We start from the raw sequence: 56,351 nt of genomic DNA, 5'->3' as shown, positions 1-56,351 counted from the left end.
GGGCGACGAGCTGGCGCTGGCGCTGCACCTGTCGCTGCCCTACTCCTCCACCTGCCCCTGCTCCGCGGCGCTCGCCCGCCAGTTGATCCAGCAGCGCTTCGACGCCGACTTCGCCGGCAGGGCCCTGCAGGCCGAGGAAGTCCGCGCCTGGCTCGGCAGTCCGCAGGGCATCGTCGCCACCCCACACAGCCAACGCAGCGAAGCGCAATTGCGACTGCGGCTCGCCCCGGAGGCGACGGCCTTTCCGTTCAATGAACTGATCGACCACGCCGAAACGGCCCTCGGCACCGCCGTGCAGACCGCGGTGAAGCGCGCCGACGAGCAGGCCTTCGCCCTGGCCAACGGGCAGAACCTGATGTTCTGCGAGGACGCCGCCCGCCGGCTGCACGAGGCTCTGGTGCAACGGGAAGAGGTATCGGGCTTCGAGGTGCGCGTGGTGCATGCGGAAAGCCTGCATGCCCACGACGCGGTGGCGGTGAGCCGCTGGGCGCGCCCTTAGAGCACCATATCCAGGCGCACTCGGTCCCGGCAGCGGATGCCGTTTTCGATAATGGGTTCCGGGTAGTTCAGCGAGAAGTAATCGTGCTCCACGCTGGCGATGCGAAAGCCCATGCGCTGGTACAGGCCGAGTTGCGTCAGGCTGGAATTGCCGGTGGCGATGTCCAGGCGCAGGGCACCGATGGCGCGCGCTGCGTCGATCGCGGCAGTCAGCAGGCGACGAGCCAGGCCGCGACCCTGCCACTCCTCCTCCACCGCGAGGTTGGTGATTTCGACGACGCCCCAACTGCGTGCCGTCAACGTCAGTACGCCGCGCACCGACTCGCCGTCGCGGAGCGCCAGCACCCGGGATTGCGGCAGGTAGCGCTCGATCTGCGCTCGGCAGGGGTCGGCCAGCAGCAGGAGAGGCCACGGCGCCTGGCCCGGAGTGAGTTCGACGAGGGACAATTCAGGAAAGAAAGACACCATGGTTCCGAAGAGGCGAGCCAAAGGGAGGCGACGGTTTACCCTCTGCCAGCCCCCGATGCAAGCATTACGACATCATCTTTGGTCGTGGTTCGGACGAACCAGGCCCGCAAGCCGGGCCCGGTATCGTCCGTGGAACACCTCAGGCGTAGATGTCGCCGCGACTCCACGGCACCTCGTGGCTGCCATCAGCGTGCGGCCTGCTGGCGAGGATCTGGTGCAGGTTGATCCAACCCTTCTTGAAGCCGTAGGCACAGCCGGCCAGGTACAGGCGCCAGATGCGCAGGGCCTGCTCGGGCACCATCTTCGCCGCTTCAGCCAGCTTCGCTTCGAGGCTCGCGCTCCAGAAGTCCAGGGTGCGCGCGTAATGCAGGCGCAGGCCTTCGACGTCGACCACCTCCAGTCCGGCCTCGCTCATGCGGGCAACGGCCAGCGACAGGTGCGGCAGCTCACCGTGGGGGAAGACGTAGCGGTCGATGAAATCGCCGGCGCCACGGCCCACCGGACGCCCATCGGTGTTGCTGGAAGTGATGCCATGGTTCATCACCAGCCCGCCCGGGCGCACCGCATCGAACAGGTGCTGGAAGTAGATACCCAGGTTGGCGTGGCCGACGTGCTCGAACATGCCGACGCTGACCACCTTGTCGAAACGGCCGTCGCGCGGCAGGTCGCGGTAGTCCCGTAGCTCCAGGGTCACCTTGCCTTCCAGGCCCTCGGCCTTGACCCGCTCACGGCCAAGCTTGAGCTGCTCCTCGCTCAGGGTGATGCCGTGCACCAGGACGCCGAATTCCTTCGCCGCCAGGCGCGCCAGCCCACCCCAGCCGCAGCCGACATCCAGCAGCGTCTCGCCAGGCTTCAGGCGCAGCTTGCGGCACAGGTGCCGCAGCTTGGCCAATTGCGCGGTGGCCAGGTTTTCGCGGCCGGTCTCGAAGTAGGCGCAGGAATACACCATCTCCGGGTCCAGCCAGAGCTGGTAGAACGCGTTGGAGAGGTCGTAGTGGTAGTGGATCGCCTCGGCGTCGGTGGCCTTGTCGTGGCTTTCGCGCACGTAGTCACCCGCGTCGTCATCACCGCCCAGGGCTGCGCTCAGGGCATCCCCCATGGCGATCACCTCGCCGATCGGGCCTTCGATGTCCATGCGCTTTTCGACGTAGGCGCGGCCCAGCACATCGAGGCTGGGCTGGGTGATCTCGGTCAGCAGCGTCGGGTCACGCACGACGAGAGTTACCTGCGGGTCCGGCCCCAGGTCGAAGGCCTGGGCCTCGCCGATGCGTATGCGCAGCGGCAACTGCAGGGACAGCAACTCAGAGGGCAGATTGGCTTTCATGCATACCTCCTGGTCACAGGGCTGAAGAACTATAGACCAGTTACTCCATAGTCTGTCCCTATGGCCTGGCCCGCAAAAGACTATCGGGCACCCATGCAGCGGTGCGTCTACCGGGTTCTTTGCAGTGGATTGCGCCCCCGGCGGGGGCGTTCCAAAAAGAACGTATGCAACGATAGTTCGCTACGCAAGCGTAGCAGCGCCGCCGCGATACTTCGTTTCCAGTCCTCAGATAGAGCCTTTCCCAGCCGGTAACGATGATGCCGGCATGACCGGCCATTCCTTCATTGGACTACACTGTCGCCCCCTCCGTGCGCATTCCGACCGGAGGACCTCTGTAGTGAAGGGGGCCACCTTGAATACCTTCTCCGCACCGCGTCCGGCGGTCCGCACCGTTCTGGTGGGGCTGATGCTGGCGATCTTCCTCGGTGCGCTGGACCAGACCATCGTCGCCGTGTCGCTGCCGGCGATCTCCGCCGGCTTCGGCGACTTCGACCTGCTCGCCTGGGTCATCTCCGGCTACATGGTGGCGATGACCATCTCCATGCCGATCTACGGCAAGCTCGGTGACCTCTACGGGCGGCGCGTGCTGATGCTGTTCGCCATCGCCCTGTTCACCGCCGCCTCGGCGCTCTGCGGCGCGGCGCAGAGCATGGAACAGTTGGTGCTCGCCCGCGTGCTGCAGGGCATTGGCGCCGGCGGCATGATGTCGGTGAGCCAGGCGATCATCGGTGACATCGTCCCGCCCCGTGAACGCGGCCGCTACCAGGGCTATTTCAGCAGCATGTACGCCATCGCCAGCATCGCGGGTCCCGTGCTCGGCGGCCTGCTGACGGAGTACCTGTCCTGGCGCTGGGTGTTCCTGATCAACCTGCCGGTGGGCCTGGTCGCCCTCGCCGTCTCGCGGCGCACCCTGCGCGGTCTGCCGGTACCGGGGCGGCAGCCGGTGATCGATTACCTGGGCACCGCGCTGATGATCGCCGGCCTGGGCAGCCTGCTGCTGGCGATCACCGAGGTCGGCCAGGGCGCGCGCTGGAACGATCCGCAGATGCTCGGGCTGTTCGCCGCCGCGCTGGTACTGATCGCGCTGTTCGTGCTGCAGGAGCGCCGGGCGCCGGAACCGCTGGTTCCGATGCACCTGTTCCGCATCCGCGCGGCGACGCTGAGCTGGCTGATCAGTTTCTTCGCCAGCTTCCAGGTCATCTCGCTATCGGTACTGGTGCCCTTGCGCTTCCAGTCGGTCACCGGCGCCGGCGCGGACAGCGCGGCGCTGCACCTGCTGCCCCTGGCCATGGGTGTGCCGCTGGGCGCTTACTGCTGCGGGCGGCTGACGGCGATCCTCGGCCGCTACAAGCCGCAGATCGTCGCCGGCGCGCTGTTGACGCCCTGCGCCATCGCCGGCCTGGCGCTGGCGCCGCCGGACGCCTACCTGCTCTCGGGCCTGTGCATGCTGCTGACCGGCACCGCCGCCGGCACCCAGTTCCCCACCAGCCTGGTGGCGGCGCAGAGCGCCGTGGACGGCCGCTACCTGGGCGTGGCCACCAGCAACATCACGCTGTTCCGTTCCCTGGGCGGCGCGGTGGGCATCGCGCTGATGTCGGCCCTGCTGCTGGCGATGCTGCAACCGCTTGCGGGCGACGCCGGCCACGGCCTGTCGGCCAGCGCCCTGCTCGACAGCCTGAGTGGCGCCGGCCATGAGCCCCAGCGGCAGACACTGGACCGGGTGTTCAGCCACCTGTTCCTGATCAATGCCGGCTTCGGCGCCCTGACGCTGCTGATCGCCCTGGCGCTGCCCGATCATGCATTGCGTGGCCGGGGCAGCGACTGAAGCGCCGGGCGCAGGGCAAGGTCAGTCCTCGTCGTTGAGGTAGCTGACCTTGCGCAGGTCCGGCAGCAGCAGGCAGACCACCAGCGCCACGCCGCACATGATCGAGACGTAGATATAGAAGTACTCCTCGACGCCAAGGTTCTTCAGGCCCAGGGCGACGTATTCCGCCGAGCCACCGAAGATGGCGTTGCCCACCGCATAGGACAGGCCCACGCCCAGGGCACGGATCTGCGGCGGGAACATCTCCGCCTTGATCAGGCCGCTGATGGAGGTGTACAGGCTGACGATGGCCATGGCCGCGATGATCAGCACGAAGGCCAGGTAGGGGCTGCTCACCGCCTTGAGCGCGGAGAGGATCGGCCAGGTGAAGATCATCCCCAGGAGGCCGAACCAGAGCATCGAGGTCTTGCGCCCGATGCGGTCGGACAACGCGCCGAACAACGGCTGCATGCACATGTAGACGAACAGGGCGAAGGTCATCACGCCGCTGGCCACCTTGGGGTCCATGCCGGCGGTGTTCACCAGGTATTTCTGCATGTAGGTGGTGAAGGTGTAGAAGATCAGCGAACCGCCGGCGGTGAAACCCAGCACGGTGAAGAAGGCGCGCTTGTGGTGGGCGAACAGTTCGGTGAGGGTGCCGGACTCCTTGCGCTGGAGGTTGGATTCCTTGGCCGTCTCGCTCAGCGAACGGCGCAGGTAGAAGGCGATCACCGCGGTGATGGCGCCGACCACGAAGGGAATCCGCCAGCCCCATTCCTTCAGCTCGTCGGTGGTGAGCAACTGCTGCAGGACCACTACCACCAATACCGCCAGCAACTGCCCGCCGATCAGGGTGACGTACTGGAAGGAGGCGAAGAAGCCGCGCTGGCCCTTGAGCGCTACCTCGCTCATGTAGGTGGCGCTGGTGCCGTACTCGCCCCCCACCGAAAGGCCCTGGAACAGTCGCGCGAGCAGCAGCAAGGCGGGCGCGGCGACGCCGATGCTGGCGTAGGTCGGCATCACGGCAATCGCCAGCGAGCCGCCGCACATCATCAGCACCGAGATCATCATTGCGGTCTTGCGGCCCTTCTTGTCGGCGATGCGGCCGAACATCCAGCCGCCGATGGGGCGCATCAGGAAGCCGGCGGCGAACACCCCGGCGGTGTTGAGCAGTTGCACCGTCGGGTCGTCCGATGGGAAGAAGGCGTGGGCGAAGTACAAGGCAGTGAAGGCGTAGACGTAAAAGTCGAACCACTCCACCAGGTTGCCCGAGGAGGCGCCAACGATGGCGAGGATGCGCGTACGGCGCTCATGGGCGGAGTACTGCGGCGCGGAGGCAGGTGCGTTCATGGGGCTTCTCTGATTGGGTTGAACAGCGTCCCGGATCTTTGGGCGGAGGTCCCTGGCCGCCCCGTATCAGCCCTATCGCCGCCTGGTCCGGGCGATCTGACGCTGACACAATCAGAAACAGTATAGACACCTCCGATAGCCGGCTAACGAATTGCGCGGCATTGCCTCGCGCTTTTGGTTCGAATATCGGACAGGCCCAACGGGCGTTTGTCGTTTTCGATTGACCGGCCAGTGGCCAGCTTCTATCGTTGGCCCGCCTTGCGCCCTTCGGGAGACTTGTCAGGTACCCCTCGGAGGGTCGGGGTCCGACCTTGTCCACAAGACAAGGTCGATTTCCATTCCCCTCGTGTTGCGGCTCCTGCCGCCTGGCCTCGGTGCCCCGTCCACACCCCCGGACGTGCAGGCACCGGGGGAATGTTGATCTCCCCCCTTCCCTCGCCACCGCTCAGCCCTATCGCTCGACCATTCGTCGCCGACATTTAAGAGACATCTGCCCCGTGTATACTGCCGGGCAGTGCTACAGGCCGCGAAAGACGCGGCTTTCGTCGATTCGACCGAGGGGCTCTGCTTGAACGCAGCCAATCCATTGTGGTTTGCCATCGGACTGGCCGCGCAGGCGGCTTTTTCTGCCCGTTTCCTGGTCCAGTGGGTGCTGTCCGAACGCGCCCGCAAGAGCCTGATGCCGGTGCACTTCTGGTACTTCAGCTGTGCCGGCGCGGTGCTGCTGCTGGCCTATGCCACCCACCAGCGGGACCTGGTGATCTGCCTGGGGCAACTCGCGGGCCTGGCGATCTACCTGCGCAACCTGGAATTGGATCGTCGCCACGGCGGCGGCCGGGCGCTGTTCTTCGCCTGGCCCTGGCTGACCTGGTCGGCGGTGGCCATCGCGCTGGGCTGGATGTCCAAGCCCGAACCGATCATCCATGCCATCACCGGCGCCGATCCGTTCTGGACCACCCTCGGCATGGTCGGCCAGGTGCTCTTCACCGGGCGTTTCGTGCTGCAGCTATGGTATTCCGAGCGCGCCGGGCGGCCGGTCAACCCCATCTACTTCTGGTACCTGTCGATGGCCGGCAGCGTGCTGCTGTTCAGCTACGCTGTGGCGCAGCGCGACCCGGTCATCATCCTCGGCCAGTCCTTCGGCATCGTGGTCTACCTGCGCAACCTGGCGCTGATCCGGCGCCAGGCCGAGGGCGCCAGCGCGCAGAGTCAGTGAGCCTTCGGGGACCCTGAAGCAGTTTCGCTGAATGAAGGAGTCGCCCCAGGGGCAGCCGAAGCGGCCCCCTCAGCGCTGCTTCTCGAAGCGGTAGAAGAGGTTCGGCTCGCTGCCCACGTAGAGATTGCCGTCAGCGTCCATGGTCATCCCCTCGGCCTGGGGCGCCGCGTGTTTCAGGTCGCCAAAGCCGCCGAGCGAGCGGAAGCTGACCAGCTTGCCCTGCCCGTCCAACTCCATGATCAGCTTCGACTCCTCGCTGAGCACCAGCAGGTGGCCGCTCTTGCGGTCGTAGTGGAGGTCGGAGATATCGGTGCCGAACACACTGCGCTTCACCCAGGCGGTGTGGTCGATCACCTTGAGCTGCAGCTTGCCGGCGAGGCTCGCGCGAACCCCGGTGACTTCGTAGATCTGCCGCGGACCGCGTTCCTTACCGATGAACAGGCGGTCGTGGTCCGGGTCGTAGGTCAGCCCTTCGAAACCCTTGTTGTGCACGCTCGGGTTGATCTCCAGGGCGAACGATTGCGCATCGCGGGCGTCGATGCCCTGGCCGGGCTGCTCCGGCAGCGTGAAGAAGTCGATCTGCTGAAAGTTTTCATCGGACACCGCCACCAGGCCGCCGCCCAGGTAGGCCACCCCTTCGACGTCCTGGAAACCGGTCATGGGATACTGCGCCAGCAGCTCCCCGGTCTTGCTCAGCACCGCCAGCTTCATGGCACCGGCGTTGGTCACGGCGATCAGGCGATCATGGTCGAAGTCGTAGCTCAGGGCGGACAGGTCGGACTCGATGCCCTTCACCGGCTGCGCATCGATCACCACCTTGTAGTCGGGCAGCCAGACGCTGCGCCCGGCCCACTCCGAAGCGTGCAGCTGGCTGCTGAGGTAGAAGTAGGCCTGTTGCGGCCAGTGCTTCATGAGCAGCAGCGTCACGCCCGGCACCAGCAGCACCAGTGTCAGAGCCAGCCACAGCAAGGTGCGCCGGTCGAAACGACGGCGCAGGGGGTGCAGCTGCATGACATCCACGCTGTTGGCGGCTCTGTTCACGTTCAGACTCCCAGGAAAGTGGAAACTCAGAAGTACGGCTGCTTCCAGGCGAAGCGGTAGGCCGGGGCGGAAGCGTCGTCGGCGCACTGGCCGTTGTCGGCATCGGCGCCCACCAGGAACCAGTGCTCCTCGTAGTCCCCCTTCACTTCGCGGGCGCGCTCGCGGCGGAAGCAACGGTCGAGGCCCTCGGCGGAGACCATGGCCAGCGCCTGCGGATGGCCGCGCAACCAGGTCAGCGCCTTGTTCAATGGGTCCGGGGTATCCAGGCCGAAGTGCACCAGCGGCTGACGGGCGTAGAGCCAGTGGCCCTCGCGCCAGTTGGTCAGCACCAGCTCGGCGCCGCCGCTCAGGCGTGCCACCTCCGCCATCAGCGGACGGCGGTCGTCGCCGGGGTCGCGCAGCGGCTCGATGAAGCCACGGGCAAACCAGGCGGCGAACCAGAACAGCGCGATGACCAGGAAGACCTTGCGCGCCCTCGGCCGCTCGGCGAACCAGCGGCGCAGCAGCCAGGGCACCAGCGGCGCCATGGCCAGCACCAGGGCGGGGAGCGCAGGGAAGATGTAGAGCTTGCGTTTGCCGGTGCTCAGGCTGAAGAACAGCAGCACCAGCGCCACCCAGCCGAGCAGCACCAGCAGGCGGCCGTCATGGCGGGCCAGCTGTCGGCGCCAGGCCGGCACCATCCACGGCAGGGCCAGCACAAGCGGCAGCCAGTACTGCGGAATGACCTTGGCAAAGAAGTACCAGAACGGTTCCTGGTGCTGCCAGGCGCTGGCGTAACGCTTGGCGGTCTGGTGCAGGAGGATGTCGTCGAGGTAGGCGCGGCCATCGGCGCTACCGCTCAGCAGAACGTGCAGCACCACCGGCACCAGCCACAGTGCGATGGCCCCCAGCGCCACCAGCAGGCCCAGCCACCAGGCGCGCGCCTGGCTGGGTATGCGCACCACACCGGGCCAGCCCTTGCGCGCCGCATAGGCGTAGGGAATCAGCATCAGCGCCGGGAGGAAGCCCACGCCCTTGCTGATGATGCCCAGGCCCATCGCCGCACACGCCAGGTAGAACCAGCGCCACGCCGGACCGAGCAGCAGGTGGCGGCACAGGCCATAGATGCCGAGGCTGATCCACAGGCAAAGGAAACCGTCGATGCCGCCATCGCGCAGCACCGAATAGGTCTGGTAGGTGGCCAGGAACAGCAGCCCGGCGATGACGCCGATGCGGCGATTCCACAGGCGACGGCCCAGGTCGTAGAGGCAGGCGGTGGCCACCAGACCGGAACCGAAAGCCGGCAGGAACAGCGCCAGGTTCGGCGTCACTCCCAGGCGAACCAGCAGCGCCACCAGCCACATGAACAGCGGCGGCTTGTCCGGATAGATTTCCGCGGCGCGGTGGGGAATCAGCCAGTCACCGTTCTGCAGCATTTCCAGGGCGACGCCGAGGAAGCGCTCCTCATCGACGTTGCCCGGCTGGCGCAGCCCCAGGCCGGCCCCCAGCAACAGGGCCGCCAGCGCCAGCAGCAGCCAGGGCCGCTCGGCGCAACGCCACAACCAGGAATGCTGCGTTCCGGGCCCGACACGCAGGGGGGCCAGGCTGGAAAGGGGGTTGCCCGGCTCGCCCTGGTTCGCCATGGATCAGCGTCCCAGTTCGCGGGGAACGGCATCCAGGCGGGTGCGCCGGATCAGCCACCAGACGCCGAACAGATCCAGGATGCCCACCAGCGCGCGGTCCAGGTTGCCGTACTTGGACACCCCGGCGTTGCGCGGCCGGTGGTTCACCGGGTGCACACGCATGGCGCCCTGGTGGCGCTGGATCAGCGCCGGAATGAAGCGGTGCATGTGATCGAAGTACGGCAAGCGCAGGAAGGCTTCGCGCTCGATCAGCTTGAGCCCGCAGCCGGTGTCGGGCGTGTGGTCGTTGAGCAGGCGGCCGCGCAGGCGGTTGGCGAAGCGCGAGGCCCAGCGCTTGCTGGCACTGTCCTGGCGCTTCACACGGTGTCCGGCGATCAGCTTGAGATCCGCCGGGCAGTCGGCGGCGCGAACCATGGCGAGCATCCCGGGGATATCCGCCGGGTCGTTCTGCCCGTCGCCGTCCAGGGTCGCCAGCCATTGGCCACGGGCAGCTTCGGCGGCGTGGTAGATGGACGTGCTCTGGCCCAGCGAGCGCTCGTGGGTCAGCACCCGCAGCTCGGCGTAACCACTCCGCTGCAGGCTCTGCAGCACGGCACGGGTCGCGTCGGTACTGCCGTCGTCAACCACTATGACTTCAAAGGTCTCGCCGGCCAGCGCCTGGCGGACCTCCTCAAGGAGCCCGGGAAGGTTCTCGGCTTCATTCTTCGCCGGAATCAGCACCGACACGTAAGGGCTGTTGGACATGCTTGGACTCTTACTCCGTGGCCTTCACGCCGCACCGGCGCAGGACTCTTCAACCGCGTAGAACTCGCGGTACCAATGAACGAATCGCTCGACCCCGCTCTGCAGCGAAGTCGCCGGGCGGAAGCCGGTGCGCTGTGCGAGCGCCTCGACGTCGGCCCAGGTCTGCAGCACATCACCGGGCTGCAGCGGCAGATAGTTGCGAACGGCCCGGCGGCCCAGCGCGTGCTCCACGCACTCCACCATGTCGAGCAGGCGCACCGGCTCGCCACGGCCGATGTTGTAGAGCGCCACCGGCGCCTCGCCGCGCTCGCCCGGCTGGGGCGGGCAATCCTGGATGCGCACCACGCCCTCCACCACATCGTCGATGTAGGTGAAGTCGCGGGACATCTCGCCGTTGTTGTAGATATCGATGGGGCGGCCTTCGAGGATCGCCCGGGTGAACTTAAACAGCGCCATGTCCGGACGCCCCCAGGGGCCGTACACGGTGAAGAAGCGCAGGCCGGTGAGCGGCAGCCGGTAAAGGTGCGCGTAGGTGTGCGCCATCAGCTCGTTGGCGCGCTTGGTCGCGGCGTACAGCGACACGGGCTGGTCCACCGCCGCGTCAGTGCTGAACGGCATGCTGCTGTTCATGCCATACACCGAGCTGCTGGAGGCATACACCAGGTGGCCGACCTGCGAATGGCGGCAGCCTTCGAGCAGGTTGACGAAGCCGGTCAGGTTGGCGTCGGCGTATGCCTGTGGGTTTTCCAGCGAATAGCGCACCCCGGCCTGGGCGGCCAGGTGGATCACCCGCTCGAAGCGCTCGCGCTGGAACAGCGCGGCCAGGGCCGGCGCATCGGCAATGTCCAGGCGCTCGAAGCGGAAGTTGCGCTCCTGGCGCAGCAAGGCCAGGCGCGCCTCTTTGAGCTCGACGCTGTAGTAGTCGTTGAGGTTGTCGATGCCGACCACGTCGTGGCCGTCGCGGCACAGCCGCTGCGCAGTGTGGAAGCCGATGAAACCGGCAGCGCCGGTGACCAGGAACTTCATGGATGTCGACCCCAGCGGGAAGCGAGGGCGGAAACATCCCGTGTCAGCACGAACGCTTCGATCGTCATGGGTCGCCCGAGCCAGTGTGTTGTTGGTGACCGGCCATGGCCGGTTCCTGGTCTTGTAAGTCCGGAGCCGCAATGGCCTCGGCTACGCAGTTCGCCCGTTACGGACGCTGCGCAAAGGCTGACTTATCGTCTTGGCAGGAGCGCGAAGAATTCGTGAAGGTTTTGTAGGGAAATTGTGACGGCTTTACGGCGCAAACGCCTACACATCAGAAGCGGGAGAAGGAAGGACAGAGGGCCGACGCAACGCGCCGGCCCTCGGAGACCACCCGACGGTGACCGGTTTATTCCACGGTCACGGACTTGGCGAGGTTGCGCGGCTGGTCGACGTCGGTGCCCTTGAGCACGGCGACGTAGTAGGACAGCAGCTGCAGTGGCACGGTGTAGAGGATCGGCGCCAGGCAATCATGAATCGCCGGCATGCCCACCACGTGGGTGCCCGCGCCATTGGCGATGCCGCTGCCGCCCTCGGCGAAGACCACCAGCTCGCCACCACGGGCGCGCACTTCCTGCAGGTTGGACTTGAGCTTTTCCAGCAGCTCGTTGTTCGGCGCCACGGTGACCACCGGCATGTCGGCGTCCACCAGGGCCAACGGGCCGTGCTTGAGCTCACCGGCCGGGTAGGCTTCGGCGTGGATGTAGGAGATTTCCTTGAGCTTCAGCGCGCCTTCCATCGCCACCGGATACTGCGCGCCACGGCCCAGGAACAGGGTGTGGTGCTTCTCGGCGAACAGTTCGCTGACCTTCTCCACCACCCTCTCCATCGCCAGGGCTTCTTCCAGGCGGGTCGGCAGGCGGCGCAGCTCGGCCACCAGCTCGGCCTCGACGCCCTCGCCCAGACGCTTCTGCACCTGGCCGATGCCCAGGGTCAGCAGCAGCAGCGCCACCAGCTGGGTGGTGAAGGCCTTGGTCGAGGCGACACCGATTTCCGGGCCGGCGTTGGTCAGCAGGGTCATGTCCGATTCGCGCACCAGCGAGCTGGTGGCGACGTTGCAGATCGAGAGGCTCGAGAGGAAACCCAGCTCCTTGGCATAACGCAGCGCGGCCAGGGTGTCGGCGGTCTCGCCGGACTGGGAGATGGTGACGAACAGCGAATCCGGGTGCACCGCCACCTTGCGGTAGCGGAACTCGCTGGCGACCTCGACCTGGCAGGGAATGCCGACCAGGCTTTCCAGCCAGTACCGGGCAACCATGCCCGCGTGGTAGCTGGTGCCGCAGGCGACGATCTGCACGTTGCGCACCTTGGCCAGCAGTTCGCGGGCCTGCGGACCGAAGTTATCCACCAGCACCTGCTCGGTGCCCAGGCGACCTTCCAGGGTGCGCTGCACCACGGACGGCTGCTCGTGGATTTCCTTGAGCATGAAGTGGCGGTACTCGCCCTTGTCGGCGGCCTCGGCGCCTTCGTGGTAACGCACGGCCTCGCGCTGCACCGGATTGCCCTTCACGTCCCAGAGCTGCACGCTGTCGCGGCGGATTTCGGCGATATCGCCTTCTTCCAGGTAGATGAAGCGGTCAGTGACCTGGCGCAGGGCCAACTGGTCGGAAGCCAGGAAGTTTTCGCCGTGACCCAAGCCGACTACCAGCGGGCTGCCGCTACGTGCGGCAAGGATGCGGTCCGGTTGCTTGGCGCTGATCACCGCCAGGCCGTAGGCGCCGTGCAGCTCCTTTACGGTCGCCTTGAGTGCCACGGTAAGGTCGCCCATCTCGCTCAGGCGCAGGTGCAGCAGGTGGACGATGACCTCGGTATCGGTCTGCGAGGTGAACACGTAACCGCGCGCCTTGAGCATCTCGCGCAGGGCTTCGTGGTTCTCGATGATGCCGTTGTGCACCACCGCCAGCTCGCCGTGGGAGAAATGCGGGTGGGCGTTGGCCTCGGTAGGCGCGCCGTGGGTGGCCCAGCGGGTATGAGCGATGCCCAGGCGGCCGAGCAGCGGCTGCTCCTCGATGGCCTGCTCCAGGCTGGACACCTTGCCGGCGCGGCGGCGGCGATCCAGCGCGCCGGAGCCATCGACTACGGCCACCCCGGCACTGTCGTAGCCACGGTATTCGAGGCGCTTGAGGCCCTCGACGAGGATCGGGGTCACGTTACGTTCGGCGATGGCGCCTACGATTCCACACATGGGATGGCTCTCCTTTTCAGTCTTCGCAGCGCGCGCGGATCACTTTCACGCCACGCGCCTGGATCAGTTCGAACGCTTCGTCACTCAGGCGTTCGTCGGTAATCAGGATCTGGACGCTGCTCCAGGGCAGTTCCAGGTTGGGGATGCGCCGGCCCAGCTTGTCGGACTCGGCCATCACGATCACTTCGCGGGCGACCTCGGCCATGACCCGGCTCAACCCCAGCAGTTCGTTGAACGTGGTGGTGCCGCGCTCCAGGTCCAGGCCGGTGGCGCCGATGAACAACTGGTCGAAATCGTAGGAGCGCAGCACCTGCTCGGCCACCTGGCCCTGGAAGGACTCGGAGTGCGGGTCCCAGGTTCCGCCGGTCATCAACAGTACCGGCTCGCGCTCCAGCTCACGCAGGGCGTTGGCCACGCTCAGGGAGTTGGTCATCACCACCAGCCCCGGCTTGCGCCCAAGCTCAGGGATCAGCGCCGCTGTGGTGCTGCCGCTGTCGATGATGATTCGTGCGTGCTCGCGGATGCAGGAGGCCGCCGCACGGGCGATGGCCTGCTTGTAGCGCGACAGCGGCTGGCTTGGCTCACCGATCAGCTCATGGGGCATCGGCACCGCGCCGCCGTATCGGCGCAGCAACAGGCCGTTGCCTTCCAGGGCGGCGAGGTCCTTGCGGATGGTCACCTCGGAGGTGGCGAAACGGCGGGCGAGATCGTCCACGCTGACCTCGCCCTGCTCGGCGAGCAGCGCCAGGATGTCGTGGCGGCGTTGTGGCGTGTTGCGTTTCGACATGAATACTTAAGTTTCGATTCGAAAGATAATTGCGCGAATCAAAACCCAAGAACTTTCGTTCGTCAAGATTTTATGGCGTGAACGGAAGTTTTTTCTGTAGGGCGTACAACCGTTAGCGGTTGTACGCCGCTACACCTCCACCCCATAGCCGGCGCCAGGGCTGAACCCGGAGCACCCTGTAGCCAAGGTCAAGCGGCGTATAACACATAGCGTTATACGCCCTACGGGAACATCGAGCGGAGGCTCAGTCGACTTCCAGTCGATTGCGCCCGCCACGCTTGGCGCGGTACAGCGCCTGGTCGGCACGCTCGAAGACCGCATCGCTGCGCTCGTCGGTACGGAAGGCCGTCAGACCGGCCGAACAGGTGATGACCAGACGCTCGCCCTTGAAGTGGAACGGGCAGGCTTCCACCGCGCCACGCAGTTGGTCAAGCAGCCGCTGGCCGCCCTCCAGGGGCGTCGCGGGCAGCAGCACGACGAACTCCTCGCCGCCGTAGCGGGCGATGAAATCGGTCTTGCGCAGGCGCTTGGAAAGCTCCGAGGCGATGATCTTCAGCACCTTGTCACCGGCCAGATGGCCGAAGTCGTCATTGATGCGCTTGAAGTGGTCCACGTCCAGGACCGCCAGCAGCAGGTCACCGCCGGACCGCTCCCAACGGGCCACTTCCTGCTCCAGGCGCTCGATCAGGGCGGCGCGGTTGGGCAGGCCGGTGAGCGCGTCGGTCATGGCCTTCTGACGCTGGTCCTCGATATTGGCCTTGAAGGTCCGCGCCTCCTCTTCCATGCTCGCGACCCGCGTCATCAGTGACTGGATGCGCTCACCCACTTCGCGCTCGCGGGCTTCGCGCTCCTCGCGGAACTGGTCCATGGTGCCGACCAGGCCCTGCAGGCGGCGTTCCACGTGGCGCTTGAGGCTCTCGAGGTCAGTGGCTTCCAGCACGCTGTCCTTCAGGCCGCTGACGTGCTCGCGCAACGTGTCGTCCAGGGCACGGGCGCTGGAGCTTGCGCCGGCATGGTTGTCGTGTACGGCCTGCAGTCCGTCGAGGAAGACGCCCAGGCGCTCATTGAGCTGGTACAGGTAGCCTTCGAACTCGCGCTGGCCGCTGTCGTTGAGCGAGAGCACCAGCACCGCCAGGTCATCCAGCACCGGCACCAGTTCGTACCAGTTCAGGCTGCCGTGAATGCGGGTGCGCAGGGCATCGGCCTGGGGCTGGTGGGTGATCGGCAGGTGCATCTCGTCCAGCAGATGCAGCAGGCTGGCTTCGATATGCGGCGCGACCGCGCTGTAGCCCGGCTCCGGGCGCGGTGGCAGGGCGTATGGGTCGGCCGCTTCGGCTGGCTCGCCGAACAGGCCGGGAGGCAATGGCAGGCTGTCGAGCAGGGCAGGTCCCGGCGCCACGCCTGGAGAAACGGCCGGCGCTTCGGCAGCCACCGTGGTAGCTGTCACCACGGCCGGCTCAGCAATGGGCTCGGCCGCTACAGGCTCGGGCTGGGGTGCAGGTGCCGGCGATTCAACCTGAGCTGCCTCTGGCTCACCCTGCGCCGCCGCTTCGACCACAGATGCTTCGGCCATAGCGGCAGTGGCCACCTGAAACTCCTCCGGCGCATCGGCGGCAGCCTCGCGCCCACCGAACAGGCGTTGCAGCAGGCCAGGGCGTTGCTCATTGTCGGCGCCGTTGAAGTGTTCCAGTACGCGGCGCTGCAGGCCACTCAGTTCGGTAAGCAGGGCCGGCAGCTCGCGGGAGCTGCTGGCGCGCGCGGCGATGTCCCTGGCGAAATGCTTGAGCGGCTTGCGCACGTCCCCCGGCAGCTCCAGCGCCAGTAGTTGCTGGGCGAGTTGGGAGAGCGCCGCGATGTTCTGCTCGATGCGCTGCTGGCGGCGCTGCTCGGAATCGAGCACCGCGCGTTCCAGTTGCGGGATCAGGCGAGCCAGGCCGGCGTCCATTTCGTCGCGGCGCAGGACCTCGCGCAGCTCCTTCATGCAGGCGTCCACCGCTTTGTCGCTGCCTTCCGCCGCCAGGCTGCTGCGCACCAGGCCTCGGCGCAGCAGGTCGACGCGGGCGTTCCAGCGCCGCTCGAGCTTTTCCTGTTGCTCGAGGTTGTCGAGGTACTTCTGTTTCCAGCGCGGTTCGGCTTCGCGACTCATTCAATGGCCTCGCCGCGCAAGGCGAGCGACGAGGAGGTGCGCAAGGCATCCGGCAAGCGGATTTCCACGGCCACCGGCAGGTGGTCGGAAATCGGTTGCGGCAGGACGCTGACGCGCTCCAGCGCCAGCTCGGAACTGAGCAGGATATGGTCCAGGCAGCGCTGCGGGCGCCAGCTGGGGAAGGTGGCTTCCACTTGCGGCGCGATCAGCCCGAGGTCGCGCAGGGGCGAGCTTTCCAGCAGGTCGGCGGCGTGGGTGTTCATGTCGCCCATCAGCACCTGGTGGCGATAGCCCTGCAGCAGCTCGCGGATGTAGGCGAGCTGGCGGGTACGGGTTCGCGCGCCCAGGGCCAGGTGCATCATCACCACCGCGAGGGCGTCCTCGCCTTCGCCGAAGCGCATGAGGATCGCGCCGCGTCCGGGCGGGCCGGGCAGCGGATGGTCTTCCAGGGCGGTGGGCTGCAGACGGCTGAGCAAGCCGTTGCTGTGCTGGGCGATGCGCCCGAGATTGCGGTTGAGTTGCTGGTACCAGTAGGGAAAGGCACCGAGCTGGGCCAGGTGTTCGACCTGGTTGATGTTGCCGGAGCGGATGCTGCCGCCGTCGGCCTCCTGCAACGCCACCAGATCATAGTCGGCAAGCAGCTCGCCAATGCGTTGCAGGTTGCTCGCCCGTCCCGCGGTCGGCAGCAGGTGCTGCCAGCCGCGGGTCAGGTAGTGCCGGTAACGCTCGGTGCTGATACCGACCTGGATGTTGAAGCTGAGCAGGCGGAGCCGGCCGTCATCGGGCAAGCCCGAAGCGCTCCCGTGGATGGGATTCACCCTCGGGACACAGACCCCCGCGACACGATCTCGAGTCCGCCGGCGCAGCATCGCCAGCTCCTTACTGAGCGGCCTTGGCGGTGGTGCGTTCCTTGGCGATCAGCTGGTCAGCCAGCTCCAGGGCGGCTTCCGGGCTGCCGGCCGAACCGATGTCGAAGCGGTACTTGCCGTTGACGACCATGGTCGGTACGCCGCTGATCTGGTACGCCATCGCCAGTTTCTTGGCCTTCTCGATCTGGCCCTTGATGGCGAAGGAGTTGTAGGTGCTGAGGAACTTGTCCTTGTCCAGGCCCTGCTCAGCCACGAAGGCGGCCATTTCTTCCGGGGTGGTCAGGCTCTTGGGGTTGTTGTGCAGCTTTTCGAAGATCGCATGGTGGACCTTCTGCTCCACGCCCATGGATTCCAGGGTCAGGAACAGCTGGCCATGGATGTTCCACAGGCCGCCGAACATAGCGGGGATGCGTACGAAATGCACGTCGGCCGGCAGCTTCTCGACCCACGGATTGATGGTCGGCTCGAAGGCATAGCAGTGCGGGCAACCGTACCAGAACAGCTCCACCACCTCGATCTTGCCCGGCTGGGACACAGGCACGGCCTGGCTCAGCTCGGTGTAGTTCTTGCCAGCCTCGAACTCGGTGGCATTCGCGTTGAAGGCGAACAGACCGGCAACGGCAAGCGCGGCGGTGAAAATCAGGTTACGCATGGTTCACTCCTTGGCTGAGCGGATCCGCCTCGCTCGGGCGCGGCGGGATGAAGCGGTTTTGACCTGGGGCGCCAGGTGCGGTTCCAGCATTGTAGTGGCGGCGGATGCGAAAAAGGGCGGCCGAAGCCACCCTTTTTTCATTCCAGCGATTTCCGCCCGGCGCGCGGCTTAGTGCAGGCCTTCGATGTAGCTGGAGATCGCGGCGATGTCCTTGTTGGACAGCTTGGCGGCGATGCTGCGCATGATCATGGCATCGCCGTCGTTGGTGCGATCGCCTTCGCGGAAGGCGGTCAGTTGCTTGGCGGTGTAGGCCGAGTGCTGGCCACCCAGGTGCGGGAAGCCGGCTTCGGCGTTGCCCAGGCCACTGGGGTTGTGGCAACCGGTGCAGGCCGGCATGCCTTCGTTGAGCTTGCCGCCGCGGAACAGGGCTTCACCCTGGGCGACCAGCTTCGGATCGGCCATGCCGATGCTCATGTTCTGGCTGGAGAAGTAGGCGGCGATGTCGGCCAGGTCCTGGTCGCTCAGGTTGGTCAGCAGGCCGGTCATTTCCAGCACGGTGCGGCGGCCTTCCTTGATGTCGTGCATCTGCTTGAGCAGGTAACGCTCACCCTGGCCGGCCAGTTTCGGGAAGTTCGGCGCCATGCTGTTGCCATCGGCGCCATGGCAGGCACCACATACAGCAGCTTTCGCCTGACCGGCCTTGGCATCGCCAGCGGCGTGCGCTACGCCGGTAAGGCCCAGGGTCAACAGCAGACTCACGATCAATTTGTTCATCAGCTAATCCAATAACGGCTAAGGGTGAAAGAGTAGGGCTTCCGGGATTACTTGGACATCCACTGGATGATGGCCTGGTAATCCTCGGCGCTGCAGTCGGTGCACAGGCCGCGAGGCGGCATCGCGTTGAAACCGTTGGTCACGTGTTGCACCAGCGTGTCCATGCCCTTGTCCAGGCGCGGTTTCCACGCGGCGGCATCGCCCTTCTTCGGCGCCATCGGCAACTGGCCACTGTGGCAGGCGCCACAGGCTCGGTTGAACACGGCTTCCGGATCCTGGGCGGCCTGGGCGCTGGAGGCCAGCGCGGCAACGATGGCTGCGAACAGCAGTTTCTTCATGATTGTCCTCATCGTCAGGGAACGTTCGCGTTCTAAATGCGCGAACTTCTGGAGTTCCCGTGGCGCCCGACCCTGGGGGATAAAGCGCACACAAAATCCGCGGCATTATATACTTCCAATGCCGAAACGGAAACGAGCCCGCTCCCCGCGACACCTGGTCGCACCCCTCTGCGAATATGCCCATGCCCCCCATGAACCCTGCGAAAAACCCGATTCTCGGCCTGTGCCAACAGGCCACGTTCCTCATCAGCGCCGCCAAGGTGAACCAGTGCCCGGAAGACACCGGCCTGGAAGTCGCCTTCGCCGGCCGCTCCAATGCGGGCAAGTCCAGCGCGCTGAACGCCCTGACCCACGCGAACCTGGCGCGCACCTCCAAGACCCCGGGCCGCACCCAGTTACTGAACTTCTTCCGCCTGGATGACGAGCGCCGGCTGGTCGACCTGCCCGGCTACGGCTACGCCAAGGTGCCGATTCCGCTGAAACTGCACTGGCAGCAGCACCTGGAGGCTTACCTGAGCAGCCGCAACGCCCTGGCCGGCGTGGTGCTGCTGATGGACATCCGCCATCCGCTGACCGATTTCGACCGCCTGATGCTGGACTGGGCCCAGGCCAGCCAGTTGCCGATCCACGTGCTGCTGACCAAGGCCGACAAGCTCGCGTTCGGCGCGGCGAAGAACGCGCTGCTGAAAGTGCGCAAGGAAATCCAGCAGGGCTGGGGCGACGTGGCCACCCTGCAGCTGTTCTCCGCCCCCAAGCGTCAGGGCGTGGAAGAGGCGCAGATGGTCCTGGCCGGCTGGCTGGGGCTGCTGGATGACGAGGAGGAAGAGGTGGGCGAGGAAGCCGAAGGCTGAATCGCAGGCAAAAAAAACCCCGAGCTTCGTATGGGGAGGGGGAAGTTCGGGGTTTAAGTCCGGACCGCTAGGGCGGGGTCCAGTAATCTGCCAACACTAAACACTGCAAAGGAGCATCGAAGGGCTTCACCAGCCATTCACGTGTTCTGACTGGGGCGTTTGCGGGAAAGTTCAGCAGGCCCCGAAAATATTTTTCGCAAGGCCCGGAACGACCGCTCATCGGTCTACCGAGAGGCCCGCCACCCGGGCCCCTCGACCGTTCGTCAGTGTGCCTCGTCCCAGTTCGCACCCACCCCGGCTTCGACCACCAGCGGCACATCCAGCTCCGCCGCGCCGCTCATCAGCGGCCGGATGGTGTTGCTGACCTGCTCCACCTGGTCCTCGCGAACCTCCAGCACCAGTTCGTCGTGTACCTGGAGAATCACGCGGGCGTCGATCCCGCTGTCCTGCAGCCAGTTATCCACAGCCACCATGGCGCGTTTCATGATGTCCGCGGCGGTGCCCTGCATCGGCGCGTTGATCGCGGTGCGCTCGGCGGCCTTGCGCATGGCGGCGTTCTTCGAGCCGATTTCCGGCAGATACAGGCGGCGGCCGAACAGCGTCTCGACGAAGCCCTGCTCGGCGGCCTGGGCACGGGTGCGCTCCATGTAGGCCAGCACGCCGGGATAGCGGGCGAAGTAGCGGTCGATATAGGCCTGCGCCTCTTTACGCTCGACGCCGATCTGCTTGGCCAGTCCGAAGGCGCTCATGCCGTAGATCAGGCCGAAGTTGATCGCCTTGGCGCTGCGGCGCTGGTCGGAGGTGACCTCCTCCAGGGGCACGCCGAACACTTCGGCGGCAGTGGCGCGGTGCACGTCGCGGTCGTGGCGGAAGGCGTCCAGCAGGCCTTCGTCCTTGGCCAGGTGGGCCATGATGCGCAGTTCGATCTGCGAGTAGTCCGCCGCCAGCAGCTTGTAGCCCTTGGGCGCGACGAAGGCCTGGCGGATGCGCCGCCCCTCGGCAGTACGGATCGGGATGTTCTGCAGGTTCGGGTCGCTGGAGGACAGCCGGCCGGTGGCCGCCACGGCCTGGTGGTAACTGGTGTGGATGCGCCCAGTGCGCGGGTTGATCTGCTCCGGCAGCTTGTCGGTGTAGGTGCTCTTGAGCTTGCTCAGGGAGCGGTACTGCATGATCACCTTGGGCAACTCGTAATCCTGCTCGGCGAGATCGGCGAGGACGTTCTCGGCGGTAGACGGCTGGCCGGTAGCGGTCTTGGCCAGCACCGGCAGGCCGAGCTTCTCATAAAGGATGGCGCCGAGCTGCTTGGGCGAGCCAAGGTTGAACTCCTGCCCGGCCAGGTCATAGGCCTTGCGCTCCAGCTCGACCATCTTCTCGCCCAGCTCGACGCTCTGCCTGCCCAGCAGATTGGCGTCGACCAGCGCGCCATTGCGCTCGATGCGCGCCAGTACCGGCACCAGCGGCATCTCGATCTCGGTCAGGACCTTCTCCAGCGACGGAATGGCCTGCAACTTGGCCCACAGGGTCTGGTGCAGACGCAGGGTCACATCGGCATCCTCGGCCGCGTAGGGGCCGGCCTGCTCGATGGCGATCTGGTCGAAGGTCAACTGCTTGGCGCCCTTGCCGGCGATGTCCTCGAAGCGGATGGTGCTGTGGCCGAGGTACTTGAGCGCCAGGCTGTCCATGTCGTGACGGGTCGCGGTGGAGTCCAGCACGTAGGATTCGAGCATGGTGTCGAAGGCGATGCCCTGCACGGCGATGGGCGTCGAAGCGTTGGCCAGGACGTTCATGTCGTACTTGGCGTGCTGGCCGACCTTGCGCTTCTTCGGGTCCTCCAGCAACGGCTTGAGGGCCTTGAGCACGGTGTCACGGTCCAGTTGCGCCGGCACGCCCATGTAGCTGTGCGCCAGCGGCACGTAGGCGGCCTCGCCTTCGGTGACGGCGAAGGACACGCCCACCACCTGCGCCTGCTGCGGGTCGAGGCTGGTGGTCTCGGTGTCGAAGGCGATCAGGTCGGCGGCTTCGAGCTTCTTCAGCCAGGCATCGAATTCGGCCTGTTCCAGCACGGTGTCGTATTTCGCGGTGGCCTGGACGGACACCGCTTCGACGTCGCCGCCGCCCTCTTCCTTGGCCTCGCGCAGCAGGTCGTCCAGCCAGTTCTTGAATTCCAGCTCGCGGTACAGGCCGATCAGCGCCTCGCGCTGCGGCTCGCCCGGGTGCAGCCCATCGAGGTCGACGTCCAGTTCGACGTCGGTCTTGATGGTGGCCAGCTCATAGGACAGGAAAGCCATCTCGCGATGCTCCTCCAGCTTGGCCGGCAGGCCCTTGGCGCCGCGGATCGGCAGCTCGGGCACCTTGTCCAGGCTGGAATACAGCACGTCGAGGCCGCCGCCAACGCCCACCAGCAGGCCCAGCGCGGTTTTCTCGCCCACCCCGGGCACGCCCGGAATGTTGTCCACCTTGTCGCCCATCAGCGCGAGGTAGTCGATGATCAGCTCAGGACCGACACCGAATTTCTCTTTTACGCCATCGGGGTCGAGCACGCTTCCGGTCATGGTGTTGACCAAAGTAATGTGCCCGTCGACCAGTTGCGCCATGTCCTTGTCACCGGTCGAGATCACCACCGCTCGCCCCGCCGCGGCGCTGCGCCGGGCCAGGGTGCCGATCACGTCGTCTGCCTCCACGCCTTCCACGCACAGCAGCGGCAGGCCCAGCGCCCGCACGCTGGCGTGCAGCGGTTCGACCTGAACGCGCAGCTCGTCCGGCATCGACGGGCGATTGGCCTTGTACTCGGCGAACAGCGCATCGCGGAACGTCGGGCCCTTGGCGTCGAACACCACCGCGAAGGGGCTGTCGGGGTACTGCTTGCGCAGGCTCTTGAGCATGTTCAGCACGCCCTTCACCGCGCCCGTGGGCATGCCGGTGGAGGTTGTCAGCGGCGGCAGGGCATGGAAGGCGCGATACAGGTAGGACGAGCCGTCCACGAGGACGAGGGGTGCTTGGCTCATGAGGGGAATCAACCTTTTCAGAAGGGCTCGGGCTAAACTGTCCGTAGCCAATTCGACAAAGGGACAAGGTTATCATGCGTACGTTGAACCGCCTGTTGCTCGCCGCTCTGCTGGGTCTTGGCGCGACTTCCGTCATGGCGGCGGACGATGCCCCGACGCCGGAGCCGGATGTAACCATCCGCCAGGAAGGCGACAAGACCATCCAGGAATACCGTGTGAACGGTTTCCTCTACGCCATCAAGGTCACGCCCAAGCACGGCAAGCCGTACTTCCTGGTGCGCCAGGACGGCAGCGACGGCAACTTCATCCGCTCGGACCAACCAGACAAGCTGATTCCACAGTGGCAGATCTTCAGCTGGTAACCCTTTCCATCCACGACGCTCCAGAGGATTGAGCATGTCGGTATTCACACCTCTGGAACGTCCGGTTCTCGAAGACTTCCTCGCCCCCTACGGCCTCGGTCGCCTGCACGACTTCCGCGGTATCGCCGAGGGCTCGGAAAACAGCAACTTCTTCGTCAGCCTGGAGCAGGGCGAATTCGTCCTGACCCTGGTCGAACGCGGCCCGGTGCAGGAAATGCCGTTCTTCATCGAACTGCTCGACGTCCTGCACGAAGCCGACCTGCCGGTGCCCTATGCCCTGCGCACGAAGGATGGCGAGGCGCTGCGCCAGCTCGAAGGCAAGCCGGCATTGCTGCAACCGCGCCTGCCGGGCCGCCACGAGCGGACGCCGAACAACCACCATTGCCGGGAAGTCGGCGACCTGCTGGCGCGCCTGCACCTGGCGACGCGCGGGCGCATCATCGAGCGCCCCAGCGACCGTGGCCTGAGCTGGATGCTGCATGAAGGCCAGGCCTTCCAGTCGCACCTGTCCGGCCATGCCGCCGACCTCCTGGCCGATGCGCTGGAAGAAATCGCCCGCCTGCTCGCCGAGCAGCCAGCACTGCCGCGCGCCAACCTGCATGCCGACCTCTTCCGCGACAACGTGCTGTTCGACGGCCCGCACCTGGCCGGGCTGATCGACTTCTACAACGCCTGCTCGGGCTGGATGCTCTACGACCTGGCGATCGCCGTGAACGACTGGTGCTCCAGCGAAGACGGCGCCCTCGACGGCCCGCGCGCCCGCGCGTTGCTGGCGGCCTATGCGGCCAAGCGGCCGTTCACCGCGCTGGAGGCCGAACTGTGGCCGGAGATGCTGCGGGTGGCCTGCGTGCGCTTCTGGCTGTCGCGGCTGATCGCCGCCGAGGCCTTTGCCGGGCAGGACGTGCTGATCCACGATCCGAGCGAGTTCGAGCGGCGGCTGGAGAAGCGGCAGAAGGTGGAGATTCATCTACCGTTTGCGCTGTAAGGAGCCAGGGTATTCACAGTCACCCCGTGGAGCGGGTCGCTCTCAGGCGAGTTGACCCTACGGCTTCGTGGTCTGGACAACGGGCAGGCCAAATCCGTCGAGCTCGGTTTTCGTCAGGGTACTCTTGAGGTCAACGGGGTCTATTCGCACCAGCCCCATCCGCAACCCAAAGGGCCTGAAGACAGCCTCCAGGGTGGCCAGCGTCGGATTGCCATCCCCATGTTCCAGGTGATTGAGTGCCCGCATGGAAATCTTGCACATGCGCGCGAAAGTGGCCTGCTTCATCCCGGTAACCTCTACGCGCAACCGCTTCACGGCGCCGCCAAGATCGAGGCTTCCATCGGCCACTGCCGCGCTTATGGCGCGAATCAACTCATCGCGCTCGTCCAGTGTCAGGTCCTTCATAGCAACCCCCACTCCTTCAGCCGCGCATCGAGGTCGTTGAGCGGAAGAGTCCGCGCACGCCGGACGTCGTCGGGAAGTCCAGTCAGCAGGTCCGGCAGCGCCCTGAATTTTGCCGCGATGCCACGCAACGCCTCGAAGACTTCGTCTCCTGTGACGCTGTCCGCATGGCTGCGACAGGCCGCTCGCCAATCCGGAGCGCCGCGCTCTTCATGATCCCACTTGGTGACTCGGGTAACCCCTTCGGGGTCGAGCACCATCGGCGCCAGGTCGTAGATAGGCGCGAGGCGAAGCCTGCCGCCGTCCCGCAGGATCGCCGTGTTGCGACCATGGTTGTCGGAGTTGCCAAGCACCCTGTTCAGCAGGTCCCGAGCGATGTAGTCGACGCGCAGGTCGAAGAGCTGGTCGGTCTGTCCCGCTTCACACCAGAGCGTGAGCAGTCTATGCAGGACATCCTCGTGGCGCATGAAGGAGCCCGGCTCGGCATTGCCGCAGATCGAGTAGATCGACTCGACGGCGTGGCGCTGTATGCCGTGCTCCGTGATCCGCCGGTCGAACCGTGGCATCCACAGGCTGGGATTGTGTTCTCCGTCGTCTTCGAGGGCCATGCCCTGGGTCGAGATCGTCTCCATCCCCAGCGCGGTGATCGCCTGGTAGTAGTGGAACTCACTGCGCAGGATGTCCTTGTCGCGCGGTGCCGCGCGGTTCCTGGCGAACTTCACGAACCAGTGCTGGCGCACCTGGGCGTCGTCAAGCACGGCATCGGCATACAGGCGGCCGTCCTCCGCTTCCACCAGCAACAGCTTTGGCGCCTCGCCACCCGCGCCTGTCGCGCCGCCGATGGCGGCGCCCTGCTCGTAGGCGTACTCCAGGAATTCGCTGTTGCGCTGCACGACCTCTCGCCGGTCGAAGCCCATCACCCGGCCTTCGCGCAGGTATCCCAGCGACTCCTTGATGCGCAGGTGGCCAACGGGCGAAGGCGTGCAGCGCTCCAGCAGATACAGCTCCAGCCCGATGTCATCGGGCTTGCTGGCGGCGAAGCGCTTCTTCAGCGAGCGGAACGCAGCGCCAGCGGGCATCACGTCGTGGATAAAAGCCGGGTAGCCGCGGCTATAGCCGACATTCAGGCCGAGGCGTTGGCAAACGCTCACCGATTGCTCGAAGGGCGAGTTCAGCTCATCGATATGGCTGACCACGTAGTCCGTCAGATACCCCGAGGTGCAGCGGGTATCGCCGGGATTCAGCGGGTCCTGGAAGGTCAGGGTGAAGGCGTCCTGCCAAACCCCGTTCACGAAACACTGGACGGTGAGGGTTCGTGGCATGGGCAGATGGGCCAAATTTGCAATTTGATGCAATTCAACCTAAAGCATTCGATCTGAAATTGCAATTTGATGCAAATCTCGAAGAGGCTTTACATCATTTTTTGCAATTTAATGCAATAATCCGTACTGAAGCAACTCGCGGATTGCACTCTAGTGCAATCCGCTCAACGCAACTCATGCAGAAGCAAAGGTCAGGCCTGGGGACGAGAATTCCCGCCGTTGTTCCAATGTCCACGTTGGCCCGGCCATCCATGGCCAGGCGTTCTCGGGGCGACGCATGCGTCGCAGAGCCTTCCGCTCACCCACACTTGGAATGCCCACAGTTCAGGCAGGTGGCGCAGCCATCCATCTGCACCACCGCCAGGGTGTTGCACTTGCCGCACAGCTGGGCGCCCGGGGGGAAGCCTTCGCCGGGCTCGGCCTTGTTGGTGCCCTGCGCCGCTTCATAGGCCGCGCGCTTCTCGGCCAGGTACAGGCGCTGTTCCTCGTCGAGCTGCGGACCTTCCATCAGGCCGATGGCGACCAGATGGCGCTCCACCACAGCACCGATCTCAGCCACGATGGACGGCATGTAGACGCCGCCGCGCTTGAGATAGCCGCCACGCGGGTCGAACACGGCCTTCATCTCCTCCACCAGGAAGGTGCAGTCGCCGCCCTTGCGGAACACTGCCGACATGATGCGAGTGAGCGCGACGATCCACTGGAAGTGGTCCATGTTCTTCGAGTTGATGAAGATCTCGAAGGGCCGGCGCTGCTCGTAGGGGGTGTCCGGATTGAGCACCATGTCGTTGATGGTCACGTACAGCGCGTGCTCGAACAGCGGCGACTTGATCTTGTAGGTGGCGCCCACCAGCATCTCCGGCCGCTGCAGGGTCTCGTCCATCTTCACCACGGCGGCGGCCGCGGCGGCCTCGGCGCGGGCCTTTTCCTCGGCCACGTCCACCACCTGGAAGCCTTTGATCTTCTGGTTGATCTTGACACTCATGACGTCTCTCCAGGGGTATCAGTACTTGCCGTAATAGCCTTCTTTCAGGGCGTCGAAGAGGTTGGCGGCGGTATGGATCTCGCCGTCGTACTCCACTTCCTCGTTGCCCTTGAGCTCCACCACGCTGCCGTCTTCCAGCTCGAAGCGGTACACCGTCTTCTCCAGGTCAGCCTCCTTCACCAATACGCCCTGGAAGGCCGCCGGGTTGAAGCGGAAGGTGGTGCAGCCCTTCAGGCCCTGGCGCCAGGCATAGAGGTAGATGTCCTTGAAGTCCTCGAACGGGTAGTCGGTGGGTACGTTGGCGGTCTTGGAGATCGACGAGTCGATCCACTTCTGTGCCGCGGCCTGGATGTCCACGTGCTGCTGCGGGGTGATGTCGTCGGCGGTGATGAAGTAGTCCGGCAGACGGTGCTTTTCCTCCTCGGCGTCCGGCACCGCGTGGTTGTCCACCTGGGCGCGGTAGGCCAGCAGTTCGTAGCTGTAGACCGAAATCTTCTCCTTGGTCTTGCGCCCGGCGCGGATCAGGTTGCGCGAGTAGTGATGGGCGAAGCTCGGCTCGATGCCGTTGGAGGCGTTGTTGGCCAGGCTCAGGCTGATGGTGCCGGTGGGCGCGATGGAGCTGTGATGGGTGAAGCGAGCGCCCTGCTCAGCGAGCTCCTCCACCAGTTGCGGCGCGTACTCGGCGACCCGCTGCATGTAGCGCGAGTACTTCGCGTGAAGCACCCGGCCGGCAACCTTGTCGCCGACCTTGTAGCCATCGTCGACCATCTCCGGACGTTTGCGCAGCATCTCGGCGGTCACTTCGTAGTCCTGCGCGAGAGCCGGCGCCGGGCCCTTCTCGCGGGACAGCTCCAGGGCCACTTCCCAGCCGACCAGGGCCATCTCGCGCGCCACTTCCTCGGTGAACACGCAGGCTTCCGGGCTGCCGTAGCGCAGCTTGAGCAGGGTCAGCGCCGAGCCGAGCCCCAGGAAGCCCATGCCGTGGCGGCGCTTGCCGAGGATTTCCGCGCGCTGCTGCTCCAGTGGCAGGCCGTTGATCTCCACCACGTTATCGAGCATGCGGGTGAACACGCGGACCACCTCGCGGAACCGCTCCCAGTCGAAGCGCGCGTTCTCGCCGAAGGGATCATTCACGAAGCAGGTCAGGTTCACCGAGCCCAGCAGGCAGGAACCGTAGGGCGGCAGCGGCTGCTCGCCGCAGGGGTTGGTGGCGCGGATGGCCTCGCACCACCAGTTGTTGTTCAGCTCGTTGACCCGGTCGATGAGGATGAAGCCCGGCTCGGCGTAGTCGTAGGTGGAGACCATGATCATGTCCCACAGGTGCCGCGCCTTGACCCGGCCGTAGACCTTGCAGGCCACGCGGCCGTCCTCGCCCACCAGGTAGTCATCGTGTATCGGCCAGTCGCGCCAGACCACCTGCTCGGCGTCCTCCAGGTCGACCTCGTCGTGCTCCTTCTGGTGGATCGGGAACACCAGCGGCCAGTCTTCGTCGTTCTCCACCGCGGCCATGAAGCCGTCGGTAATCAGCAGGCTGAGGTTGAACTGGCGCAGGCGGCCATCCTCGCGCTTGGCGCGGATGAACTCGCGCACGTCCGGGTGGCTGACGTCGAAGGTGCCCATCTGCGCGCCGCGCCGCCCCCCGGCGGAGCTCACGGTGAAGCACATCTTGTCGTAGATATCCATGAACGACAGCGGCCCGCTGGTGTGCGCACCGGCGCCGGAGACGTAGGCGCCACGCGGGCGCAGGGTGCTGAATTCGTAGCCGATACCGCAGCCGGCCTTGAGCGTCAGCCCGGCCTCGTGGACCTTCTGCAGGATGTCGTCCATGGAGTCGCGGATGATCCCGGAGACGGTGCAGTTGATGGTCGAGGTGGCGGGCTTGTGTCCCTGGGCGCCGGCGTTGGAGATGATCCGCCCGGCCGGGATGGCGCCGTTGCGCAAGGCCCAGAGGAAGCGCTCGTACCAGTGTTCGCGCAGCGCCTTGTTCGCCTCGACGCCGGCCAGGGCGCGGGCGACCCGTTGCCAGGTCTCGTCGACGCTGCCGTCGATGGGTTTGCCGCTCTTGTGCTTCAAGCGGTATTTGCTGTCCCAGATATCCTGCGAAGCGGGTTGCAGGGCGAGGACTCCTTGGTCTGCGCCGCGGGGGCGCGCATCGGTCTTGGCCATCCGGTAAATAACCTCCTGGCAGTTGGGTGGCAGGCACAACGGAGCGCGAGTAAACCCAATATGTGGGAGCCAAAAACTGACAGGCATCAATATGTAGTACCGGCTACCCATAAAGACAGACAATAGCCGGTTGACCGACAGACGCAGCGATGGGTCCGGAATTCCAGACGATCGGCAGGCTTGGGGGCAGGAGGGGAGGGTTTTCGGAGGGGGTGGGTGCGACGATCAGGCGCGGGAATGCGCCCCTAGGAGCGGACCTTGTCCGCGATTTTTCCGGACGCGGGTTCTGCGGTGGCTTACGAAGAGCCCCTCACCCTAACCCTCTCCCAGAGGGAGAGGGGACTGTCCGCAGCAGGGTGGCACCACAGCATCAGCCGGCACAATCGGCTCCCTCTCCCATTGGGAGAGGGCCGGGGTGAGGGGATACCCCAGGCAGAGGAAATTCCCGGGAAGCCCGGATCAGAGCTTCTCCAGACACCCTGCGAACTCACCCGCCAGGTTGCCCAGCAGGTTCTCGTAGCCCTGGGCATCCACCTTCACGCCCACACCCAGGTCATCCAGCTCGGCCAGGCGCACCGGCAAGCCCTGGCTCAAGGTATCGGCCAGGCGCGGGCGCAGCGGCGGCTCGCTGAAGATGCAGGACGGCCCGGCCTTCTGCAGTTGCGCACGCATGGCAGCCACATGGCGGGCCCCCGGCTGCACGTCGGCGGACACCGCGAATACCCCGGTATGACGCAGGCCGTAGGCCTCCTCGAAGTAGTCGAAGGCTTCGTGGAAGACGAAGAACGGCTTGCCCTTGAGCGGATCGATACGCTGCTTCAGGCGCGCATCGAGCGTCTCCATGCGCTCATCGAAAGCCTTCAGGTTGGCCTGGTAGCGGCTGGCGTTGGCCGGATCGGCGATGGCCAGGTCCTCGGCCATGCGCGCGGCAATCACCTGGGCGTTGGCCGGCAGTAGCCAGAGGTGGGCGTCGATCATGCCGGGGCGATGGTCGTGGTCATGGCCAATCTCGTCATGGTCTGGGGCGTCATCGTGGTCCGGATGGTTGGACCCGCTGAAATCGGCGAACTTGCGCAAGTGCATGCCGGCCTGGTCCTGCACGGCGACGCTCGGGCCCTTGCGGCTTTCCAGCACCTTGGGCAGGAAGTTCTCCAGGTCCGGGCCGACCCAGTAGAACAGCTGAGCGTCGCGCACCCGGCGGATATCGGACGGGCGCAGCGAGTAGCTGTGCGGCGAGGCACCCGGCGGCAGCAGCACGTCCGGCGTGCCTTCGCCGTCCTGGATGGCGGCGGCGATCAGCTGCAACGGCTTGATGCTGGTCAGCACGCTGACCTCGGCGCGCACGGGAAGGCTGAGCAGCAGCGCGCAAGCGGCGGTCAGCAGGGCGACGGGACGGAAGGACACGGCGGTACTCACACAGGGGGGAGATGAAAGAGTAATATAATAACGTCTCTACACAAGAGCGTCGCCGCCGCATGTACAAGATCGCCCCCAAGACTCCCCTCGCCTGCCGCCCGCATGACCACGCCAATTGCGTGGCCAGCGCCCTGGCCGACGCCGATGCGCTGTGCGCGCGCCAGGGCGTGCGCCTGACCGAACTGCGCCGGCGCGTGCTGGAGCTGGTCTGGGCGAGTCACAAGCCGCTGGGCGCCTACGACATCCTCGCCGTGCTGAGCGAGGAAGACGGTCGCAAGGCCGCGCCGCCAACGGTCTACCGCGCGCTGGACTTCCTCCTGGAAAACGGCCTGGTGCACCGCATCGCCTCGCTCAACGCCTTCATCGGCTGCGCCCACCCCGAACACGCCCACGAAGGCCAGTTCCTGATCTGCCGCGCCTGCAAGACCGCCATCGAGCTGGAACAGCCGGCGATCAGCGAGGCCATCGTCACCGGCGCCAAGAGCGTCGGCTTCGCCGTAGAAACCCAGACCGTCGAAGTGGTCGGCCTCTGCGGCGCCTGCGCCCCCGGCAAGCGGGAGGCCTGATGAGCGACGCCCTGATCCGCCTGCAAGGCGTCGGCGTCAGCTACGCAGGCCAAGCGGTGCTGCAGAACGTCGACCTGACCATCGCCCCCGGCGAGATCGTCACCCTGATCGGCCCCAACGGCGCCGGCAAGACGACCCTGGTGCGCAGCGTGCTCGGCCTGCTCAAGCCCGATACCGGCAGCGTCTGGCGGGCGCCCAAGCTGTCCATCGGCTACATGCCGCAGAAGCTCCACGTCGACCCGACCCTGCCGCTCACCGTGCTGCGCTTCCTGCGCCTGGTGCCCGGCGTGCAACGCTCCCAGGCGCTGGATGCGCTGAAGGAAGTCGGCGCGGCACACGTTATCGACAAGCCGCTGCAAAGCGTCTCCGGCGGCGAACTGCAACGCGTTCTGCTGGCCCGCGCCCTGCTGCGCAAGCCGGAGCTGCTGGTGCTCGACGAACCCGTACAGGGTGTCGACGTTGCCGGCCAGGCCGAGCTGTACCGCCTGATCGGCCGCCTGCGCGACCGCCTCGGCTGCGGCGTGCTGATGGTTTCCCACGACCTGCACCTGGTGATGAGCGCCACCGACAAGGTGGTCTGCCTGAATCGCCACGTCTGCTGCTCCGGCCATCCGGAACAGGTCAGCGGCGACCCTGCCTTCGTCGAGCTGTTCGGCCAGGACGCCCGCAGCCTCGCCGTCTATCACCACCACCACGACCATTCCCACGACCTGCACGGCGAGGTGGTGAAACCCGCCTTCCCCGCCGGCACGCGCTTCACTCCGGTCCACCAGCACGGCCCCGACTGCAACCATGGCTGATTTCCTGCTCAACGCCCTCCTCGCCGGGCTGGCCCTGGCGCTGGTCGCCGGGCCCCTGGGGTCGTTCGTCGTCTGGCGACGCATGGCCTATTTCGGCGACACCCTGTCCCACGCCGCCCTGCTCGGCGTCGCCCTCGGCTTCCTGCTGGACGTCAGCCCGACGCTGGCGGTGACCGTCGGCTGCGTGCTGCTCGCCGTACTGCTGGTCACCCTGCAACAGCGCCAGCCGCTGGCCGCCGATACCCTGCTGGGCATCCTCGCCCACAGCACGCTGTCCCTGGGCCTGGTAACCCTGAGCTTCATGAAGGAAGTGCGCGTCGACCTGATGGCCTACCTGTTCGGCGACCTGCTCGCCGTCAGCCAGACCGACCTGCTGTGGATAGTCGCCGGCAGCGCCCTGGTGCTGGGGCTGATCTGCTGGCTGTGGCGGCCGCTGCTGGCGATCACCGTGCACGAGGAACTGGCGCGGGTCGAAGGCCTGCCCGTTACCGCCATCCGCCTGGCGCTGATGCTACTGATCGCCATCGTCATCGCCGTGGCCATGAAGATCGTCGGCGTGCTGCTTATCACCTCGCTGCTGATCATTCCCGCCGCAGCCGCCCAACGGCATGCGCGCAGCCCTGAACAAATGGCCTTCGGCGCCAGTCTGATTGGATTGGTGGCGGTGTGCGCCGGGCTCTCGCTGTCCTGGTTCAAGGACACCCCCGCCGGCCCCTCCATCGTGGTCAGCGCGGCGGCCCTGTTCCTGCTGAGTTTTGTCCTGCCACGCCGTACGGTGTAGAATTTGGCGATTTTTTGATCAAAAGAGACCCTGACGCATGAAGTCGTTCGTCATCCGCCTGTTCTCGCTGATGGCTCTGGCGCTGGCCCTCACCGCCTGCCAGAGCACTGCGAGCAACCCGGCCAGCAGCAGTGGCTTCGAAACCGAACTGGCCGCCGGCCGTCTGGAATCCGCGCAACTCAAGCTCGGCTCCGAGCAGGAGACCGCCACCCAGCTCGCCGAGCGCCGCCAGCGCCTGGCAGACGCCTACCTGGAGCGCAGCCGCACGGCGCTGCAGAACGGCGACGTCAACGGCGCCACCGCGGCCCTGACCCGCGCCCGCTCACTGATGCCCCGCGCGCCCGGCGTCGCCGCCGATGTCAGCGGCCTGCAGAAGCCCGCCGTGCCGGTTGCCCCGGCTGCCCAGCCGAACTGCACGCCGTAATCCCCCACGGGCGCCCGTTCGCGGCGCCCTTTATTCTCTTTTGTTCTGCGCTTATCTGAACAAAGATTAATCAGCCATAAAAAAGCAGGTTAAAATGCGCGGTTTTGGCTGACCGCCTACGCTCGTTGCCTACGCCTGTTCATCCAACGGCCCCGGCAGCGAGCGGCGCCTCCTCGTACCCACAAGGTTCGCTAAGTGATCGAATTCCACGACGTCCACAAGACCTATCGCGTCGCCGGACGCGATATCCCGGCCCTGCAGCCGACCCGCCTGACCATCGAGGGCGGCCAGGTCTTCGGCCTGATCGGCCATTCCGGCGCCGGTAAAAGCACCCTGCTGCGCCTGATCAACCGCCTGGAAGAGCCCAGCGGCGGGCGCATCGTCATCGACGGCGAAGACATCACCGCCCTGGACGCCGACGGCCTGCGCCGCTTCCGCCAGCGCGTCGGGATGATCTTCCAGCACTTCAACCTGCTGGCCTCCAAGACCGTCGCCGACAACATCGCCATGCCGATGAAGCTCGCCGGCACCTACAGCGCCGCCGAAATCACCGCGCGGGTGGACGAACTGCTCGAACGCGTCGGCCTCAAGGACCACGCCCGCAAGTACCCGGCGCAGCTCTCCGGCGGCCAGAAGCAGCGTGTCGGCATCGCCCGTGCGCTGGCCTGCCGACCGAAGATCCTGCTCTGCGACGAGGCCACCAGCGCGCTGGACCCGCAGACCACCGGCCAGGTCCTGCAACTGCTGGCGGAGATCAACCGCGAGCTGAAGCTGACCATCGTCCTGATCACCCACGAGATGGACGTGATCCGTCGCGTCTGCGACCAGGTGGCGGTGATGGACGCCGGCACCATCGTCGAACAGGGCGACGTCGCCGACGTGTTCCTGCACCCGCAGCACGAAACCACCCGCCGCTTTGTCTTCGAAGCCGAGCGCGTGGACGAGGACGAGCAGCACGACGACTTCGCCCACGTGCCGGGCCGCATCCTGCGTCTGACCTTCCGCGGCGAGGCGACCTACGCGCCGCTGCTGGGCACCGTCGCGCGCCAGACCGGCGTGGACTACAGCATCCTCGCGGGGCGTATCGACCGCATCAAGGACCAGCCCTACGGCCAGCTCACCCTGTCCCTGGTGGGCGGTGATATTGAAGCCGCGATGGCGCAGCTGAACGCCGCCGAAGTCCATGTCGAGGTGCTGCGCGCATGAACGAGTTCTTTGTAAACATCGACTGGTCCGAGATCCTCCAGGCCAGCATCGACACCTTCTGGATGCTCGGCGGTTCGCTGCTGTTCACCATCGTTCTGGGCCTGCCGCTGGGCGTGCTGCTGTTCCTCACCGGGCCCAAGCAGATGTTCGAGAACCGCGCGGTGTATGCCCTGCTGTCCTTCGTTGTGAACGTATTGCGCTCGCTGCCGTTCATCATCCTGCTGATCGTGATGATCCCCTTCACCGTGCTGATCACCGGCACCTCGCTGGGCGTCGCCGGCGCCATCCCGCCGCTGGTGGTGGGCGCCACGCCGTTCTTCGCGCGCCTGGTGGAAACCGCGCTGCGCGAGGTGGACAAGGGCATCATCGAGGCCACCCAGGCAATGGGCGCCAGCACCCGCCAGATCATCTGGAACGCCCTGCTGCCCGAGGCCCGTCCGGGCATCATCGCCGCCATCACCGTCACCGCCATCACCCTGGTGTCCTACACCGCGATGGCCGGCGTGGTGGGTGCGGGCGGCCTGGGTGACCTGGCCATCCGCTTCGGCTACCAGCGCTTCCAGACCGACGTGATGGTGGTCACCGTGGTGATGCTGCTGGTGCTCGTACAGATTCTGCAGACCGTCGGCGACAAGCTGGTGGTCCACTTCTCCCGCAAGTAACCGACTGGCCCGCCGGACGCGGGCTTTCTTAGGAGCCAACAATGAAAAAACTGCTCGCTGCTTTCGCCGCTGCCGCAGCCTTCTCCGCCCCGCTGGCCCAGGCCGCCGACAGCCTGACCGTCGCCGCCACCCCGGTGCCGCACGCCGAGATCCTCAACTTCGTCAAACCCATCCTGGCCAAGGAAGGGGTTGAGCTGAAAGTGAAGGAATTCACCGACTACGTGCAGCCCAACACCCAGGTTGCCGAGAAGCGCCTGGACGCCAACTTCTTCCAGCACCAGCCGTACCTGGATGAGTTCAACAAGTCCAAGGGCACCCACCTGGTGGCCGTCACCGGCGTGCACATCGAGCCGCTGGGTGCCTACTCCACCAAGTTCAAGAAGCTCGACGAGCTGCCCTCCGGCGCCACCGTGGTCATCCCCAACGACGCCACCAACGGCGGCCGCGCCCTGCTGCTGCTGGACAAGGCCGGTGTGATCAAGCTGAAAGACAACAAGTCCATCACCGCCACCCCGAAGGACATCGTCGAGAACCCGAAGAACATCAAGGTGCGTGAGCTGGAAGCGGCCACCCTGCCGCGCGTGCTGACCCAGGTCGACCTGGCCCTGATCAACACCAACTACGCCCTGGAAGCCAAGCTGAACCCCACCCAGGACGCCCTGGCCATCGAAGGTTCCGACTCGCCCTACGTGAACATCCTGGTTGCCCGCCCGGACAACAAGGACAGCGCCGCCATGCAGAAGCTGGCCGCCGCCCTGCACAGCCCCGAGGTGAAGCAGTTCATCCTCGAGAAGTACAAGGGTGCCGTGGTCCCGGCGTTCTGATCGCCGCGAGCCTGAGGCTCTGGAAAAGCCCGGTCAATGACCGGGCTTTTTCGTTTCTGGCGCCCTGCTTTCCGGCTTTTGGGGCTTTTTGATTTTCGTAGGAGCGAGCTTGCTCGCGAACCCGCCCAGCTCGGCGCGACCGGCAAACACTGTTCGCGAGCAAGCTCGCTCCTACAGACAGGCTCTATCACGCAGTTCTGAGCCGTTTTTCACCAGCCTTCCCCGCATACTTTCCATGCGGCAAAGGCATCGGTTTTTTGCCACTTCCCGCAATCCCGCGCACGGCGTGGCCTGTAGCGGTCCAGCAAAAACTAATAGTTCAAAAAGTTATTTCAATAACAAAAATAATCACTTCAAGAGCTAAGACGATCCGCCAATCATGCAGGTCCGTTTCAAGCGCGACGCAGAGCCGCGCAGACCTGCAAGGAGATCGTTCATGGCCCAACCCCAGCATGCCCTCGCGCCGGATGCCTTCCTGCGCCACGTGCCCGGCGGCGACCTGGTCGATCTCGGCCGCCCGTTGCGCCACGCGCTGGAGCTGGGCCGCCATGTGCCGGCGAAAGCCCGCACCCTCGGTCGCCGCGAAGCGGTGCTGCTCGGTCTGTTCGCCCTGACGCTGCACGGCGCGGTGATCTACTGGCTGAGCCAGCAGCCCACGCCGAAGCTGCCGGAGGTACCGCCGCAGGTGCCGCCGATGACCATCGAATTCACTGCGCCCACCCCGCCGGTAGTCGAACCGCCGCCACCCGAGCCGATCCCCGAACCCGTGGTGCAGGAGCCGCCACCCCCGGTGGTGGACGAGAACGCGGTGAAACCACCGCCGCCCAAGCCAATCCCCAAACCCAAGCCGAACCCCGTCGCCAAGCCCAAACCCGTGCCCAAGCCGGTCGAGCAGCCCGCGCCGCCCAAGGCCGAAACCCCGCCGCCGCAACCGGCACCACCCGCTCCGCCAGCGCCGGCTCCGGCCCCGCTGACGCCGCCCTCGGCCAGCGCCGGTTACCTGAAGAACCCGGCGCCGGAATATCCGCCACTGGCCCAGCGCCGTGGCTGGGAAGGCACCGTGCTGCTGCGTGTGCATGTGCTGGCCAGCGGCAGCCCGAGCGAGATCCAGGTGCAGAAGAGCAGCGGCCGCGACGCCCTGGACGATGCCGCGGTGCGCGCGGTGAAACGCTGGAGCTTCGTCCCCGCCAAGCGCGGCGACGTGGCCCAGGACGGCTGGGTCAGCGTGCCCATCGATTTCAAATTGCATTGATTCCATTTGCCCAGATCAGCCGCACGAGAATCGCGGAAGGAGAACACCCATGAGTCTGCCCCTGAACCCCCTGGAATCCGTCGAAGGCGCAGTCATCTGGCTGCTGGTCGGCTTCTCCGTCGTCACCTGGGCCCTGGCCCTGGTGAAAGGCGTCCAGTTCACCCGCCAGAAGTCCCAGGACAAGCGCTTCCAGAAGCAGTTCTGGAGCGCCACCAGCCTCGAATCCGCCGGTGACCAGGCCGCCGGCAAGCCCGGCGCCGGCGCCCGCGTGGCCCAGGCCGGTTTCGCTGCAATCCAGGTGCAGGACCACGGCCAACCGGACCTTGCCCAATCGATCAACCACCAGGACCGCCTCGAACGCGCCCTGCGCCAGCAGATCCAGCGCGAGCGCCGTTCCCTGGAATCGGGCCTGGCGGTGCTCGCCTCGATCGGCTCCACCTCACCCTTCATCGGCCTGTTCGGCACCGTGTGGGGGATCATGGAAGCGCTCAAGGGCATCAGCGCGGCGGGCTCGGCGAGCCTGGAAACCGTCGCAGGCCCTATCGGCAGCGCACTGATCGCCACCGGGGTGGGTATCGCCGTCGCCGTGCCGGCGGTGCTGGTCTACAACTACTTCCTCCGTCGCCTGAAGCTCACCGCGGCCGACCTCGACGACTTCGCCCACGACTTCTACAGCCTCGCGCAGAAGAGCGCCTTCCGCGTCGTCGCCCTGCCCACCGCCGCGCGCAAACCCAGCACCGGCGCCAGTGTGAAGGAGGCGAGCTGACATGGCCTTCTCGACCCAGGACAGCGACGAGGTTCTCTCCGAGATCAACGTGACCCCGCTGGTGGACGTGATGCTGGTGCTGCTGGTGGTCTTCATCGTCACCGCGCCGCTGCTGACCAACGCCATCCCGATCAACCTGCCCAAGACCGAGGCGGTCGCCCCGCCGGAGCAGAAGGACCCGCTGGTGGTGAGCATCGACGGCGCCGGCAAGTGGTTCATCAACAAGGACGAGATCCAGCCGGACCTGCTGCAGAGCAATCTGGCGGCGGCCAAGGCGAAAGATGCCGAACTGCGCGTGCAGTTGCAGGCGGACGAAGGGGTGAACTACGGCCAGGTGGCCAAGGCCATGGCCTCCATCGAGAAGGCCGGAATCACCAAACTGGCGGTGATCACCGCGCGTTGAGGAAGCTGTAAAACCCTTGAAATAGAGCGGGTGTACAACGGGTCTTCCACAACGCAACAGGCTTCAAGGTCGCTCACCCATTACTCAGGCAGGGGTGAGCGGCCTTTTTTTATTCCCGCTCCGACCTCCACCAAGACGTAGGGCGTATAACGCTCCGCGTTATACGCCGATTGACCTTGGCCCCACGGCACTCCAGGTTCGCCTTGGAGCAGCCGATAAGACGAGATGTATCGGCGTACAACCGCGAACGGTTGTACGCCCTACGCCCGCCGTTCGTCGTCATCCCCGCTCCGGCGATATCCCTTTGCCCATCAGGGCCTTCCGCGCCTCGCGCGCTTACACTAAGTTGATGACAGTCAGGAGACCTGAGGGGTACCGCATGACATCGTCTCCCGCCCTGGATGGCCCGTTCTATCCGCCGACACTGGGGGTGCCGGAACGCTTCACACCACAACAACTGCGCGCCTCGCTCGACATCACCATGGGCGAACACGGCGCCGGTCCCGTCTGGCTGTTCGCCTACGGCTCGCTGATCTGGCGGCCGGAGTTCCCGGTGGCCGAAGCCCGCCGCGCGCGGGTGCACGGCTACCATCGCGGTCTCTACCTGTGGTCCCTCACCCACCGCGGCACGCCGGAAGCGCCGGGCCTGGTGCTCGGTCTCGACCGGGGCGGCTCCTGCTCCGGCTTCGCCTTCCGCCTGCCGGAAGAAAACCTCGACGCCAACCTCTACGCGCTCTGGGAACGGGAGATGCCCTACGCCTCCTACCGCCCGGAGTGGCTGAGCTGCCGCCTGGACGACGGCACCCGCGTGCGCGCCCTGGGCTTCGTCCTCGAACGCCACCTGCCCACTTACGCCGGCTCCCTGCCCGACAGCATCTTCCAGCACGTGCTGGACAGCGCCCAGGGTCACTTCGGCACCACCCGCGACTATGTCGAGCAGACCGCCAAGGCCCTGCGTGACTACGCCATGCCCGACCTCAACCTGGAAGGCATCCTGGCGCGCTGCTGCCCACTGCGCCGAGCGCAGGAATAAGCCCTTATAGCCATTCGTTTAGCAGAAATATTGCATAAGCAAAGAATTTCTTATTCCTTAACGAATATTAAAACCCTCCCTAGAATGCCTTCTCATGACGATTCGAGAGGGCCGCTCCATGCGCAACGAACGCATCCGCTACCTGATCGTGCCGGGCTGGCACGGATCCGAGGACGCCCATTGGCAGAGCCACTGGCAGCGCGCCCTGCCCAATGCCGCGCGGGTACAGCAGCGTGACTGGATCACCCCGCAGCGCGCCGACTGGGTCGCCGAACTGGACCGCGAGATTCGCCGCGAGCCGGGTCGCGTGGTGCTGATCGCCCACAGCCTGGGCTGCGTCACCGTCGCCGCCTGGGCCGCCCGCGCCGATCGCCGCGTCCTGGCGCAGGTCTCCGGTGCCCTGCTGGTCGCCCCGGCGGACGTGGAGCGGGAAACCTGCCACGAAGCCCTGCGCAACTTCGCGCCGATCGCCCGCGAGGCGCTGCCTTTCCCGGCCGTGCTGGTGGGTTCGGACAACGACTCAGCCTGCAGCCCGCAGCGGGCCCTGATCCTCGGCCGCACCTGGGGCGCCGAGACGGTGATCCTGCCGTCCGCCGGCCACATCAACGTGAAATCCGGGCATGGCGCCTGGGAAGCCGGCTACCGCCACCTGTACCGCCTGCAGTACCTGATCGACCAGCAGTCGCGCCAGCGCGCCTGAACCCTGACTCAGGACAGGGCGAGCGCGTTGTCTGCACCGCGCCTATCCCCTCTTGGCGCGGATTCGGCTAGGGTGAGACGACGCCCCCGCCGGAGACCGCCATGCCACCGTTGCACGACCTGTCCGCCGTCGAACTGCTCGCCCTGTATCGCTCGCACCAGCTTTCGCCGGTGGAGTACCTCAACCACCTGATCGCCCATATCGAGCGCTGGGAGCCACAGCTCTGCGCGCTCTACGCCTTCGACCCGCAGCGCGCGCTGGAACAGGCGCGGCGCTCCGAGGCGCGTTGGATACGCTGCGCCCCCTGCGGCGAACTGGACGGCGTGCCAGTGACCATCAAGGAACTGATCGCCACCCGCGGCGACCCGATCCCCCTGGGCAGCGCCGCCACCCTGCTGCAACCGGCCAACGCCGACGCACCGCCCGCCGCGCGGATGTTCGAAGCCGGCGCCATCCTGCTGGGCAAGACCACGGTGCCGGACTACGGCATGCTCTCCTCCGGGCTTTCCAGCTTCCACAAGCTGGCGCGCAACCCCTGGGACCTGCGCATGAACCCGGGCGGCTCCAGCGCCGGCGCGGCCTCCGCCGCTGCGGCGGGCTACGGGCCGTTGCACATCGGCACCGACATCGGCGGATCGGTGCGCCTGCCCGCCGGCTGGTGCGGCCTGGTCGGCTTCAAGCCGAGCCTAGGGCGCATTCCCATCGATCCTTACTACACCGGACGCTGCGCCGGGCCGATGACCCGTACCCTGGACGATGCGGCGCTGATGATGCAGCACCTGTCCCGTCCCGACTGGCGCGACGCCACCGCCCTGCCGCCGGCCGACCTCGACTGGCACGTCCAGTCCGCCGACGTGCGCGGCCTGCGCATCGGCCTGCAGCTCGACCCCGGCTGCGGCCTGCAACCCGAGCCCGAGGTGCGCGCCGCCGTGGAAGCCGCCGCACGACGCTTCGCCGAGGCCGGTGCGGAGATCATCGAGGTACGGCCGATCCTCGATGGCGCGGTGCTGGAAGGGCTGGACCGGTTCTGGCGCGCCCGCCTGTGGGCCGACCTGGAAAACCTCCCGGCCGAGCGCCAGGCCAAGGTGCTGCCGTACATCTTCCAATGGGCCGAAGGCGGCGCGGCGGTCTCCGGCGCCGAAGCGGTGCGCGGCTTCAACTGTACCTTCGAGATGCGCAGGCGCGCCGCCGAGCAGTTCCACACCGTCGACTTCCTGCTTTCGCCGACCAACCAGGTGGCGGCCTTCCCGGCCGAGTTCGCCTCGCCCAGCAACGACCCGGCGCGACCCTTCGAGCACATCGGCTTCACCGTGCCGTGGAACATGTCCGAGCAGCCGGCACTCTCGATCAACTGCGATTTCACCGCCGAGGGGATGCCCATAGGCTTGCAGATCGTCGGCCCGCGCTTCGCCGATATCGAGGTACTGCGCCTGGGCAAGGCCTGGGAGCGCTGGCGCGGCCCGGTGCCGCATTGGCCGCAGCCGCCGGGCACCAACTAAGCTCAGGACACACGCCGACCACAAGGATTCGATCGCGCGCCCATGCAGTATTCCTCCTACATCACCCACCTGCTGGTACTGATCCAGATACTGGGTGTCATCGCCGCGGTGCACGCCGTACTCACCGTGCGCACGGCCCAGGGCGCCATCGCCTGGGCCACCTCGCTGGTGTTCATGCCACTGCTGACCCTGGTGCCCTACCTGGTGTTCGGCCGCAGCCGCTTCGATGCCTACATCGGCGCGCGCCGTCAGGCCAACGAGGAGATGCACGTGGCCGCCGCCGAGCTGGACTGGCGGCCCTGGGTCGAGGAAGCCCTGGCGGCGCGCCAATACGACGGCTACAAGGGGCTCAAGGCGATGGTCGGGCTGGCGCGCATGCCGACCCTGGCGAACAACCATGTGCGCCTGCTGGTGAACGGCAAGGCGTCGTTCGAGGCCATCTTCGAAGCCATCTCCGCGGCGAAGCAGGTGGTGCTGGTGCAGTTCTTCATCATCCGCGACGACGCTCTCGGCCAGCGCCTGGCGCAACTGCTGCTGGAGCGCGCGGCCAACGGTGTGGATGTGTTCCTGCTCTACGACGGCATCGGCAGTCACGCCCTGCCCGGCCGCTACATCGACAAGCTGCGCAATGGCGGGGTGCAGGTGCATGCGTTCAGCACCGGCAGCGGGATGATCAACCGCTTCCAGGTGAACTTCCGCAACCACCGCAAGATCGTGGTGGTCGACGGCGTGCGCGGTTTCGTCGGCGGGCACAACGTCGGCGTCGAATACCTCGGCGAGAAGCCGCCGTTGTCGCCCTGGCGCGACACCCACATCGAACTGCGCGGCCCGGCGGTAGCCTGCCTGCAGGAGTGCTTCGCCGAGGACTGGTACTGGGCCAGCCACACGTTGCCGACGCTGATCCTGCCCAAGGCCTATGAAGACTCGGGGATGCTCTGCCAGGTGGTGCCCAGCGGCCCGGCCGACCCGCAGGAGACCTGCTCGCTGTTCTTCGTCGAGGCGATCAACGCGGCGGTGGAACGCATCTGGATCACCACGCCGTACTTCGTGCCCGACGAGGCGGTGGCCGCCGCGCTGCGCCTGGCAGTGCTGCGCGGGGTGGACGTGCGCATCCTGCTGCCGTCACGGCCCGACCACAAGACGGTGTACGCCGCCTCCAGCCTGTACGCGCTGGACGCCGTGCGCGCCGGTTTGCGCATCTTCCGCTACCAGCCCGGGTTCCTGCACCAGAAGGTGCTGCTGATCGACCACGACACGGCAGCGGTGGGCAGCGCCAACCTGGACAACCGTTCGTTCCGCCTGAACTTCGAGATCATGGTGGTGACGGTCGACGAAGGATTCGCCCAGGAGGTGGAGCGCATGCTGGAGGCGGACTTCGAACAATCGGTGGAGATGAACCTGGACGACCGCAAGCGCCTGCACCGGTTGCAGCAGTTGGGGATGCGAGTGGCGCGGTTGGTGTCGCCGATTCTCTGAAGCTTTGGGTGAGGCGATGTTCGCGAGCAAGCTCGCTCCTACGAAGAGCAGACCGCGCCTCCCCCTGTAGGAGCGAGGTTGCTCGCGAACGCTTTCCCCGCACAAAAGAAAACGCCCGGCTCACTCTCGTGAACCGGGCGTCTTTCTAGCACTGGACCATCAGGCCGGCGCGGAGGTGCGGATCAGGTGGTCGAAGGCAGAGAGCGACGCCTTGGCGCCTTCGCCGACCGCGATCACGATCTGCTTGTACGGCACGGTGGTCACGTCACCGGCGGCGAAGATGCCCGGCAGCGAGGTTTCGCCGCGAGCGTCGACGATGATCTCGCCACGCGGGGTCAGCTCCAGGGTGCCCTTGAGCCATTCGCTGTTGGGCAGCAGGCCGATCTGCACGAAGATGCCTTCCAGGTCGATGGACTTGAACTCTTCCGAGTTGCGGTCCTTGTAGACCAGGCCGGTGACCTTCTGGCCGTCGCCTTTCACTTCGCTGGTCAGCGCGCTGGTGATCACTTCCACGTTCGGCAGGCTGAACAGCTTGCGTTGCAGCACGGCGTCGGCGCGCAGCTTGCTGTCGAACTCCAGCAGGGTCACGTGGCTGACGATACCGGCCAGGTCGATAGCCGCCTCGACGCCGGAGTTGCCGCCGCCGATCACCGCCACGCGCTTGCCCTTGAACAGCGGGCCGTCGCAGTGCGGGCAGAAGCACACGCCCTTGGCCTTGTATTCCTTCTCGCCCGGCACGCCCATTTCGCGCCAGCGGGCGCCGGTGGCCAGGATCACGGACTTGGCCTTGAGGCTGCCGCCGCCCTCGAACTGCACTTCGTGCAGCTCACCGGCGGTCTTGGCCGGGATCAGCGCGCTGGCGCGCTGCAGGTTCATGATGTCCACGTCGTAGTGCTTGACGTGTTCTTCCAGCTGGCGAGCCAGTTTCGGGCCTTCGGTCTCGGTCACCGAGATGAAGTTCTCGATGGCCATGGTGTCCAGCACCTGACCGCCGAAACGCTCGGCGGCAACGCCGGTGCGGATGCCCTTACGGGCGGCGTAGATGGCAGCAGCGGCGCCAGCCGGGCCACCGCCGACGACCAGCACGTCGAACTCTTCCTTGGCCGACAGCTTCTCGGCTTCGCGAGCGGCGGCGCCGGTGTCGATCTTGGCGAGGATTTCTTCAACGCCCATGCGGCCCTGGCCGAACACTTCGCCGTTGAGGTAGATGCTCGGCACAGCCATCACCTGGCGACGCTCGACCTCTTCCTGGAACAGCGCACCGTCGATGGCGACGTGGCGGATGTTCGGGTTGAGCACGGCCATCAGGTTCAGCGCCTGCACCACGTCCGGGCAGTTCTGGCAGGACAGCGAGAAATAGGTTTCGAACTCGAACGAACCCTGGATGCCCTTGATCTGCTCGATCACGTCGGCTTCGAGCTTGGACGGGTGGCCGCCGACCTGCAGCAGCGCCAGCACCAGGGAGGTGAATTCGTGGCCCATGGGGATGCCGGCGAAAGCCAGGCCGATGTTCGCCCCCGGGCGGTTCAGCGCGAAGGACGGCTTGCGCTCGTCGCTGCCATCTTCACGCAGGGTGATCTTGTCGGTCAGGCCGACGATTTCGTGCAGCAGTTCGCTCAGTTCGCGGGATTTTTCGCCGTCATCCAGGGACGCAACGATCTCGAACGGCTGCGTGACCCTTTCCAGGTAGGCCTTCAACTGAGTTTTAAGAGTGGCGTCCAACATGATTCGACTTCCTTTGAAATTTGGGCAAAAGGGTTCCCCGGCGCGTCCCTCGGGACCGCCCTACGCACGCTTTTGGCTTAGGTAGGGAGGATGCCGGTAGGCATCCTCGGGGTACTGCGAAAACGGATTGGGAAGCGTCGTGAGCAGACGCCCGGAAGTTGCGCGGCAGGAGCCGCCGCGCAACCGCTTCCCGACCGTTTTTAGATCTTGCCGACCAGGTCCAGGGAAGGAGCCAGGGTCTTCTCGCCTTCTTTCCACTTGGCCGGGCAGACTTCGCCCGGGTGAGCGGCGGTGTACTGGGCAGCTTTCAGCTTGCGCAGGGTTTCGCCGACGTCACGAGCGATCTCGTTGGAGTGGATTTCGACGGTCTTGATCACGCCTTCCGGGTTGATCACGAAGGTGCCGCGCAGGGCCAGGCCTTCTTCCGGGATGTGCACGCCGAAAGCGTTGGTCAGTTGGTGGGTCGGGTCGCCGATCAGCGGGAACTGAGCCTTGCCCACGGCCGGGGAGGTTTCGTGCCACACCTTGTGGGAGAAGTGGGTGTCGGTGGTAACGATGTAAACCTCGGTGCCAGCGTCACGGAAAGCGGAGTAGTTGTTGGCCGCGTCTTCGATCTCGGTCGGGCAGTTGAAGGTGAAGGCTGCCGGCATGAAGATCAGAACCGACCAGTGGCCCTTGAGGGACTCTTCGGTGACTTCGATGAACTTGCCGTTATGGAAAGCGTTGACCTTGAACGGTTGAACTTGGGTGTTGATCAGGTTCATTAGGCAATTCCTCGTAGAGAGTTGTCGTTTAATCGAGTGGGTCGATCGGTTGAAATTCGACAGGGGGAAGATTATCGCCTGATGACAAGAAAGGCCCATTGATTTAGGGCATCAATTTAATTGAGCATCTCTATCAATGGATATATAAAAGGAAGAGGTTTCCTATCGAAACCAGCTTCCTCGTCCTACGCCTGAAGGCATCCGCGTAGGGCGTATAACGCTCCGCGTTATACGCTGATTGACCTTGCCCCCAAGGCACTCCGAGCCCGCGCCGGAGCCGACGACGCAACGCGGTGTATCGGCGTACAACTGCGAACGGTTGTACGCCCCACGCATCCGCAAACCCCGTCGGCATTCCTGGCTGTCTGGTCAAAAAGCCCCACGAGCCTATGCTTGCCTTGAGGGCACCGGCGCCTGACGACGAGGTATCCCCATGATCCAGTTCCTGCTGGGCGACGAGCTGATCCGGGCCGACGGACTGCCGCCGGAAACCAGCCTGCTCGACTACCTGCGCAGCCACCTGGCCCGCACTGGCACCAAGGAAGGTTGCGCCTCCGGCGATTGCGGTGCCTGCACGGTGGTGCTCGTCGAGCCCGACGGCGAGAAGCTGCGCTACCGCGCGGTGAACGCCTGCATCACCCTGCTCGGGGCGGTGCATGGGCGCCAGGTACTGACCGTCGAGCACCTCGGCCAGCCAGGCGCGCTGCATCCGGTGCAGCAGGCGATGGTGAACTGCCACGGCTCGCAATGCGGTTTCTGTACGCCGGGGATCGTCATGTCGCTGTTCGCCTGGCACCACTCGCCGCCGCCCCACGACCGCGAGACGGCGCTGACCGCCCTGTCCGGCAACCTGTGCCGCTGCACCGGCTACCGGCCGATCCTCGACGCTGCCACGCAGATCGCCGGGCAGCCGTGCACCGATCGCTTCGCCCGGGACGCCGCGCTTACCCTCGCCCGCCTGCGCGAACTGCCCGCCACGGGCACGCTGCACGACAGCGAACAAAACGCCTGGTTACCCACCTCGCAGGATGAGCTGGACGACCTGCTGCAACGCCATCCGCAGGCACGGCTGATCGCCGGCGGCACCGACCTGGCGCTGGAAGCCACGCAGAACCTGAAGGCCTTCCCGGCGCTGATCCACCTCGATAACCTGGGCGAACTGCAGCACCTGGAAACCCACGCCGACCACCTGCTGATCGGCGCCGCCCGCCCCTACACCGATTGCCTCGAAGCCCTCGCCGAGTTCCCCGGCATCGCCGCCCTGATGGAGCGCCTGGGTTCGCTGCAGATCCGCCAGCGCGGCACCCTCGGCGGCAACATCGCCAACGCCTCTCCCATCGGCGACATGCCGCCGGTGCTGCTGGCGCTGGATGCGAAGCTTCGGCTGCGCCGCGCGGGTACGGTGCGCGTGGTGCCCATCGATGGCTTCTTCACCGGCTACCGCAAGACGATCCTGCAACCCGGCGAGTACATCGAGTCGGTGCTGATTCCGCGCCTGAAAGCCCACCAGAAATTCCGCATCGACAAGATTTCCAAGCGCCGCGACGACGACATTTCCGCCGTCTGCATGGCCCTGCGCCTGGACTTCGATGACGCCGGCATCGTTACCGATGTGCGCCTGGCCTGCGGCGGCATGGCGGCCACGCCGTTACGCGGTGCACGGAGCGAAGCGGCGCTGCGCGGCAGACCCTTCGACGCCGCTGCCGTATCCGCTGCGCAAGCGGCGATCCCACAGGACTTCCAGCCCATCGACGACCTGCGCGCCAGCGCCGCCTATCGCCTGAAGGTGGCGCAGAACCTCCTGCAGCGCGCACTACTGGAATGGACTCAGAGCCCTGCGGAGGTGCGCCATGCGTAGTCTGCCGCCGCTGGCCAGCAACGGCGTAACGGGCGCCATACACAGCGCGGGACAGCCCCGCGAACACGACAGCGCGGCGCTGCACGTCAGCGGCGCGGCGCGCTACGTGGACGACCTGAAGGAACCCCGCGAGCTGCTCCACGCCGCCGTCGGCCTGACCGGCATCGCCTGTGGCGCCGTGCGCTCCCTCGACCTCGACGCCGTGCGCGCCGCCCCCGGCGTGGTGGCGGTGCTGACCCTGGACGACGTACCCGGCCATACCGACATCGGCCCGGTATTCCCCGGCGACCCGCTGCTGGCCGGGGACCGCGTGAAATACCACGGCCAGGCGCTGTTCGCGGTGGCCGCCGAAAGCCTGATCCAGGCCCGCCGTGCCGTGCGTCTGGCGACGGTCGAATATTCCGAAGAAAGTGCCCTGCTCGACCCGCTCCAGGCCAAGGCGGAGGAACGCTTCGTGCGCCCGCCGCACCACATGCGCCGGGGCGATACCGAGGCCGCGCTGGCCGCTGCGCCGCATGTGCTGGAAGCCCGCCAGTTCGTCGGCGGGCAGGAGCATTTCTACCTCGAAGGCCAGGCCTCGATGGCGCTGCCCACCGACGACGGCGGCATGCTGGTACACACCTCCAGCCAGCACCCCAGCGAAGTGCAGAAACTGGTGGCCGAGGTGCTGGCGATTCCGCTGGCCAAGGTCACGGTGGAAGTGCGGCGCATGGGCGGCGGCTTCGGCGGCAAGGAGACCCAGGCCGCGCCCTTCGCCTGCCTCGCCGCGCTACTGGCGCGCAAGACCGGCCGCGCGGTGAAGCTGCGCCTGCCGCGTGCCGACGACATGCGCCTGACCGGCAAACGCCACCCCTTCCACAACCGCTACCGCATCGGCTTCGACGACGAAGGCCGGCTGCTCGCCGCGCAGCTGGAGGTAGTGGGCGACTGCGGCCACTCGCCGGATCTGTCCGACGCCATCGTCGACCGCGCGATGTTCCACGCCGACAACGCCTACTTCATCCCCGACGTGGCCATCTCCGGCTACCGCAGCTTCACCAACATCGTCTCGCACACTGCCTTCCGTGGCTTCGGCGGGCCGCAGGGAATGATGATCATCGAGCGCGCCATGGACGACATCGCCCGCGCCGTGGGCAAGGACCCACTCGACGTGCGCAAGCTGAACCTCTACGGCGGCTTACTTTCAGGTGAGAAAGGGCGGGAGCTGACGCCCTACCACCAGAAGGTCGAGCACAACCTGCTGGGCGAGCTGATCGCGCGGCTGGAACAGAGCAGCGATTACCACGCACGGCGCGAGGCGATCCACGCCTTCAACGCCAGCAGCCCTGTGCTGAAAAAGGGCCTGGCGCTGACCCCGGTGAAATTCGGCATCTCCTTCACCGCCCAGCACCTGAACCAGGCCGGCGCGCTGATCCACCTGTACACCGACGGCAGCATCCAGCTGAACCACGGCGGTACCGAGATGGGCCAGGGGTTGAACACCAAGGTCGCGCAGATCGTCGCCGAGGAATTCCAGGTGCCGCTGGAGTGCGTGGCGATCACCGCGACGCGCACCGACAAGGTGCCCAACACCTCGCCCACCGCCGCCTCCAGCGGTACCGACCTGAACGGCATGGCCGCCCGCGACGCGGCGCGCACGCTGAAGAAGCGCCTGGCGGAGTTCCTCGCCGAGCGCGACGGGGTGAAGCCGCAGGAGGTGCGCTTCGAACACGGCGGCGTGACCGTCGGCACGCAACGCCTGGGCTTCGCCGAGGCCATCCAGGCGGCCTATTTCGCCCGCATCCAGCTCTCCGCCACCGGTTTCTATCGCACGCCAAAAATCTTCTACGACCGCGAGAAGGGGCAGGGCCATCCGTTCTTCTACTTCGCCTACGGCGCGGCTGTGTCCGAGGTGGAAGTGGACACGCTCACCGGCGAATACCGCGTGCGGCGGGTGGACATCCTGCATGACGTCGGCCGCAGCGTGAACCCGGCCATCGACATCGGCCAGATCGAGGGCGGCTTCGTCCAGGGCATGGGCTGGCTGACCACCGAGGAGCTGCGCTGGGACGATGCGGGCCGGCTGCTCACGGTGGGGCCCGCAACCTACAAGATTCCGGCGGTGAGCGACATGCCCGAGGACTTCCGTGTGGCGCTGTTCGACCGGCCCAACGAGGAGGACAGCGTGTACCTGTCCAAGGCCGTGGGCGAGCCGCCGTTCATGCTGGCGATCTCCGTGTGGTCGGCGCTGCGCGATGCCGTCGCCAGCCTGGCGGACTACCGGGTGAGCCCGGAGCTGGATACGCCGGCAACGCCGGAGCGGGTGTTGTGGGCGTGCGAGGCTGTGCGCCGTTTGGAGCAGGAACGCCCTCACCCTAGCCCTCTCCCAGAGGGAGAGGGGACCGATCGGCGTGAGGCGCAGCCACAGCTGCAGCCGGAAACCACCTGCGAAGCGGAAGACTCGAATCCCGCTGCAGACAGCCCCCTCTCCCCCCGGGAGAGGGTTGGGGTGAGGGGAAACCCACCCACACCGAACTCGAACGAAGGACCCGCGCCATGACAACCACCTGGATGGACGCCATCGCCCGCCTGCGCGACAGCGCCGAGCCCTACGTGCTGGTCACCGTGATCGGCGTGCAGGGCTCCACCCCGCGCGAGTCCGGCAGCAAGATGCTGGTCACCGCCGAAACCACGGTGGACACCATCGGCGGCGGTCACCTGGAGTTCGCCGCCATCGAGCACGCGCGCAAGCTCCTGCTGGCCGGCCAGGATGCGCAGGCGCTGGAACACTTCCCCCTCGGCCCGCGCCTGGGCCAATGCTGCGGCGGGCGCGCCAGCCTGCTGTTCGAGTGCTTCGCCGCGCGCGGGCCGCAGGTGCTGCTGTTCGGCGCCGGCCACGTGGGCCGCGCCCTGGCGCCGCTGCTGGCGGGCCTGCCGCTGCGCCTGGAGTGGGTCGACAGCCGCGCGGCCCAGTTTCCACAGACGGTCCCCGAGGGCGTACGCATGCGCCTGCTCGACGAGCCGGAAGACGCGGTGAGCGAAGCGCCGCCGGGCAGCTACTTCCTGGTCATGACCCACAACCACCCGCTGGACTACGCCCTCGCCGAAGCCGTGCTCAAGCGCGGTGACGCCCGTTTCCTCGGCATGATCGGTTCGCGCACCAAGGCCCAGCGCTTCCAGATGCGCCTGGAACAGCGCGGCTATCCGCCGGAGGTCATCGCCCAGCTGCACTGCCCCATCGGGCTGGCCGAGGTGCCCGGCAAACGGCCGCTGGAGGTCGCCATCTCCATTGCCGCCCAGGTCATCGCCCGCTATCACCAGGACGCACCGCCGCGCCAGACCCGTGAAGGCGTGGCCTGGGCGGCGCTGTGCAGCGATCCGACGAAAAGCTGACCAGCTGGACAACAGTTTTCCGCCCCCCGGCCGATAACCTCCTGACCCCGTCTCTTCGCCCGCATCCAGCCGCGGGCGATTCGCCGTGCGTTCGGAGGAGAACAAGAATATGCGCCTGCGAAGTATCCAGACCCAACTCATCCTCAGCATGGGCGCTGCCCTGCTGATCAGCCTGCTCATCGTCCTCGGCCTGTATGCCGTGCTGGTCAATCGCCTGAGCGAGCGCTACCTGCTCGAACAGGCCCTGCCGGCGAGCATCCAGGCGATCGCCAACGATTTCGAACGACGCCTCACCGGACCGATCACCGCCGCCTCCGGCATCGCCGAGAACACCCTGGTGCAGGACTGGCTGGCCGCCGGCGAAAGCCCGGAACGGCTCGCCGAATTCACCCGTTACCTGGGCGGCATCCGCGCCTCGCAGAAAGCCTTCTCCGCGTTGATCACTTCCAACGCCAGCGGCGCCTACTACAGCGACAAGGGCAAGGAGCGCACCTTGAGCCGCAGCGAGCCGAAGGACAGCTGGTACTTCCAGTTCATCGACAGCGGCAAGCCACGCATGTGGAACATCGACGTCGACGGCGGCACCGGCGAACTGGCGCTGTTCATCGACCAGCGCGTGGAGCAGGGCGGCAAGCTCCTGGGCATCGCCGGGCTGGGCCTGGAGATGCGCGAGCTGTCAGCGCTGATCCGCGACTTCCGCTTCGGAGCGTCCGGGCGCGTGTACCTGGTGAAGAACGACGGCCAGGTGCAGATCCACCCCGACCCGTCGTTGCCCAAGGGCCGCACCCTGGACGACCTGCTCGGCGCCCGGGCGGCGGCCGCGCTGCTCGGCAAACAGGGCTTCCAGAGCGCCCGTTTCGAGCGCGACGGCGACGACTTCCTGGCCGCCAGCCTGCCCTTGCACGACCTCGGCTGGACCCTGGTGAGCGAAGTGCCGGAGGCGGAAATCTACGCCGACGCCCGCGAAGCACTGGCCTTATCGGGCCTGGCCGGCGCGCTGGTGGCGCTGGTCTGCCTGGCGCTGGTGGTGCTGATGGCGCGCAGCCTGGTGAAACCGATTCGCCAGGTCACCGGCGCGCTGCTGGACATCGGCGCAGGCGGTGGCGACCTGACCCGCCGCCTGGACGACAGTCGCGCCGACGAGCTGGGCGACCTGGCGCGCGGCTTCAACCGCTTCCTCGAAGGCCAGCGTGCGCTGATCGGCGCCGTGCTCGCCACCAGCCAGCGGCTGCTGCAGACGGTCGGCGAAGTGGCGCGGGTGGTGGACAACACCGCCGAACGCGCCGGCCGCCAGCAGGAGATGACCGACATGGTCGCCACGGCGGTGAACGAAATGGGCAGCACCGTGCAGGAGATCGCGCGCAACGCCGAACAGGCGGCCAGTGCCTCGCAGCAGGCGCGGGACGAGGCCGGCGAGGCGCGGCGGGTGGTCGACGGCTCGCTGCAGCTCGGCCAACGCATGTCCGGGGAAATCGGCGAGGCCGCCAGCGCGGTGGGCCAGCTGGCCGACCAGGTGGCGAGCATCGACCAGGTGCTGGCGGTGATCCGTGGCGTGTCCGAGCAGACCAACCTGCTCGCCCTCAACGCCGCCATCGAGGCGGCGCGGGCCGGCGAGCTGGGCCGCGGTTTTGCCGTGGTGGCGGACGAGGTGCGCACCCTGGCCAGCCGCACCCAGGGTTCCACCGACGAAATCCTCGCCATCATCCAGCGCCTGAAGAACGGCGCCGAGGTTGCCGTGCGCTCGATGCACTCCGGCCAGCAGGCCACCGGCCAGAGCCTGACCGCCAGCGAACAGGCCGGAGTCTCGCTGGGCGCCATCGCCGACCAGGTGGAACGCATCAGCGACATCAACCACCAGGTGGCCACCGCCACCGAGGAGCAGTCGGCGGTGACCGAGGAGATCAACCGCAACGTGCAGGGCATCGCCGACCTGGCCCATGCCACCACCCACGAAGTGCAGCACGGCAGCGAGCAGTGCCGCGAGCTGCGCGCCCTGGCCGACGACCTGGCGCGGCAGATGGCGCAATTCCGCTTGTAAGCCCCGGCGCCGGCCTCCGCGCCGGCGTCTTTTCCCCAAAGTTACCCACAGGCTGGCGGGGCCCCTGGTTCCGCGCAACCTGCTTGTCAGTGAGCCTTGCTGATCGATCATCGCCCCGGACGAGCAATGATCGGGCCCGAATAGCGCACAGATTACCCACAAATTGTTCAGAGCTTTTACACCGGGTTCTCCACCGCCACTGAACATTCGCTCGAAAGGCCCGAGCCCAGGCACTGCGGGAGCTGTATAAGTTCACTGAATGATTCGATGGCCGCCGGATCAGGAAAATCCGGGCAAATCTGCCAACAGCTTTTCCACAGCTTGTTCAAATAATGCCCAACGCCGGGCTGTGCTTTTGATCAAAAATCGACCAGCTCGCCCAAGACCACGATTCATCCGGGCAGGCGGCGTCGAACCACAGGTTATCCACAGGCGGTTCCACGGCGATTGGGGAGAAGCTTCAGGTGTCCAGCGATTGCGCCTGGATACGGCCCCGGCTGAGGTCGCTGAGCAGTCGCTGCAGGGCGTCCACCTGGACGGTGGGCAGGTTCAGCGTCAGCTGTACGCCATTGGCGCCAAAGGCCTCGTCTTCGATGGCGGCGCCCAGGGCCAGCAACCGCGCCTTGAACAGCGCGTGCTCGGCGAAGCTGCACTCGAAGGCCAGCCGGCTGCTGGGCACCAGCTCCACACGCGGCGCGTCCTGCAGGCATTTCGCCGCGCAGCCGCCGTAGGCGCGGGCCAGGCCGCCGGTGCCGAGCTTGATGCCGCCGAACCAGCGGCTGACCATGACCACCACACGGTCCATGTCCTGCCCCTCGATGGCCACCAGCATCGGGCGTCCGGCCGTACCGCCGGGTTCGCCGTCATCGCTGAAGCGGTACTGGTTGCCCAGCTTCCAGGCCCAGCAGTTGTGCCCGGCGCTGGCGTCGCGGTGCGCGGCGAGGAAGGCCAGCGCCTCGGCCTCGCTGGCGATCGGCGCGGCAACGCAGTGGAAGCGGCTCTTGCGAATCTCTTCCTGGTAGAGGACGGGCGCGGCGAGGGTGAAACTCATGCCGTCGCCGGCGGTGTCAGGCCGCAGCCCTTGAGGATGATGCGGATGAGGTTGTCGCTGGCCTCGCCGAAGTCCTGCTTGGACATGCGCTTGCGGCCGGTGACGAAGGCGATCTGGGTGGCGAAATCGGCGTAGTGCTGGGTGCTGCTCCAGATCAGGAAGATCAGATTCACCGGGTCGACCGGGTCCATCTTGCCGGCGGCGATCCAGGCCTGGAACACAGCGGCGCGGCCGGCGAACCAGGTGCGGTAGTCCTGGCTGAAATGCTCGGTCAGGCACTCGCCGCCGCTGATGATTTCCATGGCGAACACCCGCGAGGCCTGCGGGTAGCGGCGGGAGAACTCCATCTTGGCGCGGATGTAGGCAGCCAGCGCGGTGGCCGGGTCGTCGTCCACGGTGAGGTGGTTGAAGGTGCTGTCCCACAGATCGAGGATGTTGCTCAGCACCGCCACGTACAGCCCCAGCTTGTTGCTGAAGTAGTAGTGCAGGTTGGCCTTGGGCAGGCCGACGCGCTGGGCGATGGTGTTCATGCTGGTGCCCTTGAAGCCGTGACGGGCGAACTCCTCCTCGGCAGCCGTGAGGATGGCTTCTTCATTCTTCTGGCGAATGCGGCCGGCGGGCTTGTCGCCGTTCTGCACGGTATGGGCGGGCACTTGGAGGGTCATGGGGCGAATCCACGTCTACGGGGGGCGCAGCATGGATAACCCAGGCGGGGCGGGCGATTCAAGCGCTCGCCGGAGAAAATGAGTGGCAATGCGCCATGCGGGACCACGGACCCCGCCGCGTGGCGGGGCCCGGCGAGCCGTCAGAAGTGGTACTTGACCAGTGCGCTCATGGTGTTCTGGTCGGTGGTGAAGTACTGGGAATCCTTGATGCCGTACTTGTCGGACCAGTAGTCGTACTCGATACCCACGTACAGGTGCTTGGCCTCGTAGCCCATGGCCTTGCCCAGGTCGTACTTGATCTGCGGGTTGAAGTGCAGGTTGGCGTGGTAGTCGCTCTGGCCGCGCTCGCTGGAGCTGGCGTCCTTGTTGTTGACGACCCAGTCCATGAAGCCGTCGAACAGGATGTCGGAGTTGCCCACCGGGATGGTGATGGCCCACGCCGGGGTGATCTGCCAGGCGCCGGACGGTACGCGGTTGCCGTCGGGCTTGCGGTAGTAGAAGTTCAGCTGGAAGTAGTCGAAGCCGGGCAGGGCCAGGTCGAAGCCCGGGCCGAGCAGGTAGGACTCGACGTCGCCTTCACCGAACTCGTAGGTGCTGGCCAGCAGCACGTCCTTGACCGGGCCGAAGGACAGGTCGGTGCCGGTGAGCTTGCCGAACGACAGGCGCGGGCTGAACTCGCCGTAGTAGCTGTTCTTGCCGTTTACCGAGCTTTCCTTGCCGTTGTAGTTGATCTGGTCGACGAAGAACCAGATATCGCCCCAGGTCCAGGCGCTCGCACTCTCGAGGGTGAAGGTCTGCTGGATCGGCGGATCGACCTTGTAGTTCTTGCCCCACAGGTAGCTCAGGCTTTCGTTGTGCCAGATCAGCGGGCCGTCGTTGGAGGCCGGAGCCGGAGTCAGGTCTTCACCGCCGGCCATGGCTTGGCCGGCCGCCAGCAGCCCGCTGGCAAACAGCAGGGATGCGAGAGTGCGAGTCATGCGTTGCTCCTAAATCAGTGCAGTCGAATTACGTTTTTAGTTGTCAGCGGAACCTGTCCTGTCGGTCAGGTCTGGCCTGGGAAAGCAAGATTGGCGCCAAACCTGACCGAGCGTTCCGTTTTTATGCCGGATCCATGATCGATCCGTGCTTTTTGCGTGGTCCCCACAGGGACGGCGGACACTCTCAGCCGGCTCTGGGTCGGCAATTTCCTGACCCACGAGACAACTTTGCCGGATTCCAGGGCAGCCTCGCGCCATTCAGGTTCAGACTTTGGCGATCACCAGGAAGAAAATTGGATACATGACAGATTTGTGTTGAATCGAATCAATTCAAATTGTGTATACAACTCTTCTGTAGGAAATCTACACAGTGCCCCGAGGGAAACATCACGCATTTTTTCGGGCGCGAATGATGCCAGAGGCGGACACGCGCCACACCTGGAGATTGCGCCGGACTGCCGGGCGGTTGTGTTACCAGACGGCGATATGGGCGTCGGTGCGCGGCTCGGTTCCGCCACAAAGAACCCCGCTCACCGGGTCGCGCAGGACGATCTGGCCGCGCCCATAGGTGGTCAGGTCATGGGCCACTTCCACATGGTGGCCACGCCGCGTCAGCACCGCCGCCAGGCTGCGCGGCGCGTGGTATTCGATGCCCACGCGCTTGTCCCCCAGCCACTGCCAGCGCGGCGCGTCGAGTGCGGCCTGGGGGTTGAGGCCGAAGTCCACCAGGTTCATCACTATCTGCACGTGCCCTTGCGGCTGCATGTAGGCGCCCATCACGCCGAACGGGCCGAGCGGTACGCCGTCCTTGCTGAGGAAGCCGGGAATGATGGTGTGGAAGGTCTTCTTGCCGGGGCGCAGGGCGTTGACGTGCTGCGCATCGAGGCTGAACTCGGCGCCCCGGTTCTGCAGGGCAATGCCGGTGCCGGGTACCACCACGCCGGAGCCGAAGCCGTGGTAGTTGCTCTGGATGAAGGAGACCATGTTGCCCTCGCCGTCGGCGCAGGCCAGGTACACGGTGCCGCCGGATTTCGGCTTGCCCGGATGCGGCTCCAGCGCCCGCGCGCCAATCAGTTCACGGCGGCTGGCGGCGTAGTCGTCGCTGAGCAGATCGGCCACGCTGACGCGCATGCAGTCCGGCTGGCCGATGTAGGCGCGGCCATCGGCGTAG

At 66.1% G+C, this 56,351-nt stretch carries 50 protein-coding genes and 1 pseudogene (2 of these 51 only partly in view); 25 read left to right on the top strand and 26 right to left on the bottom strand.

Annotated elements, in window-relative coordinates; all coding sequences use genetic code 11:
• On the top strand, positions 1 to 499 hold the 3' portion of the coding sequence (gene folE2 / locus O6P39_RS01030; RefSeq protein ID WP_275609640.1) for a GTP cyclohydrolase FolE2. 389 nt of this gene lie to the left of the window's left edge; only the last 499 of its 888 coding nucleotides appear in the window; its start codon lies beyond the left edge, outside the window; its stop codon occupies positions 497 to 499.
• Here folE2 and O6P39_RS01025 read toward each other — a convergent pair.
• Together O6P39_RS01025 and cfaB are read right to left on the bottom strand one after the other, a co-directional pair.
• Positions 496 to 966, bottom strand: coding sequence for a GNAT family N-acetyltransferase (locus O6P39_RS01025; RefSeq protein ID WP_275609639.1), 471 nt, complete (start codon positions 964 to 966; stop codon positions 496 to 498). The genes folE2 and O6P39_RS01025 overlap by 4 nt on opposite strands.
• A 139-nt stretch (positions 967 to 1,105) precedes the next feature.
• Complete coding sequence (gene cfaB / locus O6P39_RS01020; RefSeq protein ID WP_275609638.1) at positions 1,106 to 2,290, bottom strand: C17 cyclopropane fatty acid synthase CfaB; 1,185 nt, start codon at positions 2,288 to 2,290, stop codon at positions 1,106 to 1,108.
• A gap of 406 nt (positions 2,291 to 2,696) precedes the next feature.
• Between cfaB and O6P39_RS01015 the strand changes: the two genes are divergently transcribed.
• On the top strand, positions 2,697 to 4,115 hold the full coding sequence (locus O6P39_RS01015) for an MDR family MFS transporter (RefSeq protein ID WP_275612052.1): 1,419 nt from the start codon (positions 2,697 to 2,699) through the stop codon (positions 4,113 to 4,115).
• Between the two features lie 21 nt (positions 4,116 to 4,136).
• Here O6P39_RS01015 and O6P39_RS01010 read toward each other — a convergent pair whose 3' ends face one another.
• Entirely contained in the window at positions 4,137 to 5,444 is a 1,308-nt protein-coding gene (locus O6P39_RS01010) for an MFS family transporter (protein WP_275609637.1), read from the bottom strand.
• Positions 5,445 to 5,958: 514 nt separating this feature from the next.
• Between O6P39_RS01010 and O6P39_RS01005 the strand changes: the two are divergent.
• Positions 5,959 to 6,192, top strand: a pseudogene (locus O6P39_RS01005) (lipid-A-disaccharide synthase N-terminal domain-containing protein); the annotation flags it as partial.
• A gap of 150 nt (positions 6,193 to 6,342) precedes the next feature.
• Positions 6,343 to 6,660, top strand: coding sequence for a lipid-A-disaccharide synthase N-terminal domain-containing protein (locus tag O6P39_RS01000; protein ID WP_275612051.1), 318 nt, complete (start codon positions 6,343 to 6,345; stop codon positions 6,658 to 6,660).
• Positions 6,661 to 6,729: 69 nt separating this feature from the next.
• Here the strand turns inward: O6P39_RS01000 and O6P39_RS00995 are convergent, their stop codons facing one another.
• From O6P39_RS00995 to O6P39_RS00945, 11 genes are all read right to left on the bottom strand, one after another.
• Positions 6,730 to 7,701: an SdiA-regulated domain-containing protein gene (locus O6P39_RS00995; RefSeq protein ID WP_275609636.1), complete on the bottom strand. Its 972-nt coding sequence runs from the start codon at positions 7,699 to 7,701 to the stop codon at positions 6,730 to 6,732.
• 26 nt (positions 7,702 to 7,727) lie between these two features.
• Positions 7,728 to 9,323: a glycosyltransferase family 39 protein gene (locus O6P39_RS00990; protein WP_275609635.1), complete on the bottom strand. Its 1,596-nt coding sequence runs from the start codon at positions 9,321 to 9,323 to the stop codon at positions 7,728 to 7,730.
• A gap of 3 nt (positions 9,324 to 9,326) precedes the next feature.
• Complete coding sequence (locus O6P39_RS00985; protein WP_275609634.1) at positions 9,327 to 10,067, bottom strand: glycosyltransferase family 2 protein; 741 nt, start codon at positions 10,065 to 10,067, stop codon at positions 9,327 to 9,329.
• Positions 10,068 to 10,091: 24 nt separating this feature from the next.
• Positions 10,092 to 11,093 (bottom strand): NAD-dependent epimerase, encoded by a 1,002-nt coding sequence (locus O6P39_RS00980; protein WP_275609633.1) that lies wholly within the window; start codon positions 11,091 to 11,093, stop codon positions 10,092 to 10,094.
• Between the two features lie 349 nt (positions 11,094 to 11,442).
• Entirely contained in the window at positions 11,443 to 13,278 is a 1,836-nt protein-coding gene (gene glmS / locus O6P39_RS00975; RefSeq protein WP_275609632.1) for a glutamine--fructose-6-phosphate transaminase (isomerizing), read from the bottom strand.
• Positions 13,279 to 13,294: 16 nt separating this feature from the next.
• Complete coding sequence (locus O6P39_RS00970) at positions 13,295 to 14,065, bottom strand: DeoR family transcriptional regulator (RefSeq protein ID WP_275609631.1); 771 nt, start codon at positions 14,063 to 14,065, stop codon at positions 13,295 to 13,297.
• A 244-nt stretch (positions 14,066 to 14,309) separates the two neighbouring features.
• On the bottom strand, positions 14,310 to 16,211 hold the full coding sequence (locus O6P39_RS00965; RefSeq protein ID WP_275609630.1) for a diguanylate cyclase: 1,902 nt from the start codon (positions 16,209 to 16,211) through the stop codon (positions 14,310 to 14,312).
• Positions 16,208 to 17,080, bottom strand: coding sequence for an endonuclease/exonuclease/phosphatase family protein (locus O6P39_RS00960; RefSeq protein WP_275609629.1), 873 nt, complete (start codon positions 17,078 to 17,080; stop codon positions 16,208 to 16,210). Before O6P39_RS00960 ends, O6P39_RS00965 begins: the two co-directional genes overlap by 4 nt.
• A 10-nt stretch (positions 17,081 to 17,090) precedes the next feature.
• Positions 17,091 to 17,732 (bottom strand): thiol:disulfide interchange protein DsbA/DsbL, encoded by a 642-nt coding sequence (locus O6P39_RS00955; protein ID WP_275609628.1) that lies wholly within the window; start codon positions 17,730 to 17,732, stop codon positions 17,091 to 17,093.
• Between the two features lie 168 nt (positions 17,733 to 17,900).
• A complete protein-coding gene (locus O6P39_RS00950) occupies positions 17,901 to 18,506 on the bottom strand; it encodes a c-type cytochrome (protein ID WP_275609627.1) in 606 nt (201 codons plus the stop codon).
• Between the two features lie 47 nt (positions 18,507 to 18,553).
• A complete protein-coding gene (locus O6P39_RS00945; RefSeq protein WP_152219061.1) occupies positions 18,554 to 18,844 on the bottom strand; it encodes a c-type cytochrome in 291 nt (96 codons plus the stop codon).
• Between the two features lie 191 nt (positions 18,845 to 19,035).
• Between O6P39_RS00945 and yihA the strand changes: the two genes are divergently transcribed.
• Complete coding sequence (gene yihA / locus O6P39_RS00940; RefSeq protein WP_275609626.1) at positions 19,036 to 19,695, top strand: ribosome biogenesis GTP-binding protein YihA/YsxC; 660 nt, start codon at positions 19,036 to 19,038, stop codon at positions 19,693 to 19,695.
• Between the two features lie 263 nt (positions 19,696 to 19,958).
• Here the strand turns inward: yihA and polA are convergent, their stop codons facing one another.
• Positions 19,959 to 22,700: a DNA polymerase I gene (gene polA, locus O6P39_RS00935; protein WP_275609625.1), complete on the bottom strand. Its 2,742-nt coding sequence runs from the start codon at positions 22,698 to 22,700 to the stop codon at positions 19,959 to 19,961.
• Positions 22,701 to 22,774: 74 nt separating this feature from the next.
• Between polA and O6P39_RS00930 the strand changes: the two genes are divergently transcribed.
• Both O6P39_RS00930 and O6P39_RS00925 read left to right on the top strand, forming a co-directional pair.
• Positions 22,775 to 23,062, top strand: coding sequence for a DUF2782 domain-containing protein (locus O6P39_RS00930; RefSeq protein WP_275609624.1), 288 nt, complete (start codon positions 22,775 to 22,777; stop codon positions 23,060 to 23,062).
• 34 nt (positions 23,063 to 23,096) lie between these two features.
• Positions 23,097 to 24,047, top strand: coding sequence for a homoserine kinase (locus O6P39_RS00925; protein ID WP_275609623.1), 951 nt, complete (start codon positions 23,097 to 23,099; stop codon positions 24,045 to 24,047).
• A 57-nt stretch (positions 24,048 to 24,104) separates the two neighbouring features.
• Here O6P39_RS00925 and O6P39_RS00920 read toward each other — a convergent pair whose 3' ends face one another.
• The 5 genes from O6P39_RS00920 to znuA form a co-directional block, all read right to left on the bottom strand.
• A complete protein-coding gene (locus tag O6P39_RS00920; RefSeq protein ID WP_275609622.1) occupies positions 24,105 to 24,452 on the bottom strand; it encodes a helix-turn-helix transcriptional regulator in 348 nt (115 codons plus the stop codon).
• Complete coding sequence (locus O6P39_RS00915; protein WP_275609621.1) at positions 24,449 to 25,771, bottom strand: HipA domain-containing protein; 1,323 nt, start codon at positions 25,769 to 25,771, stop codon at positions 24,449 to 24,451. Before O6P39_RS00915 ends, O6P39_RS00920 begins: the two co-directional genes overlap by 4 nt.
• A 298-nt stretch (positions 25,772 to 26,069) precedes the next feature.
• A complete protein-coding gene (locus O6P39_RS00910; protein WP_275609620.1) occupies positions 26,070 to 26,756 on the bottom strand; it encodes an NrdJb in 687 nt (228 codons plus the stop codon).
• 18 nt (positions 26,757 to 26,774) lie between these two features.
• Positions 26,775 to 29,009, bottom strand: a complete 2,235-nt coding sequence (locus O6P39_RS00905) for an adenosylcobalamin-dependent ribonucleoside-diphosphate reductase (RefSeq protein ID WP_275609619.1) — start codon at positions 29,007 to 29,009, stop codon at positions 26,775 to 26,777.
• Positions 29,010 to 29,381: 372 nt separating this feature from the next.
• Positions 29,382 to 30,326 carry a zinc ABC transporter substrate-binding protein ZnuA gene (znuA, locus tag O6P39_RS00900; protein ID WP_275609618.1) on the bottom strand — a complete coding sequence of 315 codons (945 nt, stop codon included), beginning with the start codon at positions 30,324 to 30,326 and terminating at the stop codon, positions 29,382 to 29,384.
• Positions 30,327 to 30,397: 71 nt separating this feature from the next.
• Here znuA and zur point away from each other — a divergent pair, with 71 nt between their 5' ends.
• The 14 genes from zur to cls all read left to right on the top strand — a co-directional run bounded on the left by zur (position 30,398) and on the right by cls (position 42,730).
• Positions 30,398 to 30,904: a zinc uptake transcriptional repressor Zur gene (zur, locus tag O6P39_RS00895; RefSeq protein ID WP_275609617.1), complete on the top strand. Its 507-nt coding sequence runs from the start codon at positions 30,398 to 30,400 to the stop codon at positions 30,902 to 30,904.
• Entirely contained in the window at positions 30,904 to 31,704 is an 801-nt protein-coding gene (znuC, locus tag O6P39_RS00890) for a zinc ABC transporter ATP-binding protein ZnuC (RefSeq protein ID WP_275609616.1), read from the top strand. Before zur ends, znuC begins: the two co-directional genes overlap by 1 nt.
• Positions 31,697 to 32,485: a zinc ABC transporter permease subunit ZnuB gene (znuB, locus tag O6P39_RS00885; RefSeq protein WP_275609615.1), complete on the top strand. Its 789-nt coding sequence runs from the start codon at positions 31,697 to 31,699 to the stop codon at positions 32,483 to 32,485. The genes znuC and znuB overlap by 8 nt, the downstream gene beginning before the upstream one ends.
• A gap of 37 nt (positions 32,486 to 32,522) precedes the next feature.
• Positions 32,523 to 32,909, top strand: a complete 387-nt coding sequence (locus tag O6P39_RS00880) for a hypothetical protein (RefSeq protein ID WP_275609614.1) — start codon at positions 32,523 to 32,525, stop codon at positions 32,907 to 32,909.
• A gap of 195 nt (positions 32,910 to 33,104) precedes the next feature.
• Entirely contained in the window at positions 33,105 to 34,115 is a 1,011-nt protein-coding gene (locus O6P39_RS00875; RefSeq protein WP_275609613.1) for a methionine ABC transporter ATP-binding protein, read from the top strand.
• Positions 34,112 to 34,777, top strand: coding sequence for a methionine ABC transporter permease (locus O6P39_RS00870; RefSeq protein WP_275609612.1), 666 nt, complete (start codon positions 34,112 to 34,114; stop codon positions 34,775 to 34,777). Before O6P39_RS00875 ends, O6P39_RS00870 begins: the two co-directional genes overlap by 4 nt.
• A gap of 41 nt (positions 34,778 to 34,818) precedes the next feature.
• Positions 34,819 to 35,601, top strand: a complete 783-nt coding sequence (locus O6P39_RS00865; protein WP_275609611.1) for a MetQ/NlpA family ABC transporter substrate-binding protein — start codon at positions 34,819 to 34,821, stop codon at positions 35,599 to 35,601.
• A gap of 436 nt (positions 35,602 to 36,037) precedes the next feature.
• Positions 36,038 to 36,853 (top strand): energy transducer TonB, encoded by an 816-nt coding sequence (locus O6P39_RS00860; RefSeq protein WP_275609610.1) that lies wholly within the window; start codon positions 36,038 to 36,040, stop codon positions 36,851 to 36,853.
• Between the two features lie 49 nt (positions 36,854 to 36,902).
• Complete coding sequence (locus O6P39_RS00855) at positions 36,903 to 37,619, top strand: MotA/TolQ/ExbB proton channel family protein (protein ID WP_275609609.1); 717 nt, start codon at positions 36,903 to 36,905, stop codon at positions 37,617 to 37,619.
• Between the two features lies 1 nt (position 37,620).
• Positions 37,621 to 38,022, top strand: a complete 402-nt coding sequence (locus O6P39_RS00850) for a biopolymer transporter ExbD (RefSeq protein ID WP_275609608.1) — start codon at positions 37,621 to 37,623, stop codon at positions 38,020 to 38,022.
• Between the two features lie 379 nt (positions 38,023 to 38,401).
• Positions 38,402 to 39,055, top strand: a complete 654-nt coding sequence (locus tag O6P39_RS00845) for a gamma-glutamylcyclotransferase (protein WP_275609607.1) — start codon at positions 38,402 to 38,404, stop codon at positions 39,053 to 39,055.
• A gap of 118 nt (positions 39,056 to 39,173) precedes the next feature.
• Positions 39,174 to 39,755, top strand: a complete 582-nt coding sequence (locus O6P39_RS00840) for an alpha/beta hydrolase (protein WP_275609606.1) — start codon at positions 39,174 to 39,176, stop codon at positions 39,753 to 39,755.
• 101 nt (positions 39,756 to 39,856) lie between these two features.
• Entirely contained in the window at positions 39,857 to 41,254 is a 1,398-nt protein-coding gene (locus O6P39_RS00835; RefSeq protein WP_275609605.1) for an amidase, read from the top strand.
• Between the two features lie 42 nt (positions 41,255 to 41,296).
• Positions 41,297 to 42,730 carry a cardiolipin synthase gene (gene cls / locus O6P39_RS00830; protein ID WP_275609604.1) on the top strand — a complete coding sequence of 478 codons (1,434 nt, stop codon included), beginning with the start codon at positions 41,297 to 41,299 and terminating at the stop codon, positions 42,728 to 42,730.
• Between the two features lie 159 nt (positions 42,731 to 42,889).
• Here cls and ahpF read toward each other — a convergent pair whose 3' ends face one another.
• Together ahpF and ahpC are read right to left on the bottom strand one after the other, a co-directional pair.
• Positions 42,890 to 44,455: an alkyl hydroperoxide reductase subunit F gene (ahpF, locus tag O6P39_RS00825; protein ID WP_275609603.1), complete on the bottom strand. Its 1,566-nt coding sequence runs from the start codon at positions 44,453 to 44,455 to the stop codon at positions 42,890 to 42,892.
• Between the two features lie 200 nt (positions 44,456 to 44,655).
• Complete coding sequence (ahpC, locus tag O6P39_RS00820) at positions 44,656 to 45,219, bottom strand: alkyl hydroperoxide reductase subunit C (RefSeq protein ID WP_275609602.1); 564 nt, start codon at positions 45,217 to 45,219, stop codon at positions 44,656 to 44,658.
• Positions 45,220 to 45,652: 433 nt separating this feature from the next.
• Here ahpC and xdhA point away from each other — a divergent pair, with 433 nt between their 5' ends.
• The 4 genes from xdhA to O6P39_RS00800 all read left to right on the top strand — a co-directional run bounded on the left by xdhA (position 45,653) and on the right by O6P39_RS00800 (position 52,487).
• Positions 45,653 to 47,077: a xanthine dehydrogenase small subunit gene (gene xdhA / locus O6P39_RS00815; RefSeq protein ID WP_275609601.1), complete on the top strand. Its 1,425-nt coding sequence runs from the start codon at positions 45,653 to 45,655 to the stop codon at positions 47,075 to 47,077.
• A complete protein-coding gene (gene xdhB, locus O6P39_RS00810; RefSeq protein WP_275609600.1) occupies positions 47,070 to 49,616 on the top strand; it encodes a xanthine dehydrogenase molybdopterin binding subunit in 2,547 nt (848 codons plus the stop codon). Before xdhA ends, xdhB begins: the two co-directional genes overlap by 8 nt.
• On the top strand, positions 49,613 to 50,449 hold the full coding sequence (xdhC, locus tag O6P39_RS00805; protein ID WP_275609599.1) for a xanthine dehydrogenase accessory protein XdhC: 837 nt from the start codon (positions 49,613 to 49,615) through the stop codon (positions 50,447 to 50,449). The genes xdhB and xdhC overlap by 4 nt, the downstream gene beginning before the upstream one ends.
• Before the next feature lie 109 nt (positions 50,450 to 50,558).
• Positions 50,559 to 52,487 (top strand): methyl-accepting chemotaxis protein, encoded by a 1,929-nt coding sequence (locus O6P39_RS00800; protein ID WP_275609598.1) that lies wholly within the window; start codon positions 50,559 to 50,561, stop codon positions 52,485 to 52,487.
• Positions 52,488 to 52,947: 460 nt separating this feature from the next.
• Here O6P39_RS00800 and O6P39_RS00795 read toward each other — a convergent pair whose 3' ends face one another.
• The 4 genes from O6P39_RS00795 to O6P39_RS00780 all read right to left on the bottom strand — a co-directional run.
• Positions 52,948 to 53,538, bottom strand: coding sequence for a YigZ family protein (locus tag O6P39_RS00795; RefSeq protein ID WP_275609597.1), 591 nt, complete (start codon positions 53,536 to 53,538; stop codon positions 52,948 to 52,950).
• Positions 53,535 to 54,203, bottom strand: a complete 669-nt coding sequence (locus O6P39_RS00790) for a TetR/AcrR family transcriptional regulator (protein WP_275609596.1) — start codon at positions 54,201 to 54,203, stop codon at positions 53,535 to 53,537. The genes O6P39_RS00795 and O6P39_RS00790 overlap by 4 nt, the downstream gene beginning before the upstream one ends.
• Positions 54,204 to 54,343: 140 nt before the next feature.
• Positions 54,344 to 55,180: an outer membrane protein OmpK gene (locus O6P39_RS00785; RefSeq protein ID WP_275609595.1), complete on the bottom strand. Its 837-nt coding sequence runs from the start codon at positions 55,178 to 55,180 to the stop codon at positions 54,344 to 54,346.
• 471 nt (positions 55,181 to 55,651) lie between these two features.
• Positions 55,652 to 56,351, bottom strand: the end of a protein-coding gene (locus tag O6P39_RS00780; protein WP_275609594.1) for a gamma-glutamyltransferase family protein. It continues 917 nt past the right edge of the window; only the last 700 of its 1,617 coding nucleotides appear in the window; its start codon lies off the right edge, out of view — the gene reads right to left on this strand; the stop codon is at positions 55,652 to 55,654.

The organism is Pseudomonas sp. PSE14 (assembly GCF_029203285.1).
GTDB lineage: Bacteria > Pseudomonadota > Gammaproteobacteria > Pseudomonadales > Pseudomonadaceae > Pseudomonas.
This window is presented reverse-complemented; position numbering and strand designations above follow the sequence as displayed.

What these genes read in the sequence shown, in the direction of transcription:
- O6P39_RS01025 (WP_275609639.1), bottom strand. Translation starts at nt 966, where the DNA reads ATGGTGTCTTTCTTTCCTGAATTGTCCCTCGTCGAACTCACTCCGGGC.
- cfaB (WP_275609638.1), bottom strand. Translation starts at nt 2,290, where the DNA reads ATGAAAGCCAATCTGCCCTCTGAGTTGCTGTCCCTGCAGTTGCCGCTG.
- O6P39_RS01015 (WP_275612052.1), top strand. Translation starts at nt 2,697, where the DNA reads ATGCTGGCGATCTTCCTCGGTGCGCTGGACCAGACCATCGTCGCCGTG.
- O6P39_RS01010 (WP_275609637.1), bottom strand. Translation starts at nt 5,444, where the DNA reads ATGAACGCACCTGCCTCCGCGCCGCAGTACTCCGCCCATGAGCGCCGT.
- O6P39_RS01000 (WP_275612051.1), top strand. Translation starts at nt 6,343, where the DNA reads ATGTCCAAGCCCGAACCGATCATCCATGCCATCACCGGCGCCGATCCG.
- O6P39_RS00990 (WP_275609635.1), bottom strand. Translation starts at nt 9,323, where the DNA reads ATGGCGAACCAGGGCGAGCCGGGCAACCCCCTTTCCAGCCTGGCCCCC.
- O6P39_RS00985 (WP_275609634.1), bottom strand. Translation starts at nt 10,067, where the DNA reads ATGTCCAACAGCCCTTACGTGTCGGTGCTGATTCCGGCGAAGAATGAA.
- O6P39_RS00980 (WP_275609633.1), bottom strand. Translation starts at nt 11,093, where the DNA reads ATGAAGTTCCTGGTCACCGGCGCTGCCGGTTTCATCGGCTTCCACACT.
- glmS (WP_275609632.1), bottom strand. Translation starts at nt 13,278, where the DNA reads ATGTGTGGAATCGTAGGCGCCATCGCCGAACGTAACGTGACCCCGATC.
- O6P39_RS00970 (WP_275609631.1), bottom strand. Translation starts at nt 14,065, where the DNA reads ATGTCGAAACGCAACACGCCACAACGCCGCCACGACATCCTGGCGCTG.
- O6P39_RS00965 (WP_275609630.1), bottom strand. Translation starts at nt 16,211, where the DNA reads ATGAGTCGCGAAGCCGAACCGCGCTGGAAACAGAAGTACCTCGACAAC.
- O6P39_RS00960 (WP_275609629.1), bottom strand. Translation starts at nt 17,080, where the DNA reads ATGCTGCGCCGGCGGACTCGAGATCGTGTCGCGGGGGTCTGTGTCCCG.
- O6P39_RS00955 (WP_275609628.1), bottom strand. Translation starts at nt 17,732, where the DNA reads ATGCGTAACCTGATTTTCACCGCCGCGCTTGCCGTTGCCGGTCTGTTC.
- O6P39_RS00950 (WP_275609627.1), bottom strand. Translation starts at nt 18,506, where the DNA reads ATGAACAAATTGATCGTGAGTCTGCTGTTGACCCTGGGCCTTACCGGC.
- O6P39_RS00945 (WP_152219061.1), bottom strand. Translation starts at nt 18,844, where the DNA reads ATGAAGAAACTGCTGTTCGCAGCCATCGTTGCCGCGCTGGCCTCCAGC.
- yihA (WP_275609626.1), top strand. Translation starts at nt 19,036, where the DNA reads ATGAACCCTGCGAAAAACCCGATTCTCGGCCTGTGCCAACAGGCCACG.
- polA (WP_275609625.1), bottom strand. Translation starts at nt 22,700, where the DNA reads ATGAGCCAAGCACCCCTCGTCCTCGTGGACGGCTCGTCCTACCTGTAT.
- O6P39_RS00930 (WP_275609624.1), top strand. Translation starts at nt 22,775, where the DNA reads ATGCGTACGTTGAACCGCCTGTTGCTCGCCGCTCTGCTGGGTCTTGGC.
- O6P39_RS00925 (WP_275609623.1), top strand. Translation starts at nt 23,097, where the DNA reads ATGTCGGTATTCACACCTCTGGAACGTCCGGTTCTCGAAGACTTCCTC.
- O6P39_RS00920 (WP_275609622.1), bottom strand. Translation starts at nt 24,452, where the DNA reads ATGAAGGACCTGACACTGGACGAGCGCGATGAGTTGATTCGCGCCATA.
- O6P39_RS00915 (WP_275609621.1), bottom strand. Translation starts at nt 25,771, where the DNA reads ATGCCACGAACCCTCACCGTCCAGTGTTTCGTGAACGGGGTTTGGCAG.
- O6P39_RS00910 (WP_275609620.1), bottom strand. Translation starts at nt 26,756, where the DNA reads ATGAGTGTCAAGATCAACCAGAAGATCAAAGGCTTCCAGGTGGTGGAC.
- O6P39_RS00905 (WP_275609619.1), bottom strand. Translation starts at nt 29,009, where the DNA reads ATGCCTGTCAGTTTTTGGCTCCCACATATTGGGTTTACTCGCGCTCCG.
- zur (WP_275609617.1), top strand. Translation starts at nt 30,398, where the DNA reads ATGTACAAGATCGCCCCCAAGACTCCCCTCGCCTGCCGCCCGCATGAC.
- znuC (WP_275609616.1), top strand. Translation starts at nt 30,904, where the DNA reads ATGAGCGACGCCCTGATCCGCCTGCAAGGCGTCGGCGTCAGCTACGCA.
- znuB (WP_275609615.1), top strand. Translation starts at nt 31,697, where the DNA reads ATGGCTGATTTCCTGCTCAACGCCCTCCTCGCCGGGCTGGCCCTGGCG.
- O6P39_RS00880 (WP_275609614.1), top strand. Translation starts at nt 32,523, where the DNA reads ATGAAGTCGTTCGTCATCCGCCTGTTCTCGCTGATGGCTCTGGCGCTG.
- O6P39_RS00870 (WP_275609612.1), top strand. Translation starts at nt 34,112, where the DNA reads ATGAACGAGTTCTTTGTAAACATCGACTGGTCCGAGATCCTCCAGGCC.
- O6P39_RS00865 (WP_275609611.1), top strand. Translation starts at nt 34,819, where the DNA reads ATGAAAAAACTGCTCGCTGCTTTCGCCGCTGCCGCAGCCTTCTCCGCC.
- O6P39_RS00860 (WP_275609610.1), top strand. Translation starts at nt 36,038, where the DNA reads ATGGCCCAACCCCAGCATGCCCTCGCGCCGGATGCCTTCCTGCGCCAC.
- O6P39_RS00855 (WP_275609609.1), top strand. Translation starts at nt 36,903, where the DNA reads ATGAGTCTGCCCCTGAACCCCCTGGAATCCGTCGAAGGCGCAGTCATC.
- O6P39_RS00850 (WP_275609608.1), top strand. Translation starts at nt 37,621, where the DNA reads ATGGCCTTCTCGACCCAGGACAGCGACGAGGTTCTCTCCGAGATCAAC.
- O6P39_RS00845 (WP_275609607.1), top strand. Translation starts at nt 38,402, where the DNA reads ATGACATCGTCTCCCGCCCTGGATGGCCCGTTCTATCCGCCGACACTG.
- O6P39_RS00840 (WP_275609606.1), top strand. Translation starts at nt 39,174, where the DNA reads ATGCGCAACGAACGCATCCGCTACCTGATCGTGCCGGGCTGGCACGGA.
- O6P39_RS00835 (WP_275609605.1), top strand. Translation starts at nt 39,857, where the DNA reads ATGCCACCGTTGCACGACCTGTCCGCCGTCGAACTGCTCGCCCTGTAT.
- cls (WP_275609604.1), top strand. Translation starts at nt 41,297, where the DNA reads ATGCAGTATTCCTCCTACATCACCCACCTGCTGGTACTGATCCAGATA.
- ahpF (WP_275609603.1), bottom strand. Translation starts at nt 44,455, where the DNA reads ATGTTGGACGCCACTCTTAAAACTCAGTTGAAGGCCTACCTGGAAAGG.
- ahpC (WP_275609602.1), bottom strand. Translation starts at nt 45,219, where the DNA reads ATGAACCTGATCAACACCCAAGTTCAACCGTTCAAGGTCAACGCTTTC.
- xdhA (WP_275609601.1), top strand. Translation starts at nt 45,653, where the DNA reads ATGATCCAGTTCCTGCTGGGCGACGAGCTGATCCGGGCCGACGGACTG.
- xdhB (WP_275609600.1), top strand. Translation starts at nt 47,070, where the DNA reads ATGCGTAGTCTGCCGCCGCTGGCCAGCAACGGCGTAACGGGCGCCATA.
- xdhC (WP_275609599.1), top strand. Translation starts at nt 49,613, where the DNA reads ATGACAACCACCTGGATGGACGCCATCGCCCGCCTGCGCGACAGCGCC.
- O6P39_RS00800 (WP_275609598.1), top strand. Translation starts at nt 50,559, where the DNA reads ATGCGCCTGCGAAGTATCCAGACCCAACTCATCCTCAGCATGGGCGCT.
- O6P39_RS00795 (WP_275609597.1), bottom strand. Translation starts at nt 53,538, where the DNA reads ATGAGTTTCACCCTCGCCGCGCCCGTCCTCTACCAGGAAGAGATTCGC.
- O6P39_RS00790 (WP_275609596.1), bottom strand. Translation starts at nt 54,203, where the DNA reads ATGACCCTCCAAGTGCCCGCCCATACCGTGCAGAACGGCGACAAGCCC.
- O6P39_RS00785 (WP_275609595.1), bottom strand. Translation starts at nt 55,180, where the DNA reads ATGACTCGCACTCTCGCATCCCTGCTGTTTGCCAGCGGGCTGCTGGCG.